The organism is Bradyrhizobium sp. BR2003, assembly GCF_009720285.1.
Taxonomy (GTDB): domain Bacteria; phylum Pseudomonadota; class Alphaproteobacteria; order Rhizobiales; family Xanthobacteraceae; genus Bradyrhizobium; species Bradyrhizobium elkanii.
The window spans coordinates 1-55,782 of the sequence record NZ_SMYJ01000030.1 but is presented as its reverse complement, the minus strand read 5'-3'; the positions used below and the strand labels follow the sequence as shown (position 1 = coordinate 55,782).

Annotated in this window: 55 protein-coding genes (1 of these 55 only partly in view); 23 read left to right on the top strand and 32 right to left on the bottom strand. The window is 65.5% G+C overall.

The genetic code is table 11. The features are described from left to right. From E2I15_RS24630 to lpxK, 6 genes are all read left to right on the top strand, one after another. Positions 1–911, top strand: partial view of a TldD/PmbA family protein gene (locus tag E2I15_RS24630; protein ID WP_137482643.1) — the 3' portion only. Its footprint begins 478 nt before the window's first position; 911 of the gene's 1,389 nt are visible here — the last part of the coding sequence; the start codon falls outside the window, past its left edge; its stop codon occupies positions 909–911. After that, positions 898–1,707 carry an inositol monophosphatase family protein gene (locus tag E2I15_RS24625; protein ID WP_137482644.1) on the top strand — a complete coding sequence of 270 codons (810 nt, stop codon included), beginning with the start codon at positions 898–900 and terminating at the stop codon, positions 1,705–1,707. Before E2I15_RS24630 ends, E2I15_RS24625 begins: the two co-directional genes overlap by 14 nt. Positions 1,708–1,852: 145 nt before the next feature. Next, a complete protein-coding gene (locus E2I15_RS24620) occupies positions 1,853–2,101 on the top strand; it encodes a DUF4170 domain-containing protein (protein WP_016848023.1) in 249 nt (82 codons plus the stop codon). Then, on the top strand, positions 2,098–2,811 hold the full coding sequence (locus tag E2I15_RS24615) for a lysophospholipid acyltransferase family protein (RefSeq protein ID WP_050384219.1): 714 nt from the start codon (positions 2,098–2,100) through the stop codon (positions 2,809–2,811). Before E2I15_RS24620 ends, E2I15_RS24615 begins: the two co-directional genes overlap by 4 nt. Continuing rightward, complete coding sequence (locus tag E2I15_RS24610) at positions 2,774–4,108, top strand: 3-deoxy-D-manno-octulosonic acid transferase (RefSeq protein WP_137482645.1); 1,335 nt, start codon at positions 2,774–2,776, stop codon at positions 4,106–4,108. The genes E2I15_RS24615 and E2I15_RS24610 overlap by 38 nt, the downstream gene beginning before the upstream one ends. Continuing rightward, the gene (gene lpxK, locus E2I15_RS24605; protein WP_137482646.1) at positions 4,101–5,123 is read left to right on the top strand and encodes a tetraacyldisaccharide 4'-kinase; all 1,023 of its coding nucleotides are present in this window, start codon (positions 4,101–4,103) and stop codon (positions 5,121–5,123) included. The genes E2I15_RS24610 and lpxK overlap by 8 nt, the downstream gene beginning before the upstream one ends. Positions 5,124–5,137: 14 nt before the next feature. On the opposite strand, the gene E2I15_RS24600 is transcribed toward lpxK, so the two are convergent. Further along, positions 5,138–5,365 (bottom strand): DUF2093 domain-containing protein, encoded by a 228-nt coding sequence (locus E2I15_RS24600; protein ID WP_016848019.1) that lies wholly within the window; start codon positions 5,363–5,365, stop codon positions 5,138–5,140. A 186-nt stretch (positions 5,366–5,551) separates the two neighbouring features. On the opposite strand from E2I15_RS24600, the gene E2I15_RS24595 reads away from it, so the two are divergent. Beyond that, on the top strand, positions 5,552–6,382 hold the full coding sequence (locus E2I15_RS24595) for a dienelactone hydrolase family protein (protein WP_137482647.1): 831 nt from the start codon (positions 5,552–5,554) through the stop codon (positions 6,380–6,382). A gap of 1 nt (position 6,383) precedes the next feature. Here E2I15_RS24595 and xseA read toward each other — a convergent pair whose 3' ends face one another. Next, entirely contained in the window at positions 6,384–8,006 is a 1,623-nt protein-coding gene (xseA, locus tag E2I15_RS24590; protein ID WP_137482648.1) for an exodeoxyribonuclease VII large subunit, read from the bottom strand. 165 nt (positions 8,007–8,171) lie between these two features. On the opposite strand from xseA, the gene purD reads away from it, so the two are divergent. Together purD and E2I15_RS24580 are read left to right on the top strand one after the other, a co-directional pair. Beyond that, on the top strand, positions 8,172–9,449 hold the full coding sequence (gene purD, locus E2I15_RS24585; RefSeq protein ID WP_137482649.1) for a phosphoribosylamine--glycine ligase: 1,278 nt from the start codon (positions 8,172–8,174) through the stop codon (positions 9,447–9,449). A 46-nt stretch (positions 9,450–9,495) separates the two neighbouring features. Then, a complete protein-coding gene (locus E2I15_RS24580; RefSeq protein WP_137482650.1) occupies positions 9,496–10,821 on the top strand; it encodes an adenylate/guanylate cyclase domain-containing protein in 1,326 nt (441 codons plus the stop codon). A 136-nt stretch (positions 10,822–10,957) separates the two neighbouring features. On the opposite strand, the gene E2I15_RS24575 is transcribed toward E2I15_RS24580, so the two are convergent. Beyond that, positions 10,958–12,190: an acyl-CoA dehydrogenase family protein gene (locus tag E2I15_RS24575; protein ID WP_038388024.1), complete on the bottom strand. Its 1,233-nt coding sequence runs from the start codon at positions 12,188–12,190 to the stop codon at positions 10,958–10,960. Between the two features lie 122 nt (positions 12,191–12,312). Here E2I15_RS24575 and E2I15_RS24570 point away from each other — a divergent pair, with 122 nt between their 5' ends. Then, positions 12,313–13,218, top strand: coding sequence for an alpha/beta fold hydrolase (locus E2I15_RS24570; protein WP_137482651.1), 906 nt, complete (start codon positions 12,313–12,315; stop codon positions 13,216–13,218). A gap of 137 nt (positions 13,219–13,355) precedes the next feature. On the opposite strand, the gene E2I15_RS24565 is transcribed toward E2I15_RS24570, so the two are convergent. Further along, positions 13,356–13,802 (bottom strand): nucleoside deaminase, encoded by a 447-nt coding sequence (locus E2I15_RS24565; protein WP_246668335.1) that lies wholly within the window; start codon positions 13,800–13,802, stop codon positions 13,356–13,358. Positions 13,803–13,942: 140 nt separating this feature from the next. Here E2I15_RS24565 and E2I15_RS24560 point away from each other — a divergent pair, with 140 nt between their 5' ends. Both E2I15_RS24560 and rsmD read left to right on the top strand, forming a co-directional pair. Further along, on the top strand, positions 13,943–15,949 hold the full coding sequence (locus E2I15_RS24560) for a pseudouridine synthase (RefSeq protein WP_137482653.1): 2,007 nt from the start codon (positions 13,943–13,945) through the stop codon (positions 15,947–15,949). Between the two features lie 6 nt (positions 15,950–15,955). After that, positions 15,956–16,510 carry a 16S rRNA (guanine(966)-N(2))-methyltransferase RsmD gene (rsmD, locus tag E2I15_RS24555; RefSeq protein WP_137482654.1) on the top strand — a complete coding sequence of 185 codons (555 nt, stop codon included), beginning with the start codon at positions 15,956–15,958 and terminating at the stop codon, positions 16,508–16,510. 136 nt (positions 16,511–16,646) lie between these two features. Here rsmD and mutL read toward each other — a convergent pair whose 3' ends face one another. Then, a complete protein-coding gene (gene mutL, locus E2I15_RS24550; RefSeq protein ID WP_137482655.1) occupies positions 16,647–18,458 on the bottom strand; it encodes a DNA mismatch repair endonuclease MutL in 1,812 nt (603 codons plus the stop codon). 232 nt (positions 18,459–18,690) lie between these two features. On the opposite strand from mutL, the gene E2I15_RS24545 reads away from it, so the two are divergent. Next, positions 18,691–19,011 carry a ribbon-helix-helix domain-containing protein gene (locus E2I15_RS24545; RefSeq protein WP_016848007.1) on the top strand — a complete coding sequence of 107 codons (321 nt, stop codon included), beginning with the start codon at positions 18,691–18,693 and terminating at the stop codon, positions 19,009–19,011. A 102-nt stretch (positions 19,012–19,113) separates the two neighbouring features. Here E2I15_RS24545 and E2I15_RS24540 read toward each other — a convergent pair whose 3' ends face one another. The 4 genes from E2I15_RS24540 to E2I15_RS24525 all read right to left on the bottom strand — a co-directional run bounded on the left by E2I15_RS24540 (position 19,114) and on the right by E2I15_RS24525 (position 22,104). Beyond that, positions 19,114–20,682 (bottom strand): GMC family oxidoreductase, encoded by a 1,569-nt coding sequence (locus E2I15_RS24540; protein WP_137482656.1) that lies wholly within the window; start codon positions 20,680–20,682, stop codon positions 19,114–19,116. 18 nt (positions 20,683–20,700) lie between these two features. Beyond that, complete coding sequence (locus E2I15_RS24535) at positions 20,701–21,249, bottom strand: gluconate 2-dehydrogenase subunit 3 family protein (RefSeq protein WP_137482657.1); 549 nt, start codon at positions 21,247–21,249, stop codon at positions 20,701–20,703. Positions 21,250–21,387: 138 nt separating this feature from the next. Then, complete coding sequence (locus E2I15_RS24530; protein WP_137482658.1) at positions 21,388–21,783, bottom strand: VOC family protein; 396 nt, start codon at positions 21,781–21,783, stop codon at positions 21,388–21,390. Then, positions 21,784–22,104, bottom strand: a complete 321-nt coding sequence (locus E2I15_RS24525) for a c-type cytochrome (RefSeq protein WP_244981161.1) — start codon at positions 22,102–22,104, stop codon at positions 21,784–21,786. Between the two features lie 389 nt (positions 22,105–22,493). Here E2I15_RS24525 and E2I15_RS24520 point away from each other — a divergent pair, with 389 nt between their 5' ends. Next, positions 22,494–22,799 (top strand): hypothetical protein, encoded by a 306-nt coding sequence (locus tag E2I15_RS24520; protein WP_038388017.1) that lies wholly within the window; start codon positions 22,494–22,496, stop codon positions 22,797–22,799. Positions 22,800–23,063: 264 nt separating this feature from the next. Here E2I15_RS24520 and arfB read toward each other — a convergent pair whose 3' ends face one another. The 8 genes from arfB to E2I15_RS24480 all read right to left on the bottom strand — a co-directional run bounded on the left by arfB (position 23,064) and on the right by E2I15_RS24480 (position 32,989). Further along, positions 23,064–23,483 carry an alternative ribosome rescue aminoacyl-tRNA hydrolase ArfB gene (gene arfB, locus E2I15_RS24515; protein ID WP_137482659.1) on the bottom strand — a complete coding sequence of 140 codons (420 nt, stop codon included), beginning with the start codon at positions 23,481–23,483 and terminating at the stop codon, positions 23,064–23,066. 327 nt (positions 23,484–23,810) lie between these two features. After that, entirely contained in the window at positions 23,811–25,175 is a 1,365-nt protein-coding gene (locus tag E2I15_RS24510; protein WP_170991735.1) for a M16 family metallopeptidase, read from the bottom strand. Next, positions 25,172–26,560 (bottom strand): M16 family metallopeptidase, encoded by a 1,389-nt coding sequence (locus tag E2I15_RS24505; protein ID WP_137482661.1) that lies wholly within the window; start codon positions 26,558–26,560, stop codon positions 25,172–25,174. Before E2I15_RS24505 ends, E2I15_RS24510 begins: the two co-directional genes overlap by 4 nt. Before the next feature lie 155 nt (positions 26,561–26,715). Then, positions 26,716–27,447, bottom strand: a complete 732-nt coding sequence (locus E2I15_RS24500; protein WP_137482662.1) for a hypothetical protein — start codon at positions 27,445–27,447, stop codon at positions 26,716–26,718. A gap of 102 nt (positions 27,448–27,549) precedes the next feature. Beyond that, positions 27,550–28,071, bottom strand: a complete 522-nt coding sequence (gene lspA / locus E2I15_RS24495; RefSeq protein WP_137482663.1) for a signal peptidase II — start codon at positions 28,069–28,071, stop codon at positions 27,550–27,552. Continuing rightward, entirely contained in the window at positions 28,044–31,043 is a 3,000-nt protein-coding gene (gene ileS / locus E2I15_RS24490) for an isoleucine--tRNA ligase (protein ID WP_137482664.1), read from the bottom strand. The genes lspA and ileS overlap by 28 nt, the downstream gene beginning before the upstream one ends. A 426-nt stretch (positions 31,044–31,469) precedes the next feature. After that, a complete protein-coding gene (locus E2I15_RS24485; protein ID WP_170991737.1) occupies positions 31,470–32,021 on the bottom strand; it encodes a sugar O-acetyltransferase in 552 nt (183 codons plus the stop codon). After that, positions 32,018–32,989: a bifunctional riboflavin kinase/FAD synthetase gene (locus tag E2I15_RS24480; protein ID WP_137482665.1), complete on the bottom strand. Its 972-nt coding sequence runs from the start codon at positions 32,987–32,989 to the stop codon at positions 32,018–32,020. The genes E2I15_RS24485 and E2I15_RS24480 overlap by 4 nt, the downstream gene beginning before the upstream one ends. Positions 32,990–33,201: 212 nt before the next feature. On the opposite strand from E2I15_RS24480, the gene E2I15_RS24475 reads away from it, so the two are divergent. After that, on the top strand, positions 33,202–33,597 hold the full coding sequence (locus E2I15_RS24475) for a response regulator (RefSeq protein WP_016844467.1): 396 nt from the start codon (positions 33,202–33,204) through the stop codon (positions 33,595–33,597). A gap of 267 nt (positions 33,598–33,864) precedes the next feature. On the opposite strand, the gene E2I15_RS24470 is transcribed toward E2I15_RS24475, so the two are convergent. From E2I15_RS24470 to uvrC, 7 genes are all read right to left on the bottom strand, one after another. Next, positions 33,865–34,719: a TIGR01459 family HAD-type hydrolase gene (locus E2I15_RS24470; protein ID WP_137482666.1), complete on the bottom strand. Its 855-nt coding sequence runs from the start codon at positions 34,717–34,719 to the stop codon at positions 33,865–33,867. Between the two features lie 15 nt (positions 34,720–34,734). Then, a complete protein-coding gene (locus E2I15_RS24465; RefSeq protein ID WP_137482667.1) occupies positions 34,735–36,147 on the bottom strand; it encodes an EAL domain-containing protein in 1,413 nt (470 codons plus the stop codon). Positions 36,148–36,308: 161 nt separating this feature from the next. After that, the gene (gene prmB / locus E2I15_RS24460) at positions 36,309–37,268 is read right to left on the bottom strand and encodes a 50S ribosomal protein L3 N(5)-glutamine methyltransferase (RefSeq protein ID WP_137482668.1); all 960 of its coding nucleotides are present in this window, start codon (positions 37,266–37,268) and stop codon (positions 36,309–36,311) included. Then, entirely contained in the window at positions 37,268–37,735 is a 468-nt protein-coding gene (locus E2I15_RS24455; protein WP_137482669.1) for a molybdenum cofactor biosynthesis protein MoaE, read from the bottom strand. The genes prmB and E2I15_RS24455 overlap by 1 nt, the downstream gene beginning before the upstream one ends. Before the next feature lie 8 nt (positions 37,736–37,743). Further along, positions 37,744–37,995, bottom strand: a complete 252-nt coding sequence (gene moaD, locus E2I15_RS24450; RefSeq protein ID WP_069278866.1) for a molybdopterin converting factor subunit 1 — start codon at positions 37,993–37,995, stop codon at positions 37,744–37,746. Beyond that, positions 37,992–38,606: a CDP-diacylglycerol--glycerol-3-phosphate 3-phosphatidyltransferase gene (gene pgsA / locus E2I15_RS24445; RefSeq protein WP_016844474.1), complete on the bottom strand. Its 615-nt coding sequence runs from the start codon at positions 38,604–38,606 to the stop codon at positions 37,992–37,994. The genes moaD and pgsA overlap by 4 nt, the downstream gene beginning before the upstream one ends. Before the next feature lie 193 nt (positions 38,607–38,799). Continuing rightward, positions 38,800–40,899, bottom strand: a complete 2,100-nt coding sequence (gene uvrC / locus E2I15_RS24440) for an excinuclease ABC subunit UvrC (protein ID WP_137482670.1) — start codon at positions 40,897–40,899, stop codon at positions 38,800–38,802. 268 nt (positions 40,900–41,167) lie between these two features. On the opposite strand from uvrC, the gene E2I15_RS24435 reads away from it, so the two are divergent. After that, a complete protein-coding gene (locus E2I15_RS24435) occupies positions 41,168–41,791 on the top strand; it encodes an outer membrane protein (RefSeq protein ID WP_016844476.1) in 624 nt (207 codons plus the stop codon). A gap of 20 nt (positions 41,792–41,811) precedes the next feature. Here E2I15_RS24435 and E2I15_RS24430 read toward each other — a convergent pair whose 3' ends face one another. The 5 genes from E2I15_RS24430 to E2I15_RS24410 all read right to left on the bottom strand — a co-directional run bounded on the left by E2I15_RS24430 (position 41,812) and on the right by E2I15_RS24410 (position 44,925). Continuing rightward, positions 41,812–42,009, bottom strand: a complete 198-nt coding sequence (locus E2I15_RS24430; protein ID WP_137482671.1) for a hypothetical protein — start codon at positions 42,007–42,009, stop codon at positions 41,812–41,814. Positions 42,010–42,062: 53 nt separating this feature from the next. Further along, positions 42,063–42,275, bottom strand: a complete 213-nt coding sequence (locus tag E2I15_RS24425) for a cold-shock protein (protein WP_016844477.1) — start codon at positions 42,273–42,275, stop codon at positions 42,063–42,065. 261 nt (positions 42,276–42,536) lie between these two features. Further along, positions 42,537–43,397, bottom strand: a complete 861-nt coding sequence (locus tag E2I15_RS24420; RefSeq protein ID WP_137482672.1) for a 23S rRNA (adenine(2030)-N(6))-methyltransferase RlmJ — start codon at positions 43,395–43,397, stop codon at positions 42,537–42,539. A 251-nt stretch (positions 43,398–43,648) separates the two neighbouring features. Beyond that, positions 43,649–44,335: a ribonuclease T2 family protein gene (locus E2I15_RS24415; protein WP_038377299.1), complete on the bottom strand. Its 687-nt coding sequence runs from the start codon at positions 44,333–44,335 to the stop codon at positions 43,649–43,651. Between the two features lie 113 nt (positions 44,336–44,448). After that, positions 44,449–44,925 carry a hypothetical protein gene (locus tag E2I15_RS24410; protein WP_137482673.1) on the bottom strand — a complete coding sequence of 159 codons (477 nt, stop codon included), beginning with the start codon at positions 44,923–44,925 and terminating at the stop codon, positions 44,449–44,451. A 166-nt stretch (positions 44,926–45,091) separates the two neighbouring features. Between E2I15_RS24410 and E2I15_RS24405 the strand changes: the two genes are divergently transcribed. The 3 genes from E2I15_RS24405 (at position 45,092) to E2I15_RS24395 (ending at position 48,862) form a co-directional block, all read left to right on the top strand. Beyond that, positions 45,092–45,391 (top strand): hypothetical protein, encoded by a 300-nt coding sequence (locus tag E2I15_RS24405; protein WP_137482674.1) that lies wholly within the window; start codon positions 45,092–45,094, stop codon positions 45,389–45,391. A gap of 43 nt (positions 45,392–45,434) precedes the next feature. Next, on the top strand, positions 45,435–45,965 hold the full coding sequence (locus tag E2I15_RS24400) for a DUF3617 domain-containing protein (protein ID WP_137482675.1): 531 nt from the start codon (positions 45,435–45,437) through the stop codon (positions 45,963–45,965). Between the two features lie 623 nt (positions 45,966–46,588). Continuing rightward, positions 46,589–48,862, top strand: coding sequence for a TonB-dependent siderophore receptor (locus E2I15_RS24395; RefSeq protein ID WP_246668336.1), 2,274 nt, complete (start codon positions 46,589–46,591; stop codon positions 48,860–48,862). Between the two features lie 68 nt (positions 48,863–48,930). On the opposite strand, the gene E2I15_RS24390 is transcribed toward E2I15_RS24395, so the two are convergent. The 3 genes from E2I15_RS24390 to E2I15_RS24380 all read right to left on the bottom strand — a co-directional run bounded on the left by E2I15_RS24390 (position 48,931) and on the right by E2I15_RS24380 (position 51,699). Next, entirely contained in the window at positions 48,931–50,316 is a 1,386-nt protein-coding gene (locus tag E2I15_RS24390) for an ATP-binding protein (protein WP_137482677.1), read from the bottom strand. A gap of 110 nt (positions 50,317–50,426) precedes the next feature. Next, complete coding sequence (locus E2I15_RS24385) at positions 50,427–51,131, bottom strand: response regulator (protein WP_038377300.1); 705 nt, start codon at positions 51,129–51,131, stop codon at positions 50,427–50,429. Between the two features lie 19 nt (positions 51,132–51,150). Beyond that, the gene (locus tag E2I15_RS24380) at positions 51,151–51,699 is read right to left on the bottom strand and encodes a MarR family winged helix-turn-helix transcriptional regulator (protein WP_137482678.1); all 549 of its coding nucleotides are present in this window, start codon (positions 51,697–51,699) and stop codon (positions 51,151–51,153) included. A 330-nt stretch (positions 51,700–52,029) separates the two neighbouring features. Between E2I15_RS24380 and E2I15_RS24375 the strand changes: the two genes are divergently transcribed. The 4 genes from E2I15_RS24375 to E2I15_RS24360 all read left to right on the top strand — a co-directional run bounded on the left by E2I15_RS24375 (position 52,030) and on the right by E2I15_RS24360 (position 55,647). After that, complete coding sequence (locus tag E2I15_RS24375) at positions 52,030–53,109, top strand: branched-chain amino acid aminotransferase (protein ID WP_137482679.1); 1,080 nt, start codon at positions 52,030–52,032, stop codon at positions 53,107–53,109. Between the two features lie 183 nt (positions 53,110–53,292). Next, complete coding sequence (gene hisS, locus E2I15_RS24370; RefSeq protein ID WP_137482680.1) at positions 53,293–54,807, top strand: histidine--tRNA ligase; 1,515 nt, start codon at positions 53,293–53,295, stop codon at positions 54,805–54,807. A gap of 119 nt (positions 54,808–54,926) precedes the next feature. After that, positions 54,927–55,130: a tautomerase family protein gene (locus E2I15_RS24365; protein ID WP_018269806.1), complete on the top strand. Its 204-nt coding sequence runs from the start codon at positions 54,927–54,929 to the stop codon at positions 55,128–55,130. Positions 55,131–55,236: 106 nt separating this feature from the next. Beyond that, a complete protein-coding gene (locus E2I15_RS24360; RefSeq protein WP_137482681.1) occupies positions 55,237–55,647 on the top strand; it encodes a thioesterase family protein in 411 nt (136 codons plus the stop codon). Positions 55,648–55,782: the final 135 nt, after the last annotated feature.

Genomic DNA, 55,782 nt, shown 5'->3' with positions numbered 1-55,782 from the left:
CCAAGTCCGGCGGCGCGTCGGCCTCGACCGGGATCGGCGGCATGGTGCTGGTGACGTCGACCGGCTTCCACGGTTCTTATCTGCGTTCCAGCCACGGCATCTCGACCACGGCGATTTCCGGTGAGGGCACCGGCATGGAGCGCGACTACGATTTCACCAGCGCGCCGCATGCCTCCGATCTCGATTCACCTGCTGCCGTCGGTCGCAAGGCCGGAGAGCGCGCGGTGGCGCGGTCGAATCCGCGCAAGGTCGAGACCTGCAAGGTGCCGGTGGTGTTCGATCCGCGGGTCGCCGGCTCGATCGTCGGCCATCTGGTCGGCGCCATCAACGGCGCCTCGATCGCGCGCAAGACCAGCTTTCTGAAGGACAAGCTCGGCGAGCAGCTGTTCTCCAAAGACATCCGCATCATCGACGATCCGTTGCGCGTGCGTGGCCTGCGCTCGCAGACCTTCGATGCCGAGGGCGTCAGGGTGAAGAAGACGGCGCTGATCGATGCGGGCGTGCTCACCACCTGGGTGCTGGATTCGGCGACCGCGCGCGAGCTAGGCCTCGTGACGACCGGGCATGCGCATCGCGGCGTGTCGTCCTCGCCGTCGCCCGGGACCTATAATCTGCATCTCGAGCCGGGTGCGGTGACGCCGAAGGAGCTGATCTCCGACATCAAGCAGGGCTTCTATGTCACCGACCTGATCGGCTCCGGCGTCAACGGCGTGACCGGCGATTACAGCCGCGGCGCGTCCGGTTTCTGGATCGAGAACGGCGAGATCACCTACCCGGTCAGCGAAGTGACCATCGCCGGCCATCTGCTGCCGATGTTCAAGTCGCTGGTCGCCGCCAACGACCTGGAATTCCGCTACGGCGTCAACTCGCCGACGCTGCGCATCGAGGGCCTGACGCTTGGCGGACGCTGATACGGACGACTGGACCAAGGCGCGCGATGCCGCCTTGCTGACCAGATCGGTGCAGGAAGCGGGCCGGCTCGCATCGTCGCTGTTCCGCACCGAATTGAAGAACTGGATCAAGGGCGCGTCCTCGCCGGTCTCCGAGGCCGACATCGCGGTCAACGATCTCCTGGAGCAGCAGCTGCGTTCGGCAACGCCCGGCTACGGCTGGCTGTCGGAAGAGAGCGCCGACGACGACTCCCGACTCGGCAAGGGCTTCACCTGGATCGTCGATCCGATCGACGGCACCCGCGCCTATCTCGCCGGCCGCGAGGACTGGTGCGTCAGTGTGGCGCTGGTTGAAAATGCATCTCCGGTGCTCGCGGCGGTGTATGCGCCGGTCAGCGAGGAATTCTTCTTCGCCGCCCGCGGACAGGGCGCCACCCTGAACGACGGCGCGGTGCATGCAACCGCAGGCACCGATTTCAATTTCCCACGGATGGCGGGACCGAAGCCGCTGGTGCAGCGGCTCAGCCCGACGCCGGACGAAATCACGCTCTATCCGCGGATCGGATCGCTGGCGCTGCGGCTGTGCCGTGTAGCACAAGGTCGACTTGACGCGGCCTTTGCGGGCGGGCAAAGCCGCGACTGGGATCTTGCCGCCGCGAATTTGATCGTGCAGGAAGCGGGTGGTAAGATGACCGCGCTCTCGGGGGACGCGATTGAGTACAATCGCCGGGAGGTGACGCATGGGGTGCTGGTGGCAGCAGGACGCGAACGTCATGCACGCATTGTCGAGCATTTTCGCAAACGTCCTTTGCCGTGAGGCCCCGCCGATCCGCGCCGCGTTTCCGATTGTGACGACCAGACCTGCTGCGACAGCCTTGTGACCACCAGACTTGTGACGACCAGACCTGTGACGACCACGACTTCATTTGTTTGCCGGGCATCTCGTTAGGAAAACCACCATCATGTCAGACAATGCCCAGCCCCAGCTGCTTCACCTCGTGATCGGCGGCGAGTTGACCGATCTCGAGCACAACACTTTCAAGAATCTGGACGAAGTCGAGATCGTCGGCGTCTACCCGAACTATGCGACCGCCTATGCAGCCTGGAAGGCGAAGGCGCAGCAGACTGTGGACAACGCCCAGATGCGCTATTTCGTCGTCCATCTTCACCGGTTGCTCGATCCTGAGCAGGACACAAAGCACTCCCATTGAAACGACTTTTTCGCGATCTGCTGCGCAGCGGCTTCGTGCAGCGCGCGCTGGGTGTGCTTGCGGCCGAGTATCTGCGGCTGGTGTGGTACACCAACCGCTTCAGTTACCAGCCGCATGACGTGTACGGGATCGTCGAGCCTCTGATGCCGGCGATCTTCGTGTTCTGGCACGGCCAGCACTTCATGACGCCGTTCATCAAGACCAAGGAGAGCTACCGCGCCAAGGTCCTGATCTCCCGCCACCGCGACGGCGAGTTCAACGCCCTCGCGGTGGAGCGGCTCGGCATCGGCACCATCAGAGGTTCCGGCGATCATTCCGGCGCGTTCCATCGCAAGGGCGGCGTCGGCGCCTTCCTGGAGATGGTTCGGGCGCTGGAAGACGGCTGCAACATGGCCACCACGGCCGACGTGCCGAAGCGGGCGCGGGTGGCGGGCCTCGGGGCCATCATGCTGGCGCGGGAGACCGGCCGGCCGATCATCCCCTTTGCGATGGTCACCAGCCGATTCATCCGGTTGAAAAACTGGGATTCGACCACCATCAATTTGCCATTCGGGCGCGGCGCAGTGGTAGGTATTGAGCCGGTCTATGTGCCGCCCGACGCCGACGCCGCGACGATGGAAAAGCTTCGGCAGCACGTGGAGGAACTTCTCAACGAAGCGACCCGACGTGCCTATGCAGCGGTCGGGCGGCCGGAGGCAGCGCTTGGCTAGCTCGCTACCGATGACGTTGCGTGTGTACCGCAAGCTGTCGTCCGCGATGGTGCCGCTCGCGCCTGCCCTGATCAAGCGGCGGCTCAAGCTCGGCAAGGAAGATCCCGAACGCGTCGGCGAGCGGCGCGGCGTGAGCGCCGATACCAGGCCGCAGGGCCCGCTGGTGTGGATACACGGCGCCAGCGTCGGCGAGGTGCTGGCGGCGGCCGGGCTGATCGAGCGGCTGCGCGCGCTCAATCTGCGCATCCTGCTCACCTCGGGCACGGTGACCTCGGCCGCGATCGTCGCCAAGCGCTTCCCGCCCGACGTCATCCATCAATACGTGCCGTACGACTCGCCGCGTTATGTCACGCGATTCCTCGATCACTGGCATCCGTCGCTGGCGCTGTTCATCGAATCCGATTTGTGGCCGAACCTGATCCTGTCGAGTGCCGCGCGGCGGCTGCCGATGGTGCTGATCAACGGGCGGATGTCGCAGCGCTCGTTCCCGCGCTGGCGCCGGGTCTCCAACACCATCGGCGCGCTGCTCGGACGGTTCGACATCTGCCTCGCGCAGTCGAACACCGACGCCGAACGCTTCGCCGCGCTCGGCAGCCACAACGTCGTCGTCACCGGCAACCTCAAGCTCGACGTCGCGGCGCCGCCGGCCGATCCGGCCAAGCTGGAGCGGCTGATGTCGGTGACGCGCGGCCGCGCCATCGTGGTTGCCGCCTCGACCCATCCCGGCGAGGAAGAGATCCTGATCGAGGCGCACAAATCGCTCGCCGGATTCTTCCCCGGCCTGCTCACAGTGATCGTGCCGCGGCATGCCGCGCGCGGCGAGGCGGTGGCCCGGCTGGTGACGGAGGCGGGCCTGCGCCCCGGCCTGCGCTCGCATGAGGACCTGCCGGTCGCGACAACAGATATCTATGTCGCCGACACGATGGGCGAACTCGGCCTGTTCTATCGCCTCGCGCCGATCGTGTTCATGGGCGGCTCGCTGGTTGCGCATGGCGGCCAGAATCCGATCGAGGCGATCAAGCTTGGCGCAGCGATCGTGCACGGCCCGCACGTGTTCAACTTCACCGATGTCTATGAGGCGCTCGATCGCGCCGGCGGCGCGCGCCGCGCCGACGATCGGGAAGCGCTGGTCAAGCAGCTCGGCCAGTTCCTTGCTGATTCCGCGGCACGCGACATTTCGCTGGCGGCCTCCGAGCGCGTCGTCGAACAGCTCGGTGGCGCGCTGGAGCGCACGGTGACCGCTCTCGAGCCCTATCTGTTGCAGTTGCGGCTCGAGATGGGAGCCGCCAATGCGTGAGCCGGCCTTCTGGCACCGGCGGTCGTCTTGGACATCGCAACTGCTCCAACCGCTTGCCGCGCTTTACGGCGCGGTCGCCGCACGGCGGATGCGGCAATCCGGCGTCGATGCCGGCATTCCCGTGATCTGCGTCGGCAATTACCATGTCGGCGGCGCCGGCAAGACGCCAACGGTGCTGGCGCTGGCAAAATTGCTGCGCGAGCTCGACGAGCGGCCGGTGGTGCTGAGCCGCGGCTATGGCGGCAGGCTCGGCGGCCCGGTCAAGGTCGATCGCGACAGCCACACGGCGGCCGATGTCGGCGACGAGCCGCTGATGATGGCGGCGAGCTTGCCGGTCGTGGTGTCGCGCGACCGCGCCGCGGGCCTGGCGCTGGCGCGCGCGCAGGACGCCAGCGTGATCCTGATGGACGACGGCTTCCAGAATCCGAGCGTGCTCAAGGACACCTGCCTGATCGTGATCGACGGCACGCGCGGCGTCGGCAACGGCCGCGTGATTCCGGCCGGACCGTTGCGCGCGCCGCTGGCGCCGCAGCTGGAACGGACCGACGCGCTGATCGTGGTCGGCGAGGGAAGTGGCGCGAAAAAGATCGCGGCCGATCTGGCGTCCCGCGGCAAGCCGGTGCTGTCGGCGCATCTGAAACCGGACCAGGCCTCGTTGGCGGCGCTGAGCGGAACGCGTGCGCTCGCCTTTGCCGGCATCGGCGATCCCGCGCGCTTCTTCAACACGTTGCGCGCAAGCGGCGTCGACGTCGTGCGCAGCAAGGCTTTCGCCGATCATCATGCCTTCACGAAGGAGGAGATCGAAGCGCTCGTTGCCGACGCGCGTGGCGACGCCCTGACGCTGGTGACGACGGAAAAGGATCTCGCGCGGTTGCGTGGCCCGGACGGGATGCCGGCCTGGGCACAGGCGATCGTGCCGTTCGCGGTGACGCTGCAATTCGATGATGGCGACGCGCTGCGGCGCCTGGTGGCCGATCAGCTGTTCAGGGCGCGGGACAGGAGGCTCTCCAAATGAACCCGGCCTTGAGCCTAGGCCTGCGGCTTGAGGACGCCGGGATGGTGGCGCTGCAGCACGGCGGTCGGGGTGGCGTAGGCTTCCTGCAGATCGACGCTCCAGTACTTCAGCTCGTCGAGCGGAATCCGGACGTCGGTGATGGCACAGCGCACAAAGGTGCCGGGCGAGATCACGCGGAAATCGCCGTCGAGATATTGCACCTGCGCTTCGCCATGGCCCGAGGGACCGAACTTGTTCAGCACGATTAAGCTCTCCGCCTTGCCTCCAACGAGGCCATCTGGATGTCGATGAAACCGTCTATCACAGATAGGGTGTCATGTCCGCCCGTTAAACCACCGACTTGTGATGATTTGGCGGCGGAGGCGCATGGTAGCCTTGCGGCCGTGGTCCGCTGTGTTTGCGGCGCCATAACGAGCCGGCCGGATCGGATGCGCCTCAAGCCAGTTTTCATGCTCCTCGCCATGCTTGCCGCGCCGGCCGCGGCCGCGGCGCCGCTCCCGGCCCCGCATCAGGTCGAGATCCCCGAAGGCAATGTCACGCTGCACGCGCAGCTCTACCGGCCCGATGGCGACGGCCCGTTCCCGACCGTGATCGCGCTGCATGGCTGCGGCGGTCTCGCCGGCCGTTCCGAGCCGGTCTTGCCGCGCTATCGCGACTGGGCCGAGCAATTGCTGACGAGCGGCCATGCGGTGCTGCTGCCGGACAGCTACGGCTCGCGCGAGCTCGGTCCGCAGTGCCGCATCAGGGAGCATCAGGTGCAGACCCGCCGCGCGCGGGTCGCCGACATCAACGCGGCGCGGCAGTGGCTGGTGCAGCAGAAATGGGTGGCGAAGCGCCGCATCAGCCTGATCGGCTGGGGCAACGGCGCCGCCGCCCTGCTGTGGGCGGTGCGGCCGCAGTTGTGGTCGCGCAACGTCGAGCCGGATTTTCGCTCGGCGGTCGCGTTCTATCCGGATTGCCGCGCCTCGTTCGGCCTCGGCTGGAGCGCACGGGTGCCGACGCTGGTCCTGATCGGCGCGCGCGACGACGTGACATCATCATCGGCCTGCCACCAGATGGTCGACGGCGCCCGCGGCCGCAGCGCGCTGGCGCGGATCGTGGTCTATCCGGAGGCCTATCACGACTTCGACCGGCCTAACCTGCCGCTGCACGCGGTCGCAACCTCCGATGCCGAGATCGCCGAGCGCGGTCACATCGGCACCGATACCGGCGCGCGCAAGGATGCGCAAAAGCAAGTCGCCGAGTGGCTGTCGCGCTAGTCTAGAACAAGCTGCCCTGATCGACCGGCTTGGTGACGCGCTTCGGCGCTGCCGGTTTCGCCTCACGGGACTGAGGCTTCGGCTGGCTGTCGGGCGCTACCGTCGCCGGGGGCTGATCGGCATTCGCGGTGGCGGCGACGCGGCCATCGGCGAACTCGATCGACAGCCCGGCGTTCGGGCCGACCGCCGCCGCGGAATGCAGGGCGTGGCCGTGCGCGTCGCGCACCAGCGCAAAGCCGCGCGCCAGCACGCCCCGATAGGACAGCGCCGACAGCAGTTGTCCGCTATGGGCGACCCGCGCCTCGAGCCGCTGCATCGTCGTCACCAGCGCGCGCCGGGCGCGCTCGGCGAGGCGGTGGGTGCGTTCGAGGTCGCGGGCGATGGCGTTGCGCTGGGCCTTGGCGTTGGCAAGCTTCGAGGCCTTGAGCCGGATCTCGAGCCCGCTGAAGCGCTCGCGGCGGCGATGCAGCAGCGCGCGCGCCGATAGCGTGATGCGCTCGCCGGATACGGTGAGCCGCTGCCGCGCATGCGCGATCTGGCCGCGCAGCACGCCGATGGTGAGGCGCGAACTGCTGGCGGCAAAGCGGCGGAAATGCGCGTGCGTATTGGCCTTCAGCCCGCGCGGCAGCCCCGCTGCGAGATGATCGAGCCGCTGCCGCGGGATCGCCAGCAGCTCGTGCGCCGCCGGCAGCGCCCGCGCTGCGGCGCGCAGCTCGGTGCGGCGGGCCTCCTGGGTACGCTGCCAGCACACCATGGTGCGGCGGGCGAGCGCCTGGACCTCGACGAACAGCTCGCTGCGCACCGGCACCGCCATTTCGGCGGCGGCGGTCGGCGTCGGCGCGCGCTTGTCGGCGACGAAGTCGATCAGCGTGATGTCGGTCTCGTGGCCGACCGCCGAGATCAGCGGGATATGGCTCTCGGCCGCGGCGCGGACTACGATCTCCTCGTTGAACGACCAGAGGTCCTCCAGCGAGCCGCCGCCGCGCGCGACGATGAGCAGATCAGGCCGTGGAATCCGGCCGCCCTCCGGCAGCGCGTTGAAGCCGCGGATCGCGGCCGCGACCTGTTCGGCCGAGCCGTCGCCCTGCACCTTGACCGGCCAGACCAGCACGCGGCGGGGGAAGCGGTCCTCCAGCCGGTGCAGAATGTCGCGGATCACGGCGCCGGTCGGCGAGGTGACGACGCCGATCACCTCGGGCAGCCAGGGCAAAAGCTGCTTGCGGGCCTCGTCGAACAGGCCCTCGGCGGCGAGCTTCTTCTTGCGCTCCTCCATCAGCGCCATCAGCGCGCCGACGCCGGCCGGCTCCAGCGAATCGATGACGATCTGGTACTTCGAGGAGTTCGGGTAGGTGGTCAGCTTGCCGGTGGCGATGACCTCGAGCCCTTCCTGCGGCTTGAAGCGCATCCGGGCATGGGCGAACTTCCAGATCACGGCCTCGATCTTGGCGCTCTCGTCCTTCAGCGCGAAATAGCAGTGGCCGGAGGAATGCGGGCCGCGAAAGCCGGAAATCTCGCCGCGGACACGGACATGGCCGAAGCGGTCCTCCACCGTCCGCTTCAGGGCGGAGGAGAGTTCCGAGACGGTGAATTCAGGCGCGTTGACGAGATTCGGAGCAGCGGTCATCTGATCTATAGAATCGGGGTTTTCGACCCCGTGTGCAAGGTCCGGACGCCGCGTTTCAGGCGTCGAATCACATATCCACATCTGATCGAACCGCGTGTTGCTGCGGTTCGGGAGCGTGCTAAACCGGACGAAATGGCGTTACAACCCCTCTGATCGGCGACACAGATGAACATCCTCCTGCTCGGTTCCGGCGGCCGCGAACATGCGCTGGCGTGGAAGATCGCCGCGTCCCCGCTGGTGACGAAACTCTGGTGCGCGCCGGGCAATGCCGGGATCGCGCGCGAGGCCGAATGCGTCGCGCTCGATGTCGCCGACCATGCCGCGGTGATCGAATTCTGCCGGGGCCATGCGGTCGATCTGGTGGTGGTCGGACCGGAGACGCCGCTCGCCGCCGGGATCGTCGACGACCTCGCCGGGGTCGGCATCAAGGCGTTCGGGCCGAGCCGGCAGGCCGCCCAGCTCGAGGGCTCGAAGGGTTTCACCAAGGACCTCTGCAGCGAGTTCGACATTCCGACCGGCGCCTATCGCCGTTTCGACAACGCGAAGGACGCGGTGGCCTATGTCCGCGCCCAGGGCGCGCCGATCGTGGTCAAGGCCGACGGGCTCGCCGCCGGCAAGGGCGTCGTGGTGGCACAGACGCTGCCCGAGGCCGAGGCCGCGATCGCGATGATGTTCGAGGGCGCGTTCGGCTCCGCCGGCGCCGAGGTCGTGATCGAGGAATTCCTCTCGGGCCGCGAAATCAGCTTCTTCGCGCTGTGCGACGGCGAGACCGCGATCCCGCTGGCCTCGGCGCAGGACCACAAGCGGGTGTTCGATCACGACAAGGGGCCGAACACCGGCGGCATGGGCGCCTATTCGCCGACGCCGTTCGTGACATCAGAGGTGCACGACCAGATCATGGCGCGGATCATCCTGCCGACGGTGGCCGGGATGAAGAGCCGCGGCACGCCGTTCAAGGGCGTGCTCTATGCCGGCGTGATGCTGACCGCGCAGGGCCCAAAACTGTTCGAATACAATGTCCGCTTCGGCGATCCCGAGTGCCAGGTGCTGATGCTGCGGATGATGTCGGACATCGTGCCGGCGCTGCTCGCCTCCATCGACGGGCAGTTGAAGAACTTCGATCTGCGCTGGTATCCGGACCCGGCGCTGACGGTGGTGATGGCGGCGAAGGGCTATCCCGGCGACTACATCAAGGGCACGCGGATCGACGGCCTCGATGACGCCGCCAAGGTCGAGGGCGTCGAGATATTCCACGCCGGTACGGTGGCGAAGGATGGCGCCATCATCGCCAATGGCGGGCGGGTGCTGAACATCTGCGCGATGGGCAAGACGGTCACCGAGGCGCGCGACCGCGCCTATCAGTCCGTCGATCGGATCAAATGGCCGGACGGATTCTGCCGCCGGGACATCGCCTGGCAGGCGGTGGAGGCGGAGAAGGGTTGATCGATCCGGCCGCAGCGGCGACAATGGCGCGCCCGGGGGCCTTCGGATGACCGATTTCAGACTGCCCGAGACGCACTACGCGCAAAGCGCCGACGCGAGCATCGCCTATCAGGTGATGGGCGATGGTCCTGTCGACATCATCCTTGTCCCCGGCTTGTTCTCGCACATCGAGTTCATGCACGAGATGCCCGGCTACACCGCCGTGCTGCGCCGCCTGTCGCGCTTCGCCCGGGTCGTGAGCTTCGACAAACGCGGACAGGGATTGTCGGATCGGATGACCGGCGCGCCCTCCCTCGAGCAGCGCATGGACGACGTCCGGGCCATCATGGATGCCATCGGCTCCACGAAGGCGGTGTTGTTCGGCTTCTCCGAGGGCTGTCCGATGAGTGTGCTGTTTGCAGCGACCTATCCGGACCGCGTTTCGCATCTCGTTCTGCTCGGCAGCTTTGCCCGCTCGAAGGATCGCCTGCCGGACGACGTGTGGCAGCAGCGCTGCGACGAGATCGTGCAGAACTGGGGTTCTGGCGACACGGTCAAGACTGTCGCGCCGAGCCAGGCAACGAATGCAGAAGTGATCGCGCAGGTCGCGAAATTCGAGCGGCTGTCGAGCAGTCCGGGAGCGTTGCGGACGCTGCTCGTTCTCAATCGCGCGATCGACGTCACGACGATCCTGCCGATGCTCCAGACTCCGACGCTTGTCCTGCATCGGACCGGCGATGCCCGCGTTCCCGTGGCGCTCGGCCGTGCCGTCGCGCGCTCGATCCCCGGCGCGAGATACGTGGAATATCCGGGCTGCGATCACTACTATTGGGTCGGCGAGACCGAGGCGATGCTTGGCGATGTCGAGGAATTCGTCACCGGCCATCGCGACGGTGGTGATGCCGAGCTCGACCGTGTACTTGCGACCGTGCTGTTCACCGATATCGTCGATTCGACTCGCAGTGCCGCGGTGATGGGTGACCATCGTTGGCGACGTCTGCTCGACGATCACGATCAACTCGCGCAGCAGATGGTCGGCCGCCATCGCGGCCATCTGGTGAAGAGCACTGGCGACGGCATTCTGGCGACCTTCGACGGTCCCGGCCGCGCCGTCCGCTGTGCGCTGGCTTTCGGTTCGGCCGCGCGGCAGATCGGCCTGCCGGTGCGAGCGGGCCTGCACACCGGCGAGATCGAGGTGAGGGGCGCGGATATCGGCGGCATAGCGGTACACGCCGCGGCGCGCGTGATGTCGCAGTGTGACTCGAACGAGGTGCTGGTGTCGCGCGTGGTGACCGATCTGGTCGCTGGCGCCGGGTTGAAATTCGCCGAGCGCGGCGCGTTCGAGCTGAAGGGACTGCCCGGGACATGGGAGCTGTTCGCGGCGAGCGGTTGAGGTTCGGCCTCACGCCGTCATTCCGGACGACGCGCATCGCGCGCCGATCCGGAATCCCGATGTTGTGGGCACCTTCTCACCCTATCTCGAGATTCCGGGTTCGGCGCGTTGCGCCGCCCCGGAATGACGAAATGGGTCAGAGCAAGTCCCCGCCCGCCGCTGACGCCGTGGTGCCGTGCTCGCGGAACGCCTTGATGACGTTCTTGCCGATCTTCCACTTGTGCACCTCGTCGGGGCCGTCGACCAGCCGCTGCGAGCGCACCTGGGTGTACCACTTCGCCAGCGGCGTATCCTGGCTGAAGCCGAGCGCGCCGTGCAACTGGATCGCGGTGTCGATCACCTTGTGCACCATGTGGGCATGGAAGATCTTGGCGATCGAGTTCTCCTGGCGGATGTCGAGGCCCTTCTCCGCCTTGTAGGCGATGTGCAGCAGCATCAGCCGGCCGATATAGAGCTCGCTCGCGCAGTCGGCGAGCATGAACTGCACCGCCTGGCGGTCGGCCAGCAGCTGGCCGAAGGTCGAGCGCTTGGTGACATGGGCGGCCGCCATGTCGAGCGCGCGCTGCGCCTTGGCGACGTTGTGCATGCCGTGGCGCAGCCGGCCGTAGGCGAGGCGGTGCTGCCCCATGTTGAAGCCGTTGCCCTCGCCGCCGAGCAGATTGTCGGCGGGCACCTTCAGATCCTTGATCTCGATCTCGGAGTGGCCGCCATGGATCACGTCGTCATGCGGACCCTCGATCGCCATGTTGGCGACGTTGCGCTTGATGCGGTAGCCGGGGTTGGGCAGCTCGACGATGAAGGTCGAATACTGCTTGTGGCGCGGCGCGTTGGGATCGGTCTTCGCCATGACCAGCGCGAGGTCGGCGACGCTTGCCGACGAGGAGAACCATTTCTCGCCGTTGAGGATGTAGTTCTCGTTGCCGTCCTTCACCGCCGTGGTCTGCATGCCGGTCGCGTCGGCGCCGGCGGCCTTTTCCGTCATCGAGAAGCAGATGCGCTTCTCGCCGTTCAGCAGGGGCTTGAGGAATTTTTCTTTCTGGTACTCGGTGCCGTGCGCCAGGATCGTCATCATCGAGGCGTCGTCCGGTCCCTGCGTGTTCATCGAGAGCGCGCCGAGCATGCTCTCGCCGAGCTCCATCTGCACCAGGGCGTTGGCGAGCGGGCCGAGGCCCATACCGCCATACTCCTTCGGCACGAATGGGCACCACAGGCCCTGCGCGCGGGCCTTCTTCCGCAGCGGTCCCAGCACCTCGGCAAGCGGCTTGGTGTCGAGTTCCTTTTCCGCCGGAATACACTCGTCGTGCACGAATTTGCGAACCTTCTCGCGGATCGCCTTGGCCTCGGCCGGAATCTCGAAATCGATCGACATGGCACTTCCTCGTTTCGTGTTGTTGTTGGCTGGACTTGAGGATGGCATAAACCTCGCCAAAGCCAGCGGCAACGCCGAACAAAGTTTGAAGCAGCGCGGCCGCGACAGGGAAGGAGCTACCGATGCCCGATCTCGCTGATCTTTTTCCCGGCTATGCGTCCAAATGGATCAACACCTCGCAGGGCCGCATCTTCGCCCGCGTCGGCGGCAAGGGCCCGCCATTGCTGCTGCTGCACGGCTTTTCCTCGACGCACGTGATGTGGCACACGGTCGCGCCGAAACTCGACGATGCCTTCACGCTGATCATCGCCGACCTGCCGGGCTACGGCTGGTCCGACATGCCCGACAGCGACGAGGACCATACGCCCTACACCAAGCGGGCCTGGGCGAAGACCATGGTCGAGGTGATGGAGCAGCTTGGGCATGTGCATTTCGCGCTCGCCGGTCACGACCGCGGCGGCCGGGTGTCGTACCGCCTCGCGCTCGATCATCCCGGCCGGCTCTCGAAGCTTGCGGTGCTCGATATCGCGCCGACCTATGACTACTGGCAGAAGCTCAATCGCCTGTCGGCGCTGAAGATCTATCACTGGGCGTTCCTGGCGCAGCCCTATCCGCTGCCCGAGACGCTGGTCTCCAGCAATGGCGAATTCTTCCTCAAGGAGAAGATGGCGAGCCAGACCAGGACCAAGACGCTGGAGGCGATCGATCCGCGCGCGCTCGCGCACTACCTTGCGCCATTCCGCGATCCCGCGCGCATCCATGCGATGTGCGAGGACTATCGCGCCGGCGCCTATGCCGACTACGAGATCGACAAGGCCGATGTCGATGCCGGCAAGAAGATCACGGTCCCGATGCTCGCATTGTGGGGCGATGCCGGCGTTGCCAGCGCGGCAACGACGCCGCTCGATACCTGGAAGACCTGGGCAACCAATGTCAGCGGCGCGCCGGTGGCGTCGGGGCACTTCCTGCCCGAGGAGGCTCCGGACGCGACCGCGAAGCTGCTGCGGGAGTTTTTCCTGGCGGGGTAGCCACAAGCTAAGCTGTCATGCTCGCGAATGCGGGTATCCAGTACGCCGCGGCCCCTCGATTGATCACTGCGGTCTCTGGAATACTGGATCATCCGCTTTCGCGGATGATGACAGTGGTGAGGAGGCGCGAGCGCGCCCTACCTTCGCGCCCGGAAAAAATCCTTCAGCAGTGTCGCCGCCTCGGTCTCGCCGACCGCGCCATAGACCTCCGGCACATGGTGGCAGGTCGGCTGCGCGAAGAACCGCACGCCCGACTCGACCGCGCCGCCCTTGGGATCGGCGGCGCCGTAATAGAGCCGGCGGATGCGGGCGAAGGAGATTGCGCCGGCGCACATGGTGCAGGGCTCCAGCGTCACGTAGAGGTCGCAATCGACCAGCCGCTCGGTGCCGATGGCCTCGGCGGCCTGCCGGATCGCGACGATTTCCGCATGGGCCGTCGGATCGCGGTCGGTCAGGGTGCGGTTGCCGGCGGTGGCGATCACCTCGTAGCCCCGCACGATCACGCATCCGATCGGAACCTCGCCGGCTTTTCCGGCATTTTCCGCGGTTTTTAGCGCCAAATCCATGAAAGAGGGGGCAGACATGCCTCGTATCATCGGAAGAAACCTGCTAGTAGCGTCGCCTTCAGCAGAAGTGGATGCCGGTTTTGCGCCAATCGCGCCCAGATGGCGCGCGTATCGCCGGTTGCCCTGCGCCCCAATTGAACCTCCAGGCGAGAACATTCATGCCCCGCGACAGCGACAAAAACAACGATTCCCGCGGCCGGCGGGACCGGGGGGCGCCCGGGAAGGGTCGTTCCGGCGGCTCCCGCGGATCGGACAAGCCGTTCGGCAAGCGTAGCTTCGGCGGCAAGGGTGATCGCGGCAAGGGTGATCGCGACAAGCGCTCGTTCGGCGACAAGGGCGAGGGCCGCTCGTTCCGCCGCCGCGAGGACGGCGATGCGCCGCGCCGCGATTACGGCGACCGGCCGCGCTTCAAGCGCGACGACCGCGGCGAGGGTGGCGGAAAGCGCCCGTTCAAGCCGCGCGGCGAGCGCCGGGACTTTGATGCGGGCGATCGTCCTCAGCGCGGTGGCGCGCGTTCGGAAGGCCGGTCATCCGACCGCAAGTTCGGCGAGAAGCGGTCCTATGGCGATCGCGAGAAGCGTCCCTACACGCCGCGTGGCGAGCGTGACGGGGAGAAACGTTCCTACGCGCCGCGCGGCGAGCGCGCCGAGCGCAAATTCGACGACCGGAAGTTTTCGCGCGGCGATCGCGACAAGTCCTCCTTCCGCGACAAGGGCGAAGGCCGCCCGTTCCGCCGCCGCGAGGACGGCGATGCGCCGCGCCGCGATTTCGGCGATCGGCCGCGCTTCAAGCGCGACCGCGATTTCGAAGGGCGCGACCGCAGCGACGAGAAGCCCTGGCAAAAGCGGAATCGCCAACCGCGCGACGATCGCGGCGGCGGCGACCGTCCGCGATTTTCCAGGTCCCGCGACGATCGTGAGCAGGGTGATCGTCCGAAGTTCGGTCGGCCGCGCTGGAGTCGCGACGAAGACGCCGGCGATCGCCGCGACAATCGCCGGCGCGAGCGGCCCGAAGGCCGCACCGACTGGCAGGAGCACCCGCGCAGCGAGGGCCGCTTCTCCGACCGGCCGCGCCGCGACAATGAGGACGACAGCAGGATCTTTGCGAAGCGCCCGGCCTTCGGCGGCCGGGGGGCCTATCGCGAACGCGCTTCCGACGATCGGCGCGAGCGTCCCGAGCCGAAGCCGAAGAAATCCGGCGAGCGCATTGCGAAGGTCTTGGCGCGCGCAGGTCTCGCCTCGCGCCGCGATGCCGAGGAGATCGTCACGCAAGGGCGCGTCACCGTCAACGGACGCGTGATCAACTCGCCGGCGCTCGATATCACCGAGAACGATGTCGTGGCGGTCGACGGCAAGCCGTTGCCGCCGCGCGAGCGGACGCGGCTGTTCATGTATCACAAGCCGCGCGGGCTGATGACGACGCATGCCGATCCCGAGGGGCGGCCGACCGTGTTCGACAATCTGCCCGAAGGATTGCCGCGGCTGATCTCGATCGGGCGGCTCGATTTCAACACCGAGGGCCTGTTGCTGCTGACCAATGACGGCGGCCTGGCGCGGACGTTGGAGCACCCCGACACCGGATGGCTGCGCCGTTACCGCGTGCGCGCGCATGGCGAAGTGACGCAGGGCCAGCTCGATCAGCTCAAGGGTGGCATCGAGGTCGACGGCGTCAAATACGGGCCGATCGACGCGACGCTGGAACGCGACCAGAGCGCCAATGTGTGGGTGGTGTTCGCGATCCGCGAGGGCAAGAACCGCGAGGTCCGCAACGTGATGGCGCATCTCGGGCTCGAGGTGAACCGCTTGATCCGGATTTCCTACGGCCCGTTCCAGCTCGGCGAGCTCGAAGAGGGCAAGGTCGAGGAGGTCAAGACGCGGGTGCTGCGCGAGCAGCTCGGCGAGAAGATCGCCAAGATCGCGGGTGCCGACTTCACGCGGCCGGAGCAGCGTGACGCCGGCAGCAGTGACGATGCGCCCGCCAGGAAGCCGAAGCCTAGCAAGCGCGAAACCATCAACGATCGCAAGGGCCGCCGCGTGCTGGTGCAGCGCACCGGCAGCGAGGAAGCCCGTGCCCGCAATGAAGACGAAGCGAGCGGCTACGGCCCGCCGCGCCGTCCCAAGCGCGGCTATCACGGCAAGCGCGATCTCAAGCCGCGGGACGAGTAACGGTCGATGCGCGTCGTCGGGGGCAGGCTGAAGGGCCGCAATCTCGCTTCGCCTGCGGGCCGCGAGATTCGTCCGACCGCGGACCGGCTGCGCGAGTCCGTGTTCAACATTCTGATCCACGCGTACGACAATCCGATTGAGGACGCGCGCGTGCTCGATCTGTTTGCCGGCACCGGCGCACTTGGCATCGAGGCGGCCTCGCGCGGCGCCAGGTTCACGCTGTTCGTCGACAATGGCGCCGAGGCGCGGGCGCTGCTGCGCAACAATGTCGAGTCGCTCGGCCTCGGCGGCACGACCAAGGTCTATCGCCGCGATGCCACCGATCTCGGACCGGCGCATCCGGTCGAGCCGTTCTCGCTGGTGTTTCTCGATCCGCCCTATGGCAAGGGGCTCGCTGAGAAGGCGCTCGCCTCGCTGCGCGACGGCGGCTGGCTGACGCCGGGCGCGCTGCTCGTGGTGGAAGAGGCAAAGGCCGCGGCGTTCGCGGCGCCGGATGGCTTCGAGGAGCTCGAGCGGCGCGCCTATGACGACACGGAATTCGTCTTCCTTCGCCGAACGTAATGGTGCCGCTCGTTATGCTGTCGTCACCCGCGCATGCGGGTGATCCAGTACGCCGAGGCCTCTCGATTGATCACGATCGTCGCGGCGTACTGGATCGCCCGGTCGCGCCGGGCGATGACAGTTGTGCGTGGGGTGGCTACCGCCGACCGAACAGCTTCTCGATATCGCTCAGCTTCAATTCGACATAGGTCGGGCGGCCGTGGTTGCACTGGCCGGAGTTCGGCGTGTCTTCCATCTCGCGGAGCAGCGCGTTCATCTCTTCCGGCTTGAGGCGCCTTCCGGCGCGGACCGAGCCGTGGCAGGCCATGGTGGCGGCGACGTGCATCAGCCGCCGCTCCAGCGGCAGCGCCTCGTCCCACTCGGCCATGTGCTCGGCGAGGTCGCGCAACAGCCCGGCCGCGTTGGCCTTGCCGAGCAGCGAGGGCGTCTCGCGCACGGCGACGGCGCCGGGGCCGAAGGATTCGATCGCGAGCCCGAACGACGCCAGCTCCTCGGCGCGGTCGAGCAGCTTCTCGACGGTCGCCTCATCGAGCTCGACGATCTCCGGGATCAGGAGGATCTGCCGCTGCACGCCGTTCCTCGCCAGCGAGGCCTTCAGCTTCTCATAGACGATGCGCTCATGGGCCGCGTGCTGGTCCACCACGATGAGGCCGTCGCGGGTCTGCGAGACGATGTAGGTCTCGTGGATCTGGGTGCGCGCGGCGCCGAGCGGCCGGTCGAGCATATCGGGCGCGGCCTCGAAGCGCACATCGGCGGTCGGCGTACCGACGTCGAAGGCGGCCTGTCCGGGCTCGGCGAAGGCGGGCGCCGCCGCGCCGTCGAACGCGCGCATCGGACCAGCCGGATAGGACGGCGAGCCGCGCCAGTCCCAATTGCCCGGTCGCGGCGGCGTGAAGGCCGGCCGAAATGCCGAGAGCGCCGCGCCATCGGCGGTGTTGGCCGCAGTGCGCCTGCCTTCGCGCGCGAGGCCTTCCTTCAAGGCGTGCACGATCAGTGCGCGCACCAGGCCGGCATTGCGGAAACGCACCTCGGTCTTGGCCGGATGCACATTGGCATCGACCTCTTGCGGGTCGCAGGTCACGAACAGCGCCACGACAGGATGGCGGTCGCGCGGCAGGTAGTCGGAATAGGCCGCGCGCACCGCGCCGAGGATCAGCTTGTCGCGCACCGGGCGGCCATTGACGAACAGATATTGCCCGAGCGCATTGGCGCGGGTCAGCGACGGCGCGGCGGCAAAGCCCTCGACCACGATGCCCTCGCGCTCGGCACGCACCTCGATCGCACTGGCGCGAAAATCCGCACCCAGGATATCGCCGAGCCGGGTCAGCCGGCCGGCGGCGCCGGGCAGCGCCGCAGCCCAGGTGACCGGCGCGCGCTCTTCGCCGGCCAGCGTGAAGGCGATGTCCGGGCGCGCCATGCCGAGGCGCCGCACCACCTCGCGGATCGCCTCCGCCTCGGTGCGGTCGGTCTTGAGGAATTTCAGCCGCGCCGGCGTGGCGTAGAAGAGTTCGTTGACCTCGACGCGGGTGCCCTGGCCGAGCGCGGCCGGCATGACCTCCGACTTCTCGCCGCCTTCGACCGACAGCGACCAGGCATGCGGCTCGCTGGCATGGCGCGTGGTGATGCCGAGTTTTGCCACCGCGCCGATCGAGGGCAGCGCCTCGCCGCGGAAGCCGAGCGTGCGGATGCGCAACAGGTCCTCGTCGTCGAGCTTGGAGGTGGCGTGACGGTCGACCGCAAGCGCGAGGTCGGCGCGGGTCATGCCGCCGCCATCGTCGGTGATGCCGATCCGGCGCCGCCCGCCGCCATCGGTGAAAACGTCGATCCGGCTGGCGCCGGCGTCGATCGCGTTCTCGACCAGTTCCTTGACCACGCTCGCGGGGCGTTCGACCACTTCGCCGGCGGCGATGCGGTTGACGAGCTGTTCGGGAAGCTGGCGGACGGGCATGGATTGGACGTTCGGAGGGCGATTCGAGGCTGGCCGGTACTATAAGTCGCCGCGCCGGCAAATGCATGGGACCGATATGGCGGCCGGATGCGGATTGGGGATGAGTCCGGCCTATCGTCTTGAAGACGCTTGGCTTCGGCGGCCGGCGCGTTACGCCCTACGTCCCGATTGTGGGGCCGCGCTCACAGGTATATCGTTTAGAAAAATTATAAGTTCTCGCCGGAGGAACGCCATGTGCCATCTTTTCGCGCATCAGCCGCAACGCGACTATGAATCGCAGACCCGATCGTTGCGGATCGACGGCCATTGTACCTCGATCCGGCTGGAAATGTCGTTCTGGGATACGCTGGAGGAGATCGCGGCCAAGGAAGGCATGACGCTGGCCAAGTTCCTCACCACGCTGCACAACGAGGTGCTCGATCATCACGGCGAGGTGAACAATTTCGCCTCGCTGCTGCGCTGCTCCTGCCTGATCTACCGCGCCAAGGCGAATGCGCCGGCAGTGGTCCCGGACTATCGCGGGGCGGCGGCGATCATGGATGCCGCGGAATAGCGTCAGCCGCAATCCATCGCGGAAAGAGAAAAGCGGCCTTGTCCTGTTGGGCAAGGCCGCTCCAGTGAGAGGGGAATTGTATTTTCTTGCTGGATCTCCTCGCTAAATCTCCTTGCGCTGCATCGCGCCGGCGATGTGGTCGGCCTGGCGGATCGCCAGCGACACGATCGTCAGCGTCGGGTTGCAGGCAGCACCGCTCGTGAACTGGCTGCCGTCGGAGACGAACAGGTTCTTGATGTCGTGGGTCTGGCCGAACTTGTTGACCACGCCGTCGCGCGGCTTCTCGCTCATCCGGTTGGTGCCCATGTTGTGGGTCGAGGGATAGGGCGGCGTCGGATAGGTGACGGTGGCGCCGACCGCCTCATAGACCGCGGAGCCCTGCTTGTAGGCGTGATCGCGCATCGCGACGTCGTTCGGATGATCGTCGAAATGCACGCTGGCGACCGGCATGCCGAACTTGTCCTTGATCTTCGGATCCAGCGTGACGCGGTTGGTCTCCTGCGGCATGTCCTCGCCGACCAGCCACATGCCGGCCATCCGCGGATAGCCCTCGATCGCGCTGGTGAAGCTGCGTCCCCAGGCGCCGGGATTGAGGAACGCGGCCATGAAGGGCAGGCCGAGCGACAGCGTCTCCATCTCGTAGCCGCCGACGAAGCCGCGCTTCGGATCGTTCTTCGCCTCGTCGCGGATGATGCCGGCCATCGTGGTGCCGCGATACATGTGCACCGATTTCTCGAAGCTCGCATAGACGCTGCCGGTCATGTGCCGCATGTAGTTCCGGCCGACTTGGCCGGATGAATTGGCGAGCCCGTCCGGGAACATGCTGGACGCGCTGTTGAGCAGCAGTCGCGGGCTCTCGATCGAGTTGCCGGCGACGGCGACGACGCGGGCCTTCTGGCGTTGCATGGCGCCGGTCGAGTCGGCATAGACCACGCCGGTGACCTTGCCGGACTGGTCGTGCTCGATCTTGATCACCATGCTGCCGGGACGCACTTCGAGATTGCCGGTGGCCTCGCCCTTCGGGATCTCGGTGTAGAGCGTCGACCATTTGGCGCCCGACTTGCAGCCCTGGAAGCAGAAGCCGATCTGCTGGCAGGAGCCGCGGCCGTCGCGCGGCTCGCTGTTGATCGCCATCCGCCCGGTGTGCACTTCCTTGTAGCCGAGCTTCCTGGCGCCGGCTTCCATCACCTTGAAATTGTTGTTGCCGGGCAGTCCGGGAATGCCGTTGGTGCGGGTGACGCCCATCTTGTCCTCGGCCTTGGCGTACCACGGCTCCATCTCGGCGAGCGTGATCGGCCAGTCGATCAGGTTGGCGCCGGGAATGGCGCCATAGGCCGACTTGATCTTGAACTCGTGCTCGTCGAAGCGCAGCGAGGCGCCGGCCCAATGCGTGGTCGAGCCGCCGACCGCCTTCACGATCCAGGCCGGCAGGCCAGGAAAGTCCTGGTGGACGCGCCAGCTGCCCGAGGTCGAGCGCGCGTCGGACCAGGCGAGCTGGGTGAAACTGTCCCATTCATCGTTGATGAAGTCCTGGTTCTCGATGCGCGGGCCGGCCTCCAGGATCACGACCTTGACGCCCTTCTGCGCCAGTTCATTGCCGAGCGTTCCGCCGCCGGCACCGGAGCCGACGATCACCACAACGCCGCTGTCATTCAGATCGAATTTTGCCATTGTTTCCTCCCGACCCGTTCAGACTTTCGGCAGCCAGTCGATATCGGCAAAGCCGCGCTTGATGTAGCCGCCATGCTCTGCCGAGGAGCCCTCGTAGCCGAATCGCGGCCACACCTCCTTGTTGTTGTAGATGGAGACGATGAGGTCGCCGCGGATCTTCTGGAAGAACGCGCTTTGCTCGATCTGTTGCAGCAGCGCGACGCGGTCGTTTTCCCAGGCGATCTGGACATAGGGCATCTTGTGGCGGTCATTGGCGGCCTGATCGAGCCTCGTGACGCCGTCATTGATCAGCGACTTGACCGCCGGATCCTTCGCAGCCTTCTCATCATACGGCTTGACCGCCGCGATGTAGTAGCTGTCGCCGAGGAAATCGTGCGGATAGATGTCGCGTGCCATCTTGAGCAGCGTCTTCAGCGTGGCCGGCGTCAGCGTCGTGGCGCCTTCGGCCCATGCATCGGTGATGCCGAGCCCCGTCGAGGTCGCGATCGCGACTGCGGGTGCGGTCACGGCCGCGCCTTTGAGAAAGACACGGCGGTCATATTTGCTGCGTCGATCGATTTCTCTCATGGGTTCCTCCGTCAATTTTTATTTGTGCAATTGCCTTGTTGTCTGAGCATGCTCTTTTTGCTTGAGCATGATCTCCGCGCAAACGCGTTCCGCGTTTGTCGCGAGGGAAAACCGGTCTCCACTTTTCCGGATCATGCTCTAGCCGAAGCGCCCGCCGCGCTGGATCACCTCGATCTTGTAGCCGTCGGGATCGGAGACGAAGAAGAAGCGCGCCAGCGTCTTGCCGTCATGCTTGAAGTCGCGCAGCGGCCCGGGCGACAGTTTCTCCTCTTCGAAGCGCGCGTGCTCGGCATCGACGTCATCGACGATGACGGCGAGATGGCCGTAGCCGTCGCCGAGCGTGTAGGGCTCCTTGCGATCGAAATTGACCGTGAGCTCGACCTCGAAGGGCGAGGAGGGGTGGCGCAGATAGATCAGCGCGAAATCGGGGAACCTCAGATTGTCCGCGATCTCGAGGCCGAATGCGCGCTGGTAGAAGTCGAGCGCTTTGGCTTCGTCGAGCACGCGGATCATCGAATGCACGGGTTTCGCCATTCAGTTCAGCTCCTTCAGATAGGCGATGATCATGGCGCGGGTTTCCGGCTTGGCCTGCCGGTAGGCCATCACGGCGCCCGGGATCACCTCCTGCGGATTGCTCAGCCAGGCATCGAGCCTGGCGTCGTCCCAGACGAAATCGGCCTTGCTGAAGCCCGCGGAATATTTGAAGCCGTCGGCCTTGCCGGCGTGGCGGCCGACGATCCTGTAGAGCGACGGTCCCTGCCGGACGGCATCCGACATGTTGGTGGTGTGGCAGGTCGCGCATTGCTGCTTGAACAGCGTCGCCCCATCGGGCGGCTTGGCGGCGGGCAAGGGCATCTGCGCGCCGGCCATTTGCACTGCAAGCATTGCGCTGCAAAATCCCAGCCCCAACGTCCACCTTGCGCGCAGCTTTGTCATCTACATCACCGCCTCTGTGCGGTGACTGTAGGAGGCTGAAATCCGCCGTTGGTAGTAGCGGGCTGTTTCACAGCAGAACAAAGCTGGGCGGTGATCTGGCGCGGAACCGGTGGTTGCCGCATATGCGGACGACAATTTCGCAAAATGACCGCGAAATCCCTGCACGATCACCACACGACGCAGCTTGCATCTTGCGTGCGCCGTTTGCGGAAAATGCAGTCTCGCGCGATGGGGTTCAGGGTCGGCGCTGCAAACGGCGCACACCTGCGCCGCTCCTCCATCGTCAATTAAAATCCCAGGAGAAATGGATGACGTTTGCAAAAACCAGCGTGCTCGCCCTTGCCATCTCGGCCGCGATGGCCGGCCCGGTCCTGGCACAGGGGACGACTGCACCGGATACCCAGCTTCGTGGCGGTGCACAGGGCAGAGGTACCATGCAGCAGGGCGGCGGCATGTCCGGCAGCGGCGATGAGGAAATGGCGGCGCAACCAGGCGCGCCGACGCAGAAGAGCGGTGCCACTGCCAAGTCGGGCAGCAAGGGAACGGTCGGCAGCGGACGCACGGCACCGAAGTCGGGCGGTTCCGAGATGGCGCCTGCAACCAAGAAGTACTGAAGTACGAGAGCCTTCGCGGTTCTGATTGATCAGAACCAAAGCTCAAGCTTCTTGTTCTGATGCGTTCCTTCGCGCGAACCGGCATCCGCTTCGCGCGAAAACGCGTCTGGTTACGCTGACCGGATCCCGGATGCAGTGCCGCGTGCGCTGCGTCCGGCGTTCCCTGGAGCATGATCCGGAAAAGTGGAAACCGGCTTTCCGAAAAGATCATGCTCAAACAAGGAGATGAGATCACGATGCGTTTCCGTGGAAACGCATCATGATCTAGTCGTCGAAACGGCGCGCGCCGCGCCCTGCCTTGATGTCGCTGCGCCGCTTCTTGCCCTCGAGCCGGCGCTGCTTGGAGCCGAGCGTCGGCTTGGTCGGCCGCCGCGGTGTCGGCCGCACCATCGCCTCCTTCAACATCTCGAGCAGCCGCTCGATCGCATCAGCGCGATTGCGTTCCTGGGTGCGAAAGCGGAAGGCGTGGATCACGATCACGCCGTCCTTGGTCATGCGGCTGCCGGCGAGCCGCGCCAGCCGCTGCGCGGCGTCTGCCGGCAATGCAATCTTGTTGGCATCGAAGCGAAGCTGCGCCGCGGTCGAGACCTTGTTGACATTCTGCCCGCCCGGACCGGAGGCGCGGACAAAGACGATCTCAATGTCGTTCTCGTCGATCGTAAGGTCGCGGGACACCCGCAGCATGACATCACCCATGGAGGGAAGAATCGGCAGGCCGCAGGATAGCGGGTTTGCGGTGGATACGCTTGGGGTGCGACTGCGGTCAGCGTGCGCGGCCACCCCTCTCCCCGACCCTCCCCCGCAAGGGGGGACGGAGCCCATCCGCCTGTGCGTCCATAACGTTCCAGACTTGGGCTAACGTTCCAGACTTGGGCTTCGGTTGCGATGCAGATGGAGGCACGATGTGAGGTGGGCACGCCTCTCAGGCTCCCTCCCCCCTTGCGGGGGAGGGCGGGGAGAGGGGTGGCCACAACGGTGGTGTCTGAAGAAGCGGACGCCCGCCGAAACGCGTCAGTTGGCCTTCGGCGGCGCCGACACCGGCTGCGCCGCGGCTTGCGGGGCGCGGCCGACGATTGCGGTGAGCAGGCCGTTGCCCCAGAGCCGCTTGGCGACCCGCTTGGCATCGTCGAGCGTCACGGCGTCGACGATGGCGTTGCGCTTCTCGATGTAATCGATCGGCAGCTTGTCGAGCTGGTATTGCAGCATCGCCTGCGCGAGCTTGGAGGAGGTGTCGAGCGCCAGCATCTGCGAGCCCTTGAGGTAGGACTTCGCCTCGTCGAGCTCCTTCTGCGTCGGACCTTCCTCGGCGATGCGGCGGACTTCCGCTTCGATCGCATCGACGGTTTCGCCGGCGCGGTCGGCGCGGGTGCCGGTGTTGCCGATGAACAGCGCGGAGTGATCCATCCAGACCAGCGCTTCATAGATCGAATAGGCCAGTCCGCGCTTCTCGCGCACTTCCTTGTAGAGCCGCGACGACAGTCCGCCGCCGCCGAGAATGTGGTTCACCACATAGGCCGCCATGAAATCCGGGTCGTGCCTGGCGATGCCGGGGCCGCCGAAGGTGACGACGGTCTGCGGCACGTCGAGCGGGACGAAGGCGCGCTGCGGCGGCCTGGTCGCCACGACGTCGGGGACGGGCGTCAGTTCGGCCTTCGCCGGCAGGCCGCCAAAGGTCTTGTCCAGCAGCTTGCCGAGCGTATCGGGATCGACGTCACCGACCACGGCAACGCGCAGCGTATCCCTGGCGATGATGCGGCGGGTGTAGTCCTTGAGATCCGATATCTGGATGGTCGGCACGCTGTCGAGCGTGCCGGTGGCCGTCCTGGCATAGGGATGATCGCCGAATGCGAGCTCGAGGAACTTGCGGCCGGCGAGCGAGGATGGATTGGTCGATTCGCGACGCAGATTGGCGATCACCTGGGCGCGGATCCGTTCGACGTCCTTCGGCTCGAAATGCGGCGAGGTCAGCGCCATCCGCAACAGGTCGTAGGCTTCGTCCTTGTTGTCCTTGAGCATGCGCAGCGAGCCGCGGAATTGATCGCGGTTCGACTGGAAGCCGAGCTCGATGGCGCGGCGCTCGAGCCGCTCATGAAAGGTCTTGGAATCGAGATCGCCGGAGCCCTCGTCGAGCAGGTCGGCGACCAGATTGCCGACGCCGGGCTTGCCGGGCGGATCCTGGCTGGCGCCGCCGCTGAAGGAATATTCCATTGCGATCAACGGCACGGTCGCGTCCTGCACGAACCACGCCTCGATGCCGCCGGGCGATACCAGCCGCTGGATCCTGGCCGCGGCCTGCGAGGGCGCCGACGTCAGCGTCAGCAGCGCGGCGCAGGCGCCGCCGATCAGCGCCGCACGGCGGGTGAGGGAATAGATCACGAGCGCTTCTCCTCGCGTTTCGGCGCAGTATCCTTGATCAGATAGCCGGTCACCGACCGCTTCTTGTCGAGCCAGCTGGCGGCAGCAGCGCGCACCTGCTCGGCGGTGACGGCGCGAATGCGGTCCGGCCAGCTGCGGATATCCTCGATGCTGAGCCCGGTGGTCAGCGCGCCGCCATACCAGCGTGCCAGTGTCGCCTGGTTGTCCTGGGCGTAGATCGCCTCCGCGATGAGCTGGGTCTTGACCCGTTCGAGATCCTCGGCGCGCGCCGGGTTCTGCGCGAGATCGGCGATCACCTTGTCGATCGCGTCCTCGATCTGCGCGAACTCGACGCCGGGTTTCGGCGTCACCGAGATCGAGAATTGCGACGGATCGAGCGAGGTGCCCTGGTAGCCGGCGCCGGCCGAGATCGCGAGGCCCTTGTCGATCACCAGCGAGCGATAGAGATAGGAGTTGGCGCCGCCGCCCATCAGCTGCGCGAGCACATCGAGCGCCTGGCTCTCGCCCGCTGCCGCCGTCGTCGCCGAGGGCACGAGGTAATAGCGGCGCAGGCTCGGTTGCTCGACGCGCGGATCCGACAGCGTCACGGTGCGCGGCGCGGCCGGCGTCGGCTCCTGCGGCCGGACCCGCTTCTCGGGGATCGAATGCTGCGCCGGGATCGGGCCGAAATTCTTCTCGACCAGCGGGCGGATATCCTTGACGTCGACGTCGCCGGCGATGACCAGGATCGCGTTGTTTGGCGCGTAGAAGCGCCGGTAGAAGGCGAGCGCGTCCTCGCGGTCGAGCTTCTCGATCTCCTGGTGCCAGCCGATCACCGGCCGGCCATAGGGATGGTTGAGATAAAGCGCGGCCATGATCTGCTCGGTCAGCCTTGCATCCGGGTTGTTGGCAACCCGCATGTTGAACTCCTCGAGGACGACGTCGCGCTCGGGCAGCACGTTCTCGTCCTTGAGAATCAGGCCGGTCATGCGGTCGGCCTCGAACTCCATCATGGTGGGCAGCTGCTCGCGCGGCACGCGCTGGAAGTAGCCGGTGTAGTCAACCGAGGTGAAGGCGTTCTCATTGCCGCCGACGCGCAGCACGGTTTGCGAGAACTCGCCGGCCGGATGCTTGGCCGTGCCCTTGAACATCAGATGTTCGAGGAAATGCGCGAGGCCCGACTTGCCGGGCGTCTCGTCGGCCGAGCCGACCTTGTACCAGATCATCTGCGTCACCACCGGCGTGCGATGGTCGGGGATCACCACGACCTGCAGGCCGTTGTCGAGCGTGAAACTGGCGGGGCGTTCCGAGGTGACGGTGGTCTGGGCGCGGAGGCTGGCACCCGGCAGCGGGATGGTGGAAACGAATGCGGCAGCGAACAGGGCGATCGATCGGCGAGAGCGCATCATGGTCCTTGTGAAAGCCCGGACACACGGCCGGGGCGCGAAAGCAAGCCATCGTACACGGTCGTTCCCGTGCCCATGGTCACGAAGCGGAGAGACACCCGCCGCCCCGCATTAAGCTTTGCTCATGTCAGCCTTCGCCCGCCGAGGCCAAGCGATCACTGCACCGGTTTTCCGGTCATGACGTCGTACTGGCCCTCTTTCGCCATCGGCGCCTGCGGGCCGGTGCCGTAGGCATAGCCCGCGGAGGGGGTCTGGTAGCCCGGAGGCGGCTCGGTCAGGGATTCGCGGGTCGGCTCGCCCTTGAACGGCTTGGACTCGCTGCTGTTTCCCTTGAACATGCCGAGCAGGCCGCCGGTGTAACCGAGCTGGCTCGGCATCAGCGACGGATTGGTGCTCACGCCGGGCTCCAGCGGCTCCTTGCGGCCGTCGGTGGCGGTCTGCTGCTTGCGGCCCGCCTCGATCTCGGCCGGCGTCAACGCCACCGCCGACTGCCACGGCTCCTTCTTGACTTCCTTCTTGCGCGCCGCGATCGCAGCCTTGCGCGCCGCGATATCAGGGTCCTTCGGCCAGTTCGGCGCGTTGACCTGGGCGGTCGATGCCGGCGGGGGCAAATCGAGCTTCGGCGGCACCACCAGCGGCGAGCGCTCGCGGTAGTCGATGCCCTTGCTGGCCGCGCTCTTGGCGCCGAGCCCGGTCATCAGATTGTCGACGATCCGCTCTTCGAAGGTCAGGCCGTCGTCGCCGTCATCCTCATCGTCGCCGGCGCGCACCGGGCCGGCCGTCATGACAAGGCCGATCCCGGCTGCGACGAACGCCAGGCGGAGGCCGCGCATCAGCGGCAGCCGGGACGTCTCGATCAGGTAACCGCGGGCTTTGGTGTTGCGCATCGCGCCATTCCCATCTCAAATTTTCGCCAAAGCGATCACTGGCTTAGGCACAGTTCCGCTTGACACAGGTGTCGACCGCTGACCGGCTCGTATCGGCCGGGATCAGGGCGCTTTTACGGCGGGGGTCCCCACCAGGGAATCATACAATAGGGCTGCCACGCCAGCAACGATGGCTACGTCGGCAAGGTTGAAGATGTACCAATTGAAGGTTTTTCCCGCGATCTCGGCATGAAGCAGGGCAAAATCGACCACCGCGCCATAGGCGAAGCGGTCGATGCCGTTCCCGATGGCGCCGCCGATGATCAGGCCGAGCGACACCGTCGCGAGCCAGGTCCGCGACCGCGCCATCCAGATCGCCAAGGCGATCACGGCCGCGGCCTTGATCACCATCAGCAGGATCTGGGCCGCCGGGGTCTCGCTCTGGAACCAGCCGAAACTGATCCCTGGATTCCAGGCAAGCACCAGGTCGAAGAACGGCGTCACCCGCACCGGGGCGTGACGCGCGATATCCAGGACGTGGAGCAGCCAGAGCTTGGAGGCCTGGTCGGCGATCAGGGTGATGACCGCCGCAAGCACACCGGCGCGAACGGGCGAGCTCAAGCCGTGCCCCCCAGCGCCTTCCATTCGCGCAGCGCTTGCGCATCGCGCGGCGAGACGTCGGGATATTCGGGGTCCTCGCCCACCGTCGGCAGGATCTTCCACGAACGGGCGCATTTGGTGCCGACCGCCTTCTCGACCACGACCGCAACGCCAGGGACGGTATCGAGGCGGAAGGCGTTCGCCGGCGCCTCGCCCTCGCGCACCTCGTAATTCGAGGTGATGCAGACCTCGGCGAGATCGATGTCGAACAATGTGGCCAGCATCTGCCTGTCAGCGACGTAGATCACCGGCGATGCCTCGAGCGAGGAGCCGATCCGCTTGGCGGCGCGTTCGAGTTCGAGCGCGCCGGTGACGACGCGGCGGACGTTGCGGATCGTCTCCCACTTCGCGGCAAGCGCGTCGTCGCGGAACTGCTCGAGACCTTCGGGGAACAGGGTCAGATGCACCGAAGGCTCGGCGTTCGGCCGATACATCCGCCAGGCTTCGTCGGTGGTGAAGCTGAGGATCGGCGCCAGCCATTTCAGGATCGCGTCGCAGAGCAGATCGATCGTGGTCAGCGCCGCCTTGCGCGCCACCGAGGACGGTGGATCGCAATACAGCGTGTCCTTGCGGATGTCGAAGTAGAATGCCGACAGCTCGGAGTTCATGAAGGCCGCGAGGCTTGCGACCACGGTCTTGTAGTCGAAGTCGGCATAGGCCTTGCGGATGGTCTCGGCGTGGCCGGCGAGCTCGTGCAGCATCAGCCGCTCGAGCTCGGGCATCTCGGCAAAGGCGATCTTCTCGCTCGGCTTGAAATGATGCAGCGTGCCGAGCATCCAGCGGATCGAGTTGCGCAGCTTCCGGTAGGTCTCGATGGTGTTCTTGAGGATCTCCGGGCCGATGCGCTGGTCGTCGGCATAGTCGGTGGCGCAGACCCACAGGCGCAGGATATCCGCGCCGGAATCCTTGATCACCTTTTGCGGCTCGACGGTGTTGCCGAGCGACTTCGACATCTTGCGGCCGTTCTCGTCGAGCGTGAAGCCGTGGGTCAGCACGATGTCGTAAGGCGCGCGGCCGCGCGTGCCGGCGCTTTCCAGCAGCGACGAGTGGAACCAGCCGCGATGCTGGTCGCTGCCTTCGAGATACATCACGGTGTCGTTGCCGCCATCGACCTTGCGGACGATGCTGCCGAGCTGCGGGAAGTTCTGGCGGTCTTCCAGCACGAAGGCGTGCGTGGAGCCGGAATCGAACCAGACGTCGCAGATGTCGTCGACCTTCTTCCAGTTCTCGGACGCGCGCGACCCGAGGAAACGCTCGCGGGCGCCGTCCATGTACCAGGCGTCGGCGCCTTCCTCCATGAACGCCTCGGTGATGCGCTGGTTGACGACCTCGTCCTGCAGGATCTCGGCTGAGCCGTCGCTGTTCTCGCGCACGAACACGGCGATCGGCACGCCCCAGGCGCGCTGGCGCGAGATCACCCAGTCGGGACGGTTGGCGATCATGCCGTTGATACGGTTCTCGCCGGCCGGCGGCACCCATTGCGTGACCGAGATCGCGTGCAGCGCGCGGGCGCGCAGCGTGTCGCCCTTCTTCGCATGGCCGCTCTCGGCGATGGGCTTGTCCATCGCGATGAACCATTGCGGCGTGTTGCGGAAGATCACCGGCTTCTTGGAGCGCCAGGAGTGCGGATACTGGTGCTTGAGGCGGCCGCGCGCGAGCAGCTTGCCGGCCTCGATCAGCGCCTTGATCACGGCCTCGTTGGCATCGCCCTTCTCGCCCTTGTCGTTGAGCACGCGTTTGCCGGTGAAGCCGGGGGCATGCGCCGTGAAGGCGCCGTTCTCGTCGACGGTGTAGGGGATCGCGGTGTTGATGCCGCGCGCATCGAGCTCGCGGGTGTTGGCCGTCCAGACGTCGAAGTCCTCGCGGCCGTGGCTCGGCGCGGTGTGCACGAAGCCGGTGCCGGTGTCGTCGGTGACATGCTCGCCTTCGAGCAGCGGCACGATGAATTCGTAGCCGCCGCCAAAGCCCTTCAACGGATGCGCGCATTCCACGGCGTCCAGCGTGTCGCCGGGAATATCGCGGACCTTCTCATAGGACGTGACGCGGGCCTGCTTGAACACCTCGGCGGCGAGCGCGTCGGCCAGGATCAGGAGATCGCCGGTCTTCGCCCAGTTGTCCGCCGGCGCATCCGTCACCTTGTAGAGGCCATAGGCGATCTTCGGCGAGAACGAGATGGCGCGGTTGCCGGGCAGCGTCCACGGCGTGGTGGTCCAGATCACGACCGAGGTATTGGCGAGCGCGCCATGCGCCGGCGAGGTGACCGGGAATTTCACCCACACCATGTCGGAGGTGTAGTCCTCGTATTCGACTTCGGCTTCGGCCAGCGCGGTCTTCTCGACCACGCTCCACATCACCGGCTTCGAGCCGCGATAGAGCGTGCCGTTGGCCGCGAACTTCATCAGCTCGCGGGCGATCTGGGCTTCGGCCGGATAGCTCATCGTCTCGTAGGGATGATCCCAGTCGCCGATGATGCCGAGCCGCTTGAACTCCTCGCGCTGCACGTTGATCCAGTGCGTCGCATAGGCACGGCATTCCCTGCGGAACGCGACCATCGCGGCGGAGTCGCGGAAATCCGGCTTCTGCTTGCCCTTGGAGCGGTAGTTCTCCTCCTCGATCTTCCATTCGATCGGCAGGCCGTGGCAGTCCCAGCCCGGAATGTAGTTGGAGTCGAAGCCGAGCATCTGCTGGCTCTTGGTCACGACGTCCTTGAGGATCTTGTTCAGCGCGTGCCCGATATGGATGTTGCCGTTGGCGTAGGGCGGGCCATCATGCAGCACGAATTTGGCACGGCCCTCGGCCTCCCGGCGGAGCTTGTCGTAGAGGCCGATCTCGTTCCAGTATTTCAGGATTTCCGGCTCGCGCTGGGGCAGGCCGGCGCGCATCGGGAAATCCGTCTGCGGCAGGTAAAGGGTCTTGGAATAGTCGTTAGCGTCGGTCTTTTGCGGCTTGTCGGACATGAAAGCTCTGATTTGGCAGGTGCGGGCGCGGAAACGCGATCAATCGCGGGTGAAAACGGCGAAAGTCCCGGTCTTGCGCCGAGCCTTCAGGCTCAGGCGGAAGCCGGGCCGCTAATCCGTATGATGCGCCGCGAAAACATGGGGTTTCCATAGCAGCCGGACGGGGAAATCGCAAAGCCCCCGGTGGCCGGTAGGGCAATCGCATATGACGTCTGCGGCGAGCATCCGCGGGCCTCTCCCGCTTGCGGGGGAGGCCGACGCGCGCGAAGCGCGTGGCGGGTGGGGGCTCTCTCCACAAATATGACTTGCGGAGAGAGCCCCCCAACCCTCCCCGCAAGCGGGAGAGGGAGCCGACCGCCGATGCCATTCGAATTTCATATGCGACTGCCCCGCGGTGGCCCGTAGCGCCCGCGCGGATGGCGCGGCTCAGCCCTGCCGCGGCCGGGCCGGATTTCCGGCCACGATCGTGCCTGACGCGACGTCCCGCGTCACCACGCTGCCGGCCCCGACCAGGGCGCCGTCGCCGATCGTGACGCCCGGCAGGATGATGGCACCGCCGCCGATCCAGACGTCGTTGCCGATCCGGATCGGGCGGCCGAATTCCAGCCCGGCGCGGCGGGTTTCGGCATCGCGCGGGTGGTCGGCGGTATAGATCTGCACCGCGGGTCCGATCTGGGTCCGATCGCCGATCACGACCTCGACGACGTCGAGGATCACGCAATTGAAGTTGAGGAACACGCCATCGCCGAGGCTGATATTGCTGCCGTAGTCGCAAAAGAACGGTGGCCGGATCACGGCATCCCTGCCGACCTTGCGGAAGCGTTCGCCGAGCAGCGCGTGCAGCTCGGCCGCGGAGGAAGCGCCCGACGCATTGTAGCGCGCCATCCATTGTTCCGCCGCGGTATGGTCGGCGGCGAGCTCCGCATCCGGGCGATACAGCTCGCCCGCCAGCATTTTTTGCTTTTCAGTCCTGGTCAATCAATCATTCCGAGCTTGGGAAACGCGTCCGGCGCCGCCGCGAGGACCGCGCGCGCGGTGGCGCTGTCGTCATCCATCTGGCGTATCAACGCTTCGATGGTGTCGAATTTCAGCTCTTCGCGAATGAAACCGATGAATGCGACATCAAGCACCGCGTCGTACAGATCGCCCTTGAAGTCGAACAGGAACACCTCGAGCAGCGGCGCGCCGTTGTCGAAGGTCGGCCGGCGCCCGAAGCTTGCGACACCGTCGAACCGTTGCGCGCCCTTGCCGACCCGCACCGCGTAGATGCCGTGCTTCAGGCCGCAATGCTTGTCGAGGCGGATATTGGCGGTGGGGTAGCCGAGGTCGCGGCCGCGCTTCTCGCCGTGGATCACCTTGCCGGTGACGAACCACGGTCCGCCCAGCATCGTGGTCGCATCCGCGATCTCGCCCTCGGCGAGCGCCATGCGGATGGCGCTGGAGGAAACCGGGCGTTCCTCGATGTCGACATGGGCCTGCACATCGACCTCGATGCCGAGCCGCGGCGCTTCGCTGACCAGAAGGCTCGGCGAGCCGACCCGGCCCTTGCCGAAATGGAAGTCGTAACCGACCGCGATCCCGCTGATGCCGAGCCGGCCGATCAGGTCGTGGTGAATGAAATCCTGTGCCGAGGTCCCGGCGCGCGCCTTGTCGAAGGTCATCACGACGGCACCGGCGAGCCCGGTGGCCGCGAGCAGCCGCAGCTTGTTGGTCTCGTCCGTGAGACGGAATTGCGGGGTGTTCGGGCTGAAGAAGCTGCGCGGATGCGGCTCGAAGGTCACGGCGAGCGCGGGCACGCCGCGCGCTTTGCCCATCGCAAGCGCCGCGCCGATCACGGCGCGGTGACCGAGATGGACGCCATCGAAATTTCCCATCGCGACCACGGCGCCTTTCGGAATGGCGCTTGCGGGGGTGTTGTCGCGGATAACGGTAAAGCCGGTGCTCATGAGTGTATTCTTCAAGGATTCTTAAGCATGATTGGTGCGGGCCGGACCGTGACGCGGCGGCGGTGTGGAAGTCAAGGTAGCGAAAATCGCGTCAAATCCGTAACAATCCGGATTCAGGCGGTTAACGCGCTGTTTAACGGCTGCTGTTAGTCGTTGGCGGAAAGCTGCGTTTGTGCAGAAGCCAAGTTGCGTTTGTTGCTTTGGGGGGAAAGATGGCGGTTGATTTGTCCATGCCGGTTCTGGTGGTTGATGATTACAGCACCATGATCCGCATCATCCGGAATCTTCTCAAGCAGCTTGGATTCGAGAATATCGACGATGCCTCCGACGGCTCCGCGGCGCTGAACAAGATGCGCGGCAAGAAGTACGGCCTGGTGATTTCCGACTGGAACATGGAGCCGATGACCGGCTACGACCTGCTCAAGGAAGTCCGCGCCGATCCCAATCTCGCGACCACGCCCTTCATCATGATCACGGCGGAATCCAAGACCGAGAACGTGATCGCGGCCAAGAAGGCCGGCGTCAACAACTACATCGTCAAGCCGTTCAATGCCGCCACGCTGAAGACCAAGATCGAGGCGGTGTTCCCGGACATGGCGACGGCGTAAGGCGCCCCCTCATCTCGTTGGAAATTCTCGTCATGCCCGGGCTTGTCCCGGGCATCCACGTTTCTGGGGGTGACAATAAGGTGAGACGTGGGTAGCCGGGCATAGGCGAGCGGAAGCGACGCCTGCGGCAAAGGGGGCCTACACGATTTCGGAATATTAGAAGAATATCCCTGAGTTGCCCGACGTGTCAAGTCGCCTGGTCGACCGTCAGCCGCCGTCGGCTCCTTTGCATGGGGTTGTTTTCGATATTTTGTCTGTGAAGCGCCGCTACCACTTCAGCTCGCGCATCAGCGCGCGCGGCGGATGGCCGAACAATTCCTTGATCGAGGCCGCATCGAGCTGCTCGATGCCCTCGAACTGTTCGGAATGGATGCCGCGGGTGACGAACAGGAGATCGATGCCGAATCCGAGGGCGCCGGCGAGATCGGTGCGCACGGAATCGCCGATCGCGAGCACGCGGCCGAGCTCGGTCGGACGCCCGCGGCGCTCGGTCGCCAGCGCCATGGCGCGCTCATAGATCGGCCGGTGCGGCTTGCCGTAGAAGATCACCTCGCCGCCGAGCTCGCGATAGAGTTCGGCGACCGCGCCGGCGCAATAGATCAGCCGGTCGCCGCGCTCGACCACGATATCAGGATTGGCGCAGACCAGCGTGAGCTTGCGCTCGAGCGCCTTCAGCAGCGTGTCGCGGTAATCTTCGGCCGACTCGGTCTCGTCGTCGAACAGGCCGGTGCAGATGATGTAGTCGGCCTGCTCCAGCGGCACCAAGGTGGCGTCGAGGCCGCGGTGGATCGAGCTGTCGCGCTCCGGGCCGATCCAGAAGATCTTCTGGCCGGGATGATCGGCCACGAAGTGGCGCGTCAGGTCGCCCGAGGAGACGATCGCATCATAGGTCTCGTCGGCGACGCCGAGCTTGCGCAGCTGTCGCTGCACGGAATCGGCCGGCCGCGGCGCATTGGTGATCAGGATGACCGTGCCGCCGCGCTGGCGGAACGTGTGCAGCGCCTCGCAGGCCTCGGGAAAGGACTCGAGCCCGTTGTGCACGACGCCCCAGATGTCCGACAGCACGACGTCGACGCCGCCAATGAGATCGCGCAGCCGCTCTACGTAACGCAGCGAGGTCATGATGCGAATTGCCGGCTAATTTGGACCGAGGGCGCGGCGCGCCAGCGCGGCGCTGCCGGTTGCGCGCGGCGGGGCTGCGGGGCTGGAGACAGGGGCTGAAGTGCTGGCGCCATTAAGATCCTGGGGGTTGGTCTGCGGAGCCTCGGCGGTAGCAGATGCCCCCTCCGGCCGCAACGGCCGCGGCGGCGCGAACAGGAACCCCTGGCCGAACCGGACATCGTAGTCGAGCAGGTCGACCACCGAGCGTTCGCCCTCGATCCGTTCGGCGATCAGGTCGATGCCGTAGCGGCCGAGCAGGTCGGACAGATCGGAAGGATGGATATCTGACGTCGCGATCTGCCTGTCGTCAAGCAGCAGCGCTGCCGGCACCTTGATGAAGCGGACGCCGCGATCGGCGAGCTCGCGCGGCTCGAGGCGAAGGTCGCTGACATGGTCGATCGAGAACCGGTAGCCGCGCTGTGCCAGCGCCGCGAGATTTTCGCTCTCGGTCGGGCCGAGATTGCGGAAGGTCGCCTGCTTGAACTCGAGCACGAAGGATGGCGCCAGCGCGCGGTTGGCCTCGAGGAAGTCGAGACACTGGGTGAAATGCGCCGGGCTGGCGAGCGTCGCCGCCGAGACGTTGCAGAACACGCCGACATCCTTGCTGCGGATCATCAGGCGGCGCAGCACCTGGACGCAGCGAAGCATCACCATGTGATCGATGCGGCCGATCAGGCCGCCGGCCTCGGCCGCCTCGATGAAATCCTCGGCGGCCAGCACCTGGTCGCGCTCGTCGCGCAGCCGCGTCACCGCCTCGTAGTAGCGCACCTTGCGCTGCGGCAGCGTCACCATCGGTTGCAGGTAGATGTCGAGGCGGTTCTCGTCGACGGCCTGCTTGACCGCGCCAATGAGTTGGGTCTGGCTGCGCGAGACCTCCGGCACAGCCGCAGGCGTCGGCGGAGGCGCCATCACGACGGTCGGCGCCGGCGCAACCCGTTGCAGCACATCGTCGCGCGGGGCAGCGACCGGTTGCACCGCCGGGGCCGCCGCCAGCAGATCCTCATGATGGGCGACGGATGCCGCAAGCTGCCGTACCAGTCCGCCGAGCTCGCTGATCTCGCCGGCCATGCCCTGCATCCGGTCGGCGCCGGTGGAGTTGGCCGAGGCGACGCGGCCTTCGACCGCGGCCAGCCGGCGGCCGAACTCGGCGACCTGGCGGGCAAGGTCGGCGGTGCCGCGCGACAGATCCGCGATCTGGCCGCCGACGTCGCTGCGGTCGCGCAGCCGCATCGAGACCGCGTTGTAGAGGATCAGGCAGGTGAGGGCGGTGAGCGCCACGATCGCCGATTCCGACCCGCTGATGCCCGCCACCGAATACAGCACGAAGCCGAGCGAGGCTGCGACCAGCACCATGCAGATGGCGATGAAGATGGTCGAAATGCGAATCATGTCGCGCGCCCGCGCCCTCTGTCCGAACGTCCCCGGACCGCGACCTTAGCACCATTGTTGATTCGACGGGCCAGCGATCTTCGGAACCGGCTGGAACTGCACACGATTTTCGTTTCGCCCGGATCGGGCTCCGTAAATCGCCGGAGCCGGCGGCACGCCGGTCAGAGGTCCGCGGCAGCGATCCAGAACACCTCGCCCTCGGAGTCCTCGGTGTCGAGCCAGAGCAGCGGCAGGTTCGGATAGGCGGCCTCCAGATTGTCGCGGCCGCGGCCGATCTCGCAGAGCAGCCCGCCCTGCGGGGTCAGATGTTGCCTCGCCTCATCGAGCAGGCGACGGACGATATCGAGCCCGTCGGCGCCGCCGTCGAACGCGATCTTCGGCTCGGCGCGGCACTCGCGCGGCAGCGCCGCCATGCCTTCGGTGTCGACATAGGGCGGGTTCGAGATGATGAGATCGTATCTGTTGCCGCCGAGCGGCTTGAACAGGTCGCCGCGATAGAGCGTGAGGCGGTTGTCGAGGCCGTGGTCGGCGACGTTGCGCGCGGCGACCTCGAGCGCATCCTTTGAAATATCCACCGCATCGACCGCGGCATTGGGAAAATGCCGGGCGGCCAGGATCGCAAGGCAGCCGGAGCCGGTGCAGAGGTCGAGCACGCGTTCGACCTCTTCGGGATCGCCGATCAGCGAGCTGCCGTCCTCGTCGCCGCCGAAATGCGAATCCAGCAATTCGCCGATGAAGGAGCGCGGCACGATGGTGCGCTCGTCGACATAGAACGGCAGGCCGCGCATATAGGCTTTGTTGACGAGATAGGCGGCCGGCTTTCGCGTCGCGATCCGGCGCTCGATCAGGTCGAGGATCTGCCGGCCTTCGGCCACGGTGACGCGTGCGGTGGCAAAATTCTCGAACTGGTCGGGATGAAGGTGCAGCGTCTCGCAGATCAGGAACGCGGCCTCGGCCACCGGATCGGTGGTGCCGTGCGCGAACACGAGCTTGGCTGCGTTGAAGCGGCTCACGGCATAGCGCAGGAAATCGAACAGGGTGTGAAGCTCGCCGGCGCCGACTTTGGGCGCTTTCGGCGCAGGCGGGCTCCGCCTTGCCGGCACTTTGCTGCGTTTGGCCATCAGGATTTGGTCCAGCGCGCGGCGGCCGCGTCGTCATGGTCCTGCGCCTCGATCCAGCTCGTGCCGCGCGCGCTTTCCTCGCGCTTCCAGAACGGTGCGTTGGTCTTCAGATAGTCCATCAGGAACTCGGCGGCCTCGAACGCGGCCTGCCGATGCGCCGAGGCGGTCACGACCAGCACGATGTTCTCGCCCGGCGCGATGCGGCCGAAACGATGGATGATGGTGAGGCCCTGCAACGGCCAGCGCGACAGCGCCTCGTCGGCGTGGCGTCCAATCTCGGCTTCCGCCATTTCAGGATAATGTTCGAGCGTCAGCGCGGCGATCGGCTCGCCCTGTTCGCTGCCGCGGCAGATGCCGCTGAAGCTGACGACCGCGCCGACATCGGTGCGGCCCTTGCTCAGGGCGGCGATCTCCTGCGCGACGTCGAAGTCGGCTTGCTGGATACGGATGGTCGCTGCGACGGTCATGTCGGGGTTTAGCCGCCGGTCATCGGCGGAAAGAACGCGATCTCGCGCGCGCCGGAGATCGCCGCGTCCGATTTGACATGGGCGTGGTCGATCGCGGCGCGGATCACTGTCGGCTTCTCGAACGCATAGGCGTAGGCATCGTCGCGCGCGGCAAGCCAGCCGATCAGGTCGCCGACGGTGCGCACGTCGGCCGGCGGCTCGACGATCTCTTCAGCCTTGCCGACGCGTTCACGCACCCAGGCGAAATATTTCAGCTTCATCCCTCATCCTCCTTGATGAGGTGATGGATGCCGGCACGGAAATAATCCCAGCCGGTGTAGATCGTGAAGATCGCCGACATCCACAGCAGCACGATGCCGATCAGGGTGGTGGCCGGGAAGACCTGCTCACCCGCCTCGCCGGCGATCAGGAAGCCGATCGCCACCAGCTGGATCGTCGTCTTCCATTTCGCCAGCTTGGTGACGGGAACGCTGACCCGAAGCCCAGCGAGATATTCGCGCAGGCCCGAGACGAGGATCTCGCGGCACAGGATCACGATCGCCGCCCACAGCGTCCAGCCATGGATCGAATTGTCGGCGGCCAGCATCAGAAGGCTGGAGGCGACCAGCAGCTTGTCGGCAATCGGATCGAGCATCCGGCCGAAGGCGGACTGCTGGTCCCACATCCGGGCATAATAGCCGTCGAGATAGTCGGTGATCCCCGCCGCAATGAACACGGCCAGCGCCACCCAGCGCAGCCACAACGGGCCGTCCAGGATCGATTGCCAGTAGACGCAGCCGATCACCACCGGGATCGCGGCGATCCGGGCGTAGGTCAGGATATTCGGGAGGGACATGGTCTTGGTCTGTCCCCGGGTCGTGGCGATGTTCATCCGTTCTACCAATACCGCTGAAGCGAGAAGGTCAACCGTGCGGACGCGCCAAGCGCGACCAGATTGCGCAGGATCGTCATAGCGCCTTAGCTCGTTGTTTAAGCATGATCTTTTCGGATAACTGCCTCACACTTTTCCGCATCATGTCCTAGATGCCCCGTCGCAGGCGACGCCCTGATGACTCGCCTTTGGTTTAACCCGGCTGGGCGTGGAAAAACTCGAAAATCTTGCGGGCGCTCTCGGCGCTGACGCCGGGAACCTTGCCGAGGTCGGCGATCGAGGCCCGCTCGATCTCCTTGAGCGTTCCGAAGTGGTGCAGCAGGGCACGCTTGCGGGACGGGCCGATGCCCGGGATCTCCTGCAGGCCGGCCTCGCGGATGTCCTTCTTGCGCAGCTTGCGGTGCGAGCCGATCACGAAGCGATGGGCTTCGTCGCGCAGCCGCTGGATGAAATAGAGCACCGGGTCCCGCGGCTCCAGCTTGATGGCCTCGCGGTCGGGCATGAACAGGGTTTCGCGCCCTGCATCGCGCTCCGGACCCTTGGCCACCGCCATCAGCGAGACCTCGATCAGCCCGAGATTCTGGAAGATCTCCCGCACCGCGTTGAGCTGGCCGCGGCCGCCGTCGATGATGACGAGGTCGGGCCATTGCGGGAACGAATCGTCATCCGCTTTCGTCCTGGCAGCGGCCTCGCCCTCCGGCGGTTTCAGCAATCGCTTGAAGCGGCGTTCCAGCACCTCGCGCATCATTCCGTAATCGTCGCCGGGCGTCAGCCCTTCGGACTTGATGTTGAACTTGCGGTACTGGTTCTTCATGAACCCGTCGGGTCCCGCCACGATCATCGCGCCGACCGCATTGGTGCCCTGGATGTGGCTGTTGTCGTAGACCTCGATCCGCTTCGGTGTGTGCGGCAGGCCGAGCGTCGAGACCATGCCCTCCAGCAGCCGGCTTTGCGTCGCAGTATCGGCGAGCTTGCGGCCGAGCGCCTCGCGCGCGTTGGTGAGCGCGTGGCCGATCAGCTCCTTCTTCTCGCCGCGCTTCGGCACGGAGACCTCGACCTTGGATCCGGCCTTGACCGACAGCGCGTCGGCGAGCAACGCGCTTTCCTCGATCTCGTGCGACAGCAGGATCAGCTTCGGCGGCGGCTTGTCGTCGTAGAATTGCGCGAGGAACGAGGACAGCACCTCCTCGGGCGTGAAGCTCTTCTCGGCCTTCGGGAAATAGGCGCGGTTGCCCCAGTTCTGGCCGGTGCGGAAGAAGAACACCTCGACGCAGGAATAGCCGCCCTCCTGGTGGATCGCGAACACATCGGCCTCTTCGACCGTGCGCGGATTGATGCCCTGCTGCGACTGGATCGCCGACAGCGCCGCGAGACGGTCGCGGTACAGTGCCGCGGTTTCGAATTCGAGCTCGCCGGAGGCCTTCTCCATCTCGGCCGCGAGCAGCTCCTTCACGGCGTGGCTGCGGCCGGAGAGAAATTCGGTGGCCTCGCGCACCAGTTCGCTATAGCCGGGGAAGTCGATCTCGCGCGTGCAGGGGCCGGCGCAACGCTTGATCTGATAGAGCAGGCAGGGCCGGCTGCGGCTTTCGAAGAAGCCGTCGGTGCAGGAGCGGATCAGGAACGCGCGCTGCAGCGCCGTGATGGTGCGGTTGACCGCGCCGGCGTTGGCGAACGGGCCGAAATAGCGGCCCGGCCGCGACTGCGCGCCGCGATGCTTGAGGATCTGCGGCGCCCAATGGTCGCCGGTGATCAGAATATAGGGAAACGATTTGTCGTCGCGCAGCTGCACATTGAAGCGCGGACGGAGCTGCTTGATCAGATTGGCTTCGAGCAGCAGCGCCTCGGTTTCGGTCATGGTCGAAACGATCTCGACCTGCGTGGTCGCCGCGATCATGCGCAGGATGCGCGCCGGCAGCGGCGCGTTGGCCCGCGCATAGGACGACAGCCGCTTTTTGACGTTCTTCGCCTTGCCGACATAGAGCACGTCGTTGGCGGCGTTGAGCATGCGGTAGACGCCGGGCGAGGTCGGGGCGAGGCGGACCGCGTTCTCGATCGCGGCATGCCCGATCGAGAGCGTGCCCTCGGCGACTGCCTCGGCGGCGTCCTCCGAAGCCTCGGGCAGGCGTGCCTCGTCCTCCTCCTCGGCGGCGGAGGTTTCGGGATCGACGTCGCTGGTATCGAGCGCCAGATCGTCCTGCGGCAGGTCTGACTTTGAACCGCGCCGTGGCTTGGGATCAGCCTTGGGGTCAACCTTGGGGGCCGGCGTCGGACGCTCGGGAGAATCGTGAACCATGGGCCGTAAACTAAGTGCTTGGGCGACCGGTCGCCAGCGTTGACGGCACCAAGAAAACCACCTCGATTGCAGGAGGTTACCGGCCCCGCGCGGACCACCGGGCAGGCGTGCGTAACACCTTGTTAAGACTGATGAGCAGGCCGGTAACCGGGCTTAACAGCCCTTTAACTTAAAACTCTCGATAAACCTTAGCGAAAAAAGTGGAATTCCGTAACCACGCCGGGCCTTGGCCGGCGGGCTGCGGGCAGTTGCGTGGTGGAGAGTACCAATGACCCGGTTTGTCGCGCGTGCGCTGGCACTGATCGTTGCAGGCTGGACGACCTCGGCGGCGTCGGCGGACCTCAACTACGGTTCGCCCTATACCGTCTATCAGCCGCTCAATGCCTATAGCTGGGCCGGCCCCTATCTTGGCGGCAATGTCGGCTATGGCTGGGGCTCGGTCGAGAACAACCCGACCAAGCCGTCCGGTTTCGTCGGCGGTGTGCAGGCCGGCTACAACTTCCAGAACGGCTCCCCCTGGGTGTTCGGTATCGAGGCCGATATCCAGGGCACCACGGCCGACGACCGGTTCGCGCCGTGGAAGTTCTCCAACCCGTGGTTCGGCACGGTGCGCGGCCGCGCCGGCTATGCGGTCAACAATGTGCTGTTCTACGCGACCGGCGGTCTCGCCTTCGGCGAACTGCGCGGCGAGACGTTCGGCATCACGGAGAGCCACACCAATGCGGGCTTCACCGTCGGTGCCGGCGCCGAAATGGGCTTTGCCCCGCACTGGAGCGCCAAGATCGAGTATCTCTACGTCGACCTTGCCAACAGCAACTTCACGATCACCGGTGGCGTGTCGAACGGCTACAGCTTCAGCCTGGTTCGCGCCGGCATCAACTATCACTTTTGAGAACAAGAAAACGTCGACCATCAACTCCCGGCCGCGCCTTGCGCGGCCGGGTTTTTCTTTGTGTTGATGATCTCAACGTCGCGCATGGCGGCATGCACGCCGCGGCGTCCGCGAATCCAATCGGTGGGCCGCACGTGTGGGATATGCGGCACCGCCGGTCGCGTCCGCATCATGCAGGTGGTCATCCAGAGCACGCCAGCCGCGCGCTCGGCGGTCAACTCACACGCAACGCCTCATTCGGCGTTCATCACGAGCCGCGCATCGCGAGCGCTCATGAGACCACCAGGTTGACCGCCTTCGGGCCCTTGCCCTTCTTGTCGGGCTCAACCTCGAACGTAATGCGTTGTCCTTCAGTCAGGTCCTTCAATCCTGCACGCTCGACAGCAGTGATGTGAACGAACACATCGCGGCCGCCATCATCCGGCTTGATGAAGCCGTAGCCACGCTCTCCGTTGAAGAACTTGACTGTCCCAGTCATGGCCATCGGGAAACTCCTCCCCCGTATTGCTCCACCGCTACGCGCACGCCGCGTAGCGGTTGACCGACATTCGCTTGTCGGAAGCTTGGCCACCTGAACAGGCCGGCGTCACGCCGCCGGTCTGCCTGGATTTTATTTCGGCCTTGTCACTCCGCCGCAACCATTCGCGGAAGCGGAACGTAAAGCCAGTCGTAACAGGATGAGCATAATACGGTTCCGCGCAAATTGCCTATGCTCAAAATTGAACTTTTCAGTAGGAGCTGTCGATCAAGCTTTAGGCGTCTCGAGTCTGAAGCGCCCTGCACCGCCTTGACCGAGCGGCTTCTCGAGTTCGGGCAGGATGATCTTCAACTCATTCGCCAGCGTCCACGGCGGATTCACCAGCAAAAGCCCTGTGGAAACGAGGCCTGCGCCTGCTTCTTGCGGTGCCACACTGAATTCCAAACGCAGGCATTTGCCGGCGGGCCGACTCGCTGCCGCTGCAGCGGCCACACTGCGCGCTAGCTCATCAGTGGCTCTCCGGGTTTTTACGGGGTACCACAAAAGATACGTGCCGGTCGGCCACTTCGCGAATGCTTCCGTGAAAGCACTGGCCAGCCGCTCGAACTCGTCCTTCGCTTCGAACGGCGGATCGATCAGCACCAGGCCGCGCCGCTCGTTCGGCGGCACGAATGCGGGCAGCGCCATCCAGCCGTCGAGATCGACGACGCGCGCTTGCGCGTCGCGTCGCAAGGCGTCGATCAGTTGTTTGCGCGCCGTCGGTTCGATCTCGCAGGCGGTGAGGCGATCTTGCGGACGCAGCAGCGCCCGCGCGATCAGCGGCGAACCAGGATAGGCCTTCAGCTCGCCTTTCGGATTGAAGGCTCTGACGATGTCGAGATAGGGCGCGATCAGAGGCAACGCCTTGTCGGACAGCCGCGCCTGCATCAGCCGCGCGATGCCGGTGAGCCATTCGCCCCCGCGCTGCGCTTCGCTCGACGTCAAATCATAGAGGCCGGCGCCGGCGTGGGTGTCGATGACGCGGAACGGCGCCGGCTTGTCCTGCAGATAGGTAAGCATGCGCACCAGCACGATGTGCTTGATGACGTCGGCAAAGCTGCCGGCATGAAAGGCGTGACGGTAGTTCATGTGATGATCGTGCTGCGCTCCCAAGGGGTGCGCATGTTGTACTCGTCATGCCCGGGCTTGTCCCGGCCTTCGCTGAAGCTTCGGCGGGGTCAACATCCGAGCTCGGCGAAGCCTTGGCGTAGCGAAGCCTTGGCGTAGCCGGCTCCCGGGCATCTGCGCCTTATCCTGCTCGTTTCGCGACGGCGCAGGTGACCGGGACGTTCTGCGCGACGCCGCGCGGCACGGGTCTGCCGGCCATGACGCAGGGAGTTTCAGCCGCCGCGAACCGGCGGCATCAGCACCTGATCGCGGCGGCAGGCGCGGCGATCGATTTCCTCGCAGGAGCGGAATTGCAGATCCTTGCTGAGGCAGATCCGCACCTCGCTGAGCCGCTTGCTGTCGCAGGTCACCGAGATCGCGGAGTTGCTGAGGCCCGGATTGACCTTGATGAACGCCGTCTCCAGCTCGTCGGGCGCGACCGTCTTCGGCTCCGACAATTGCAGGAATTCCTCGGGGATCTTCACCGTGGCGCGGGCCTTGCGGATGGCTTCGAAATAGGCGCGCTCGCCGAGACCGGAGCAGGTGCCGTGCTTGTCCCACTCGTTGTAGATCAGCCCGGGCGCCGGCATCAGGTCGAGCATCGAGCTCATAATGCTGCGGGCGAGGCGCGGCGAGGGCCGCTGACAGTATTCCGGGAAGCCCCGCTCATATTGCGGCCACAGGCCGTGCACCACGAAGGAGTAGGGCCGTCCGCCGCACTGCGCCTGCGTCCCGCGGCCGTTGTTGCCGCGCTCGCTCGCCGCCTCGCAGAACGACGGCGACCACGACAGCGACAGCACATAGAAATCGAACTCACCGGGCGCATTCTGGCGGCGATCCTGGGCCGAGGCCCCGACCGCACTGCACAGAATAATGGCAACCGAAATCAAAAATCGGGAAATTGTGTCCAACCGAGGCATCAAACGCTCCCCTCACTGACCGCCTAGAGCCTAGCAGGCCGTGAGAACATTTCAAGAACAAAAAGCCGCCGTCCAAATGGCGGCGGCTCCTGCTTTGGCAGTCTGGTCGGAGATCAGGGCCGGGCGGCCTTGCAGGACGGGTTATAGGCCCAGTTGCGGTCGAGCCCCGCGACGCACCATTCGACGCCCTGATTGATGCTGGCAAAGCCGCCGTCCTCGATGATCGAATAGTGCACCTTGCGCACCTTGCCGTCGCTCAGCATGGCCTCGCCGGTGCAATAGCGGCGCGGAATATTGTCGGACTGCCAGGGACGGAAGGCGGTTTCGTGAATCCCGTTGAAGCCGGTGATCACGAGCGGCGAATTCCAGAAGGTGGCTTCCTTTTCCTGGAATTGCGTGCTGATGACCGTCAGGGCCTTCTCGCACGGGGCCACATTGCCGTCATAGCGCGGGCCGGACAGCCAGAAATTCATTTCGAGTGGATTGGCGGCCTGGGCCGCGCCCCCGAAAGCCAGCGTGCCGACCACGAGTGCGGCGCCGAGGCCGAGCTTGCGGCCGAGTTTATTGCGGGAGCTGAACAGGTTGCGCATGGGAATCCACCCGATTATCCGATGCCGCGGACGGTGCCGCGAAGCCCCGGCAAGGTCAAGTGCAGCGCGGCAACACCTGCGGAGAAGTCCACTTTGGGGACCCGGCTCGTTCTTTTCACGGTCGCCGGCGCACTCTATGTTGGCTCGAAGCGAAATGGAGTCTGCGATGCGAAGGAAATTGGCCGCTTGCCTGGTTGCCGTTTGCGGGATGCTGGCCGTTGTGCCGGCGCGGGCCGATTGGATGCAGCCGGTGCCGCCGTTCAAGGGCAATGATACCGGCGGTATCATCGCCTATACGCAGGCGACCCAGAACGACGCCCGGCAGCTCGCCGTCGATCACTGCGCCTCTTACGGCAAGGTGGTCAAGTTCCTTGCGATGCAGAACTATCCGGGCGGCTACATCTCTTTCGCCTGTCGCTGGGTGCCCTATGGCGCAGCCCAGAGGCCGCTGCGCACGCTCTACTGAGCGCGCACCAGATCTTTCGATCGTTCAGCCGGGAGCCGACCGCATGACCCGACAGCTTGGCTTGCTTGGTTCGGCTGTGTGCCTTGTCCTGTCCGCTGGCGCCGCAAGCGCGGTCGACCTGCCGATCCGCAAGGCCGGTCTGTGGGAGATGAAGATGGTGCGCACCGGCGGGCCGATGCCGGAAATCACCATGCAGCACTGCACCGACGAGACCACCGACAAGGAGATGAGCGCGGCGGCCTCGCCGATGGCCAAGGAAGTCTGCTCCAAGCAGGATATCCAGAAGACCGCGACCGGCTATGTCAGCGACAGCGTCTGCAGCGTCGCCGGCATGACGATGCAGAGCCATGCCGAGATCGTCGGTGATTTCAATTCCGCCTACACGGTGAAGAGCACCTCGCATGCCGAGGGCGGCGCGGCCGGCTCGCGCGACACCACGATGACCATCGAGGCGAAATGGCTCGGCGCCTGCAAGAGCGACCAGAAGGCCGGTGACATCATCATGCCCGGCGGCATGAAGATGAACGTCAAGGACATGGAAAAGCTGAAGGGCCTCCTGCCCAAGCAGAAGTAGCGCGCGCGCATTTCGGCCGTTGCAGCGCGCCTGAATACATCGCCTCTCATTCTGAGAGGCTTGCGCCGCCTTGCACCACCATCATTTCGAGCAGCTCGCGACAAGCTTGCAAAGCAATTTTGCGCTGACGCGACGCGGCAATCCGTCCCTCCGCTTGCGGAGCAAGATATTGCTTCGCGAAGCCTGGCATCGGGTGCGTGTCGACGCGATCCGTCAGCTCGCAATGTGGTGGATGGGACGGTGCACGTCACCGCAGTGACGTCAGCGCATGGGGCTTCGCCACTGTCGCCGGAGCAACATCATTGAACGATCGCTGTGTGCCTCGCGTTCGAGACTCTCTGCGAGAGACGACGCGCGTCGCATTCGTGATGTCGAAAGCCTGACGCACCAACATGTCGTTTTGAACTGTTCGAGCGTTGCGCGACTTGAATCGTTCCAGTGTTTCGCATCGTGTGCGTTTCAATGGATTCTATTTTGCACGTGTGGAATTTCGTTCATCCCGCCGATAGTAGTCCGCCCCAATTGCTGCGCGCTTGGTGACAAACGCGCGGCTCGATCAAGATCAGTCTGGGCGTGTGGTGATTTGTTCGGTGGGAATGGCTTCGTTGCGGAGCAAGCGCGGCTTGCTTGCATCAAATGCTGCGATCAATGCAGCGCTGCTCGGTTCGGTCGTGCTTGTGCCGATGGGCGCGGACGTCGCCTGCGCTCAGGCGCAGGCAAGTCCTCCGCAGAATAATGTCAGCGAGCTTCCCGCAGTGACGGTGGATGAACCTGGCGTCGCAAAGAAGCGCGGTGCCGTCGTCTCGAGCCAGAACACCAGGGCATCGCGCGCGGCCGCGGCGAACCGGCGCCGCAATACGACTGCGCCCGCCCAGAGCCAGGCTCCGCGGTCGCAAGGCGTAGGTGGCGCGATCGGTACGACGACGGGTTACGTCGCGACCGCCAGCACTGCCGGTACCAAGACCAGCACAGCGCTGATCGAAACGCCGCAGTCGCTTTCGGTCGTCACGCAAAAGGAGCTCCGGGATCGCAACGTTCAGACGCTCAAGGACGCCGTCAGCTACACGCCCGGCGTGACGACCACGGCGTTCGGCTATGATCCAAGGTTCGATAGCTTCTACATCCGTGGCTTCGATGCGACCTATACCGGGATCTATCGCGACGGCCTGCGTCAGGGCGGCGGTAACTTCGCCATTCCCAAGATCGAACCTTACGGTCTCGACAGCGTGTCGATCCTCCGTGGTCCCGCCTCGGGCCTCTATGGCCTCGGCTCTCCGGGAGGCATCGTGGATGTCACGACCAAGCGGCCGCCGTTGACGTCGTTCGGCGAGGTGCAACTGCAGGGCGGCACCTACGACCGCTACCAGGGCAGTTTCGACGTCGGTGGTCCGGTGCCCGGCAGCGATCAGCTGTACTACCGGCTGACCGGTCTGCTGCGCGACGCAAAGACCTGGTACCCCGGCAACGACGACGATCGCGCCTATATCGCGCCCGCCCTGACCTGGCGGCCGGACGCCGACACGTCCTTCACCATCTTGAGCGAATATCAAAAGAGCCGAACCGCCGCGAGCATCGGCAATTTCCGCACGTCTGACGGACAATTGACCAACATCTATTCGAATGATCCGGCCTTCAGCGCCATGGATCAGAAGCAATATCGGGTCGGCTACGCGTTCGAGCATAATGTCGACGACGTGTGGACGGTGCGGCAGAACTTCCGCTTCTATCAGGTGGACGTCGACGCGAAATACACCCAGATCGATTCGATCGACAGCAACACCAATCTGGCGTCGCGGTCGGCCTGGCGGATCCTGGACAGCTTCAACACCGTGACGCTCGACAATCAGGTCGAGGCCAAGTTCATGCTCGGCGCGATCAGGAACACGGCGCTGTTCGGCGTCGACTACGGCCACTCCTACTACAACGACAAGATCGGCTACGGGCCGGCGCCCGATCTCAATCTCCTGACCATGAACTACGGCGCCCAGGCGATCGCGACGCCGGCCTTCTCGATCTTCAACAAGCAGTCGACCGACGAGGTCGGTGTTTATGCACAGGAGCAAGCCAAGCTCGGCGGCTTCATTCTGACGCTCAACGGCCGTCAGAGCTGGGTGTCGCAGACGACGACCGCTGGTCTGGACGGCGTGCCGTCGACGCAGAAAGCGACCGCCTTCACGGGCCGTGCGGGGCTGAGCTACGTCTTCGACGACGGCATTGCACCCTATGTCAGCTATGCGACAGCATTCGCCCCGCAGGTCGGCGTCGATGCGTCCGGATTGCCGTTCAGGCCGACCACCGGCGAGCAGAAGGAAGTGGGCATCAAGTACCAGATGCCGAACCTTCCGGTGCTGTTGACCGCCGCGGTGTTCGACATCACGCAGGACAACGTGCTGCGCACCGATCCGAACAACATGGCGTTCCAGGCAGCCACCGGGCAGGTCGAATCCAAGGGCGTGGAGCTCGAGGCGAAGCTGGCGCTCAAGCAGGGATTTGATCTCACCGCCGCCTACACCCATCTCAACGTCGTGATCACGCAGGGCAATCCCGATACGACCGGCAATGAGCTCTCCGGCATTCCGAGGAATTCCTTTGCCGCCTTCGGCAAGTACACGTTCCAGTCCGGCGTGCCCGTCGAAGGGCTCGGGCTTGGTCTCGGCGTGCGCTATATCGGGACGAACTTCGGCAACGACCAGAACACGTTCCAGAACGCGGCGACGACGTTGTTCGATGCGGTGATCGATTACGATCTGGGCAAGCTGGACCGGCGCTTCCTCGGCGCCACCATGCGCGTCAACGCGACCAATCTGTTCGACACGCACTACCAGACCTGCCAGTCCGGTTACTGCTATGCCGGCGAACGGCGGCAGGTCATCGGCACCTTGTCCTACCGCTGGTAGCTCGAATTTGTTGTTTGGACGCGTTTTCTTCACGCGAACCGGCGTCCGCTTCGCTCGAAATCGCGATGTTACACCGGCACCCGCACGACGGCGCGCAGGCCGCCCATCGGGCTTTCACTGAGCATGATGTCGCCGCCATGCGAGCGGGCGATGTCGCGGGCGATCGCAAGGCCGAGCCCGGTGCCGCCTTCGTCCTGGTTGCGGGCATCGTCGAGCCGCAGGAACGGCTTGAACACTTCCTCGCGCATGTCGGCGGGGATACCCGGTCCGTCGTCGTCGATCGTGACGTTGAGATAGCGATGGTCGCGATGGCCGGTGATCGAGATCGTGTTGGCGTGGCGCGCCGCGTTGGAGACGAGGTTAGCGAGACAGCGCTTGAACGAGGCCGGCTTCACAGTGACGACGGGCAGGCCGTGGAACGCGACGGTTGCAGTGTGGCCGTGGCGTTCGGCGTCGCTGCGCAATTCCTCCAGTGCCAACGCCATGTCGGTCGGCTGCGCGACCTCGCCGGAATCGCCGCGCGCGAAGGCGAGGTAATCCTCCAGCATCATCGACATCTCGTCGACGTCCTTGCGCATCGCGTCGATCTCGGGGCCTTCGCCGATCAGGGCAAGCTCGAGCTTGAACCGGGTCAGGATGGTGCGCAGATCATGCGATACGCCGGCGAGCATCGCGGTGCGCTGCTCGATCGAACGTTCGACGCGCGCCTTCATCTCGATGAAGGCCTGCGCCGCGCGCCGCACCTCGCGCGCACCGCGCGGCCGGAAGTTCGGCGCCTCGCGGCCCTTGCCGAAACTTTCGGCGGCGTCGGCGAGCCGCAGGATCGGTTTGATCTGGTTGCGCAGGAACAGCACGGCGACAATCAAAAGGATCGTCGAGGTGCCGAGCATCCAGAAGATGAAGATCTCCGAATTGGAAGCGTAGGCCGCGCTGCGCTGGGCGAAGATCCGCATCACCGAATCGTCGAGCTGCACGCGGATCTCGACCAGATTGGATTTGCCCACGGTGTCGATCCAGAACGGACGGCTGATCTGGCGGCCGAGCTGCACCGAAAGCGTCTGGTCTAGCAGCGAGAAGAACGGCTTCGGCCCCGGCGGCGGCATGTCGCCGCCGGGCAGGAAGTCGACCACCAGCTGCAGCTTCTGGGCGATGCGGCGAAGCTGCGCGCGGTCCTTGTCCTGCGGGTAGCTCTTGTAGACGTCGATCAGCGCCGCGATATCGGACACCACCGCGGCCGACAGGCGCCGCGTCACCGTGTTCCAGTGCCGCTCCATGAACACGAACGCCACCACGGTCTGCAGGATCACCATCGGCACGATCATGATCAGCAGCGCGCGGGCATAGAGGCCGGTCGGCATCCAGCTCTTGAACGCATTGCCCATCCAGCCGTTCGCCTTCGAGACGCGCTGCGAGGCGTTCTTGATCAGGGTCAGGCCGGAGTCGAGCGTGCTCATGCGGATGCTCTACAGCATGATCCGGAAAAGCGCGCAGCGGTTTTCCGGCAAGATCATGCTCAAATGAGGATCTGAAGCGCGATGACAATTCATCCCGGTCTCATCGCGCTTCAGGGCGAGGCCACCAGGCGATAGCCGATGCCGCGCACCGCCTGCAGGAACAGCGGATTGGCGGGATCGTGCTCGATCTTGCGGCGCAGGCGGTTGATCTGCACGTCGACCGCGCGTTCGTTGACGGTGCCGCCAGAGGTCAGCTCGGCGCGCGGCACGGTCTCGCCGGGCGCGCTGGCGAGGATGCGGAGCATCTCGCGCTCGCGATCGGTGAGATGGATGATCTCTTCGCCCTGACGCAGTTCGCTGCGCTCGATGTGGAAAATGTAGGGGCCGAACGCGATCTGCTCGACGACTGCGACCTGCGGCGGCGCGGTGCGCTTGAGGATATTGCCGATCCGGAGCACCAGCTCGCGCGGCTCGAACGGCTTGGCGACATAATCGTCGGCGCCGATCTGCAGGCCCTCGATGCGGGCTTCCGCCTCGTGGCGCGCGGTCAGCATGATGATCGGCACCGTCGAGGAGCTGCGGATGAAGCGGGCGAGGTCGAAGCCGTTCTCGCCGGGCATCATCACGTCGAGGATCAGCAGGTCGAAATGCAGCCCGAGCAGCTTGGCGCGCGCATCGGTGGCGCTCATCGCGGTCGTGACGCGATAGCCCTCGCCGGAAAGAAAGCGCGACAGCAGGTCGCGAATGCGGCGGTCGTCGTCGACCAGGAGAAGATGCGGCGCGTCGTCGGCCGGCTCGACCGGCGCGCGCATCATGGTTGCAGCCTGCACCGCTTCACTCCCTCGTTTTTCTGCCGCCGCCGAAGATCGCTTCGAGCACCTTGTCGGGATCGTCGCGGTCGATCATCGCGCGGAGGAATTGGCGAACCGTCTCGACGCCGGCCGGATCGATGCCGGCGACCGCGCGGTTGATGCGGTCGGTCTGCAGCCCGGCGAGCTTGGCGACCAGCGCCTCGCCCTTCGGGGTGGCATAGAGCAGGCGCTGCCGGCGGTCGTTGTTGCCGGTCTTCTGCACGATATAGCCCTCGTCCAAGAGCTGCTTGAGCACGCGCCCGAGCGACTGCTTGGTGATGCGCAGGACGTCGAGCAGGTCGGCGACCTTCAGCCCCGGATAGCGGGTGACGAAGTGGATGACGCGGTGGTGGGCGCGGCCGAAGCCGAACGCCTCCAGCTCCTGGTCGGCATCGCCGACGAAGTCGCGGTAGGCGAAGAACAACAGCTCGATGATGTCCCAGCGCAGGTCGCGCGCCCCCGCCGCCGCGGCATGATCGTCTCCCTGCGAATCGGGCTTGGCAGCCATGCCTGAGAAATTTATGTCAGTCATATTGACGTATCTTGGGTTCAATGTTACAAAACTGCCTGTCACGACGAAACATTAGGTCGTTTTGTCCTCGACAGTGTTTAAGGCGGCCTGAACGAGCCTGTGAGGCGGTTTGGGCCGCAAATTGGACTACCGTGCGATTGTCGAGCGGCATTTCGGCAAACATACTGGACTTCAGCATTCCGCAAAAGCATGTCTAAACGGCATGTTGGCGATGGAAGCCGGCGGCGCGGTCGGCGGTGGTGAAGTTCGGGCCAGCCGAGCCTGATGGCTCCGGGGGAAACAGGCCGGCGCCGGGTATCGCGCCGGTTCCGACAGCGGAAAGCAAGAAAAATGACTTTGAAATTCGACATCCAGCCTTCGCCGAATGCGACGTCCGACAAGGATCGCGCGGCGAAGCTCGTGGACCCCGGCTTCGGCCGGGTCTTTACCGATCACATGGCGATCGTCCGCTACAGCCAGGGCAAGGGCTGGCACAGCGCCCGCATCGAGGCCCGCGCGAATTTTCCGCTCGATCCGGCCGGCGCGGTGCTGCACTACGCCCAGGAAATTTTCGAAGGCCTCAAGGCCTACAAGCGCGACGATGGCGGCGTGAACCTGTTCCGGCCGGACGCCAATGCCCGCCGCTTCCGTGATTCGGCCGAACGCATGGCGATGGCGCCGCTGCCCGAGGATCTGTTCATCGAGGCGGTCGAGCAGCTGGTGCGGATCGATCGCGCCTGGATCCCGGGCGGCGAGGGGAGTCTCTATCTGCGGCCCTTCATGATCGCGAGCGAGATATTCCTCGGCGTGAAGCCGTCGGCCGAATACATCTTCTCGGTCATCGCCTCGCCGGTCGGCTCCTATTTCAAGGGCGGCCCTGCGCCGGTGTCGATCTGGGTGTCGGAGAATTACACGCGCGCCGCCATCGGCGGCACCGGCGCCGTCAAGTGCGGCGGCAATTATGCCGCCAGCCTGCGCGCGCAGGCCGAGGCGATCGAACGGGGCTGCGACCAGGTCGTGTTCCTCGATGCGGTCGAGCGCCGCTACATCGAGGAGCTCGGCGGCATGAACGTGTTCTTCGCGTTCGACGATGGCTCGCTGCTGACGCCGCCGCTCGGCACCATCCTGCCCGGCATCACCCGCGACTCGATCATCGCGCTTGCCAAGGATGCCGGCACGCGTGTGCGCGAGGAGCCCTATACGATCCAGCAATGGCGCGCCGACGCCGCCAGCGGCAAGCTGAAAGAGGCGTTCGCCTGCGGCACCGCGGCCGTCATCTCGCCGATCGGCAAGGTGTGCTCGGCGAGCGGCGATTTCCAGATCAGCGGCGGCGTGGCCGGCCCGGTCGCCATGGGCCTGCGCAAGAAGCTGGTCGACATCCAGTACGGTCGCACCAACGACCCGCATAACTGGATCCGAAACGTCGCCTGACCGGCACCGTCATGCCGGGAGGTCCGAGGACCAGACCGCAGGTGCGCAATTGCGCACCGGGGAATCTCGAGATTCCACAATTCGCAATTGCGAATTGGGGTTCGCGTCGTTCGACGCGCCCCGGAATGACGGTCCTGGATGCACCGGTTGCCGCCTAACGCGCCGGCTGGTAAACGGCCGCTCATGGCCGAGAAACCCAAAAAACCCCAGAAACTGAAGGCGCGCCTGCCGCGCGGGCTGGAAGATCGTGGCCCGGCCGCGATCAATGCCACGCGGGCGATGGTCGAGAAGATCCGCGCCGTCTACGAGCTCTACGGCTTCGAGCCGGTGGAGACGCCGGCGATGGAATACACCGACGCGCTCGGCAAGTTCCTGCCCGACCAGGACCGTCCCAACGAGGGCGTGTTCTCGTTCCAGGACGATGACGAGCAGTGGATCTCGCTGCGCTACGACCTGACCGCGCCGCTGGCGCGCTATGTCGCGGAAAACTTCGACGCGCTGCCGAAGCCTTATCGGTCCTATCGGTTCGGCTACGTCTTCCGCAACGAGAAGCCCGGTCCCGGTCGCTTCCGCCAGTTCATGCAGTTCGACGCCGACACCGTCGGCTCGGCGACGCCGGCGGCCGACGCCGAGATCTGCATGATGGCAGCCGACACGATGGAAGCGCTCGGCATTCCGCGCGGCTCTTATGTGGTGAAGGTGAACAACCGCAAGGTGCTCGACGGCGTGCTCGAGGCGATAGGCCTCGGCGGCGAGGAGAATGCAGGCCGCCGTCTCACGGTGCTGCGCGCGATCGACAAGCTCGACAAATTTCCCGCCGACGAGGTTCGCAAGCTGCTGGGTCCAGGGCGGTGGGATGGCGGCGAAGAGGGCAAGGGCGACTTTACCAGGGGCGCCGACCTGAGCCCCGCGGATGCCGATATCGTCCTGGCCGTCACGCAGCAGCGCGACGATTGGCGAGAGGCGATTGCTGCGGCAGAGACCTATCTGGCGAAGAGCGAAGTTGGTCAGGCCGGCGTGAGCGAGCTCGAAGAGATCGCCAAGCTGGTCGCGGCGTCCGGCTATGGCGCGGATCGCATCCGCATCGATCCCACCGTCGTTCGTGGTCTCGAATATTACACCGGCCCGGTCTACGAGGTTGAGCTGCTGCTCGATACCAAGGACGAGAAAGGCCGCCCGGTGCGGTTCGGCTCGGTCGGCGGCGGCGGCCGCTACGATGGCCTGGTCTCGCGCTTCCGCGGTGAGCCGGTGCCGGCAACGGGCTTCTCGATCGGCGTGTCGCGCCTGCAGGCCGCGCTGACGATGCTCGGCCAGCTCCATACGCAGGCCGAGTTCGGTCCTGTCGTCGTCACCGTGTTCGATCGCGATCGCATCGCCGACTACCAGAAGATGGTCGCGCAGTTGCGCCAGGCCGGCATCAGGGCCGAGCTCTATCTCGGCAATCCGAAGAACATGGGCAATCAGCTCAAATATGCCGATCGCCGCAACTCGCCCTGCGTGATCATCCAGGGCTCGGACGAGAAGGCGCGCGGCGAGGTGCAGATCAAGGATCTGATCGAGGGCGCCAAGGCCGCCGCCGCGATCGCCTCCAACCAGGAATGGCGTGAAACGCGTCCGGCGCAGTTCTCCTGCGCGGAGGCCGATCTGGTCGCCAGGGTCCGCGAGGTCCTGGCGCGGCATGACGTGGCGTGGGGATAGCCATTCGCTTGTGACGTCATGCCCGGCCTTGTGCCGGGCATCCACCTCTTGTTTGATGCGCGGCGACGTGAATGGCCGGGACGAGCCCGGCCATGGCGACAACAAGAGGGAGAGCAACAATGCCTGAGATCACCGTGAGCATGGCCGCCGGCCGCACCGACGAGCAGAAGCTCGGCATGATGCGCGACATCACCCAGGCGCTGGTGAAGAATCTCGGCGTCGATGCCGACGCGGTCGTGATCCAGATCAACGAAGCGCCGCTGCATCACAAGATGAAGGGCGGCAAGTCGTTCGTCGAGCGCGCGGCTGCGGCGAAGAAATGACGCGCGAAAGCGCGTCATCCCGGGGCGCGCATTAGCGCGAACCCGGGATCTCGATCAACAATCTCCAGATTCCAGGCTCACGCTTCGCGTGACGAGCAAGGCACCGATGGACGCACGCGACTTCATCAGGATCGGCATGAGCGCCGAGCGCATGCTCGTGGTGCCGCCGGAGCGCACGGTCGGGCATTTCGTGCCCGGCATGCCGATGGTCTACGCGACGCCGATGATGATCCTCGAAATGGAGATGGCGTCGGGCGACGCCATCCGCGCCGCGCTGCGTCCCGGCTGGGTCACGGTCGGGACCGAGGTCGATATCCGTCATCTCGCCGCTGCCCTCGTCGGGGCCACCGTGCGGACCACCGCGAAGGTGGTCGCGGTCGAGCGCCGCGTGATCCGCTTCGAGGTCGAGGCTTTTGAGGGCACGCGCAAGCTCGGCGAAGGCCGCCACGCTCGCGGTCTGATCAATGTCGAGAGTTTTAACAAGCGGCTTGCCGGGACACCGGGCCAAGCGCAGTAGATGAGATTGCGGGGCGCACCGACCCGCGCATTCAGACGTCATCCTGAGAGCCTGACTGAAAAAGGAGTGAGTGATCTCGGTAGGCTGTGATTCCTTCGGATTTGCGAAGATTCGAGGGAGGGCACGATGCCGTGG

Excerpts from the sequence above, each read along its gene's own strand:
- E2I15_RS24620 (WP_016848023.1), top strand. The coding sequence starts at position 1,853 with ATGTCAGACAATGCCCAGCCCCAGCTGCTTCACCTCGTGATCGGCGGC.
- E2I15_RS24610 (WP_137482645.1), top strand. The coding sequence starts at position 2,774 with ATGCAGCGGTCGGGCGGCCGGAGGCAGCGCTTGGCTAGCTCGCTACCG.
- lpxK (WP_137482646.1), top strand. The coding sequence starts at position 4,101 with ATGCGTGAGCCGGCCTTCTGGCACCGGCGGTCGTCTTGGACATCGCAA.
- E2I15_RS24595 (WP_137482647.1), top strand. The coding sequence starts at position 5,552 with ATGCGCCTCAAGCCAGTTTTCATGCTCCTCGCCATGCTTGCCGCGCCG.
- xseA (WP_137482648.1), bottom strand. The coding sequence starts at position 8,006 with ATGACCGCTGCTCCGAATCTCGTCAACGCGCCTGAATTCACCGTCTCG.
- purD (WP_137482649.1), top strand. The coding sequence starts at position 8,172 with ATGAACATCCTCCTGCTCGGTTCCGGCGGCCGCGAACATGCGCTGGCG.
- E2I15_RS24580 (WP_137482650.1), top strand. The coding sequence starts at position 9,496 with ATGACCGATTTCAGACTGCCCGAGACGCACTACGCGCAAAGCGCCGAC.
- E2I15_RS24575 (WP_038388024.1), bottom strand. The coding sequence starts at position 12,190 with ATGTCGATCGATTTCGAGATTCCGGCCGAGGCCAAGGCGATCCGCGAG.
- E2I15_RS24570 (WP_137482651.1), top strand. The coding sequence starts at position 12,313 with ATGCCCGATCTCGCTGATCTTTTTCCCGGCTATGCGTCCAAATGGATC.
- E2I15_RS24565 (WP_246668335.1), bottom strand. The coding sequence starts at position 13,802 with ATGTCTGCCCCCTCTTTCATGGATTTGGCGCTAAAAACCGCGGAAAAT.
- E2I15_RS24560 (WP_137482653.1), top strand. The coding sequence starts at position 13,943 with ATGCCCCGCGACAGCGACAAAAACAACGATTCCCGCGGCCGGCGGGAC.
- rsmD (WP_137482654.1), top strand. The coding sequence starts at position 15,956 with ATGCGCGTCGTCGGGGGCAGGCTGAAGGGCCGCAATCTCGCTTCGCCT.
- mutL (WP_137482655.1), bottom strand. The coding sequence starts at position 18,458 with ATGCCCGTCCGCCAGCTTCCCGAACAGCTCGTCAACCGCATCGCCGCC.
- E2I15_RS24545 (WP_016848007.1), top strand. The coding sequence starts at position 18,691 with ATGTGCCATCTTTTCGCGCATCAGCCGCAACGCGACTATGAATCGCAG.
- E2I15_RS24540 (WP_137482656.1), bottom strand. The coding sequence starts at position 20,682 with ATGGCAAAATTCGATCTGAATGACAGCGGCGTTGTGGTGATCGTCGGC.
- E2I15_RS24535 (WP_137482657.1), bottom strand. The coding sequence starts at position 21,249 with ATGAGAGAAATCGATCGACGCAGCAAATATGACCGCCGTGTCTTTCTC.
- E2I15_RS24530 (WP_137482658.1), bottom strand. The coding sequence starts at position 21,783 with ATGGCGAAACCCGTGCATTCGATGATCCGCGTGCTCGACGAAGCCAAA.
- E2I15_RS24525 (WP_244981161.1), bottom strand. The coding sequence starts at position 22,104 with ATGCCCTTGCCCGCCGCCAAGCCGCCCGATGGGGCGACGCTGTTCAAG.
- E2I15_RS24520 (WP_038388017.1), top strand. The coding sequence starts at position 22,494 with ATGACGTTTGCAAAAACCAGCGTGCTCGCCCTTGCCATCTCGGCCGCG.
- arfB (WP_137482659.1), bottom strand. The coding sequence starts at position 23,483 with ATGCTGCGGGTGTCCCGCGACCTTACGATCGACGAGAACGACATTGAG.
- E2I15_RS24505 (WP_137482661.1), bottom strand. The coding sequence starts at position 26,560 with ATGCGCTCTCGCCGATCGATCGCCCTGTTCGCTGCCGCATTCGTTTCC.
- E2I15_RS24500 (WP_137482662.1), bottom strand. The coding sequence starts at position 27,447 with ATGCGCAACACCAAAGCCCGCGGTTACCTGATCGAGACGTCCCGGCTG.
- lspA (WP_137482663.1), bottom strand. The coding sequence starts at position 28,071 with ATGGAAGGCGCTGGGGGGCACGGCTTGAGCTCGCCCGTTCGCGCCGGT.
- ileS (WP_137482664.1), bottom strand. The coding sequence starts at position 31,043 with ATGTCCGACAAGCCGCAAAAGACCGACGCTAACGACTATTCCAAGACC.
- E2I15_RS24480 (WP_137482665.1), bottom strand. The coding sequence starts at position 32,989 with ATGAGCACCGGCTTTACCGTTATCCGCGACAACACCCCCGCAAGCGCC.
- E2I15_RS24475 (WP_016844467.1), top strand. The coding sequence starts at position 33,202 with ATGGCGGTTGATTTGTCCATGCCGGTTCTGGTGGTTGATGATTACAGC.
- E2I15_RS24470 (WP_137482666.1), bottom strand. The coding sequence starts at position 34,719 with ATGACCTCGCTGCGTTACGTAGAGCGGCTGCGCGATCTCATTGGCGGC.
- E2I15_RS24465 (WP_137482667.1), bottom strand. The coding sequence starts at position 36,147 with ATGATTCGCATTTCGACCATCTTCATCGCCATCTGCATGGTGCTGGTC.
- prmB (WP_137482668.1), bottom strand. The coding sequence starts at position 37,268 with ATGGCCAAACGCAGCAAAGTGCCGGCAAGGCGGAGCCCGCCTGCGCCG.
- E2I15_RS24455 (WP_137482669.1), bottom strand. The coding sequence starts at position 37,735 with ATGACCGTCGCAGCGACCATCCGTATCCAGCAAGCCGACTTCGACGTC.
- moaD (WP_069278866.1), bottom strand. The coding sequence starts at position 37,995 with ATGAAGCTGAAATATTTCGCCTGGGTGCGTGAACGCGTCGGCAAGGCT.
- pgsA (WP_016844474.1), bottom strand. The coding sequence starts at position 38,606 with ATGAACATCGCCACGACCCGGGGACAGACCAAGACCATGTCCCTCCCG.
- uvrC (WP_137482670.1), bottom strand. The coding sequence starts at position 40,899 with ATGGTTCACGATTCTCCCGAGCGTCCGACGCCGGCCCCCAAGGTTGAC.
- E2I15_RS24435 (WP_016844476.1), top strand. The coding sequence starts at position 41,168 with ATGACCCGGTTTGTCGCGCGTGCGCTGGCACTGATCGTTGCAGGCTGG.
- E2I15_RS24425 (WP_016844477.1), bottom strand. The coding sequence starts at position 42,275 with ATGGCCATGACTGGGACAGTCAAGTTCTTCAACGGAGAGCGTGGCTAC.
- E2I15_RS24420 (WP_137482672.1), bottom strand. The coding sequence starts at position 43,397 with ATGAACTACCGTCACGCCTTTCATGCCGGCAGCTTTGCCGACGTCATC.
- E2I15_RS24415 (WP_038377299.1), bottom strand. The coding sequence starts at position 44,335 with ATGCCTCGGTTGGACACAATTTCCCGATTTTTGATTTCGGTTGCCATT.
- E2I15_RS24410 (WP_137482673.1), bottom strand. The coding sequence starts at position 44,925 with ATGCGCAACCTGTTCAGCTCCCGCAATAAACTCGGCCGCAAGCTCGGC.
- E2I15_RS24405 (WP_137482674.1), top strand. The coding sequence starts at position 45,092 with ATGCGAAGGAAATTGGCCGCTTGCCTGGTTGCCGTTTGCGGGATGCTG.
- E2I15_RS24400 (WP_137482675.1), top strand. The coding sequence starts at position 45,435 with ATGACCCGACAGCTTGGCTTGCTTGGTTCGGCTGTGTGCCTTGTCCTG.
- E2I15_RS24390 (WP_137482677.1), bottom strand. The coding sequence starts at position 50,316 with ATGAGCACGCTCGACTCCGGCCTGACCCTGATCAAGAACGCCTCGCAG.
- E2I15_RS24385 (WP_038377300.1), bottom strand. The coding sequence starts at position 51,131 with ATGATGCGCGCGCCGGTCGAGCCGGCCGACGACGCGCCGCATCTTCTC.
- E2I15_RS24380 (WP_137482678.1), bottom strand. The coding sequence starts at position 51,699 with ATGACTGACATAAATTTCTCAGGCATGGCTGCCAAGCCCGATTCGCAG.
- E2I15_RS24375 (WP_137482679.1), top strand. The coding sequence starts at position 52,030 with ATGACTTTGAAATTCGACATCCAGCCTTCGCCGAATGCGACGTCCGAC.
- hisS (WP_137482680.1), top strand. The coding sequence starts at position 53,293 with ATGGCCGAGAAACCCAAAAAACCCCAGAAACTGAAGGCGCGCCTGCCG.
- E2I15_RS24365 (WP_018269806.1), top strand. The coding sequence starts at position 54,927 with ATGCCTGAGATCACCGTGAGCATGGCCGCCGGCCGCACCGACGAGCAG.
- E2I15_RS24360 (WP_137482681.1), top strand. The coding sequence starts at position 55,237 with ATGGACGCACGCGACTTCATCAGGATCGGCATGAGCGCCGAGCGCATG.